52 protein-coding genes and 1 pseudogene (2 of these 53 only partly in view) are annotated in these 56,688 nt (G+C 70.8%); 19 read left to right on the forward strand and 34 right to left on the reverse strand.

Annotated elements, in window-relative coordinates; translation table 11 throughout:
- Positions 1–101, reverse strand: partial view of an ABC transporter permease gene (locus ACFY2Q_RS19340; protein ID WP_387131916.1) — the 5' end (the start) only. Its footprint begins 889 nt before the window's first position; only the first 101 of its 990 coding nucleotides appear in the window; the start codon lies at positions 99–101; its stop codon lies beyond the left edge, outside the window.
- 10 nt (positions 102–111) lie between these two features.
- Positions 112–2,511 (reverse strand): beta-glucosidase, encoded by a 2,400-nt coding sequence (locus ACFY2Q_RS19345; RefSeq protein WP_387131919.1) that lies wholly within the window; start codon positions 2,509–2,511, stop codon positions 112–114.
- Positions 2,512–2,822: 311 nt separating this feature from the next.
- Between ACFY2Q_RS19345 and ACFY2Q_RS19350 the strand changes: the two genes are divergently transcribed.
- The 3 genes from ACFY2Q_RS19350 (at position 2,823) to ACFY2Q_RS19360 (ending at position 6,304) form a co-directional block, all read left to right on the forward strand.
- Positions 2,823–3,857: a LacI family DNA-binding transcriptional regulator gene (locus tag ACFY2Q_RS19350; protein ID WP_387131921.1), complete on the forward strand. Its 1,035-nt coding sequence runs from the start codon at positions 2,823–2,825 to the stop codon at positions 3,855–3,857.
- A gap of 20 nt (positions 3,858–3,877) precedes the next feature.
- Entirely contained in the window at positions 3,878–4,870 is a 993-nt protein-coding gene (locus tag ACFY2Q_RS19355) for an acetylxylan esterase (protein ID WP_387131923.1), read from the forward strand.
- 237 nt (positions 4,871–5,107) lie between these two features.
- The gene (locus ACFY2Q_RS19360) at positions 5,108–6,304 is read left to right on the forward strand and encodes a cellulose binding domain-containing protein (protein WP_387131925.1); all 1,197 of its coding nucleotides are present in this window, start codon (positions 5,108–5,110) and stop codon (positions 6,302–6,304) included.
- 79 nt (positions 6,305–6,383) lie between these two features.
- Here the strand turns inward: ACFY2Q_RS19360 and ACFY2Q_RS19365 are convergent, their stop codons facing one another.
- Entirely contained in the window at positions 6,384–7,340 is a 957-nt protein-coding gene (locus tag ACFY2Q_RS19365) for a nucleoside hydrolase (protein WP_387131928.1), read from the reverse strand.
- A gap of 139 nt (positions 7,341–7,479) precedes the next feature.
- Here ACFY2Q_RS19365 and ACFY2Q_RS19370 point away from each other — a divergent pair, with 139 nt between their 5' ends.
- Together ACFY2Q_RS19370 and ACFY2Q_RS19375 are read left to right on the forward strand one after the other, a co-directional pair.
- Positions 7,480–8,127, forward strand: coding sequence for a nucleotidyltransferase domain-containing protein (locus tag ACFY2Q_RS19370; RefSeq protein ID WP_387131931.1), 648 nt, complete (start codon positions 7,480–7,482; stop codon positions 8,125–8,127).
- A complete protein-coding gene (locus tag ACFY2Q_RS19375; RefSeq protein ID WP_387132091.1) occupies positions 8,040–8,270 on the forward strand; it encodes an aminoglycoside adenylyltransferase domain-containing protein in 231 nt (76 codons plus the stop codon). The genes ACFY2Q_RS19370 and ACFY2Q_RS19375 overlap by 88 nt, the downstream gene beginning before the upstream one ends.
- Positions 8,271–8,297: 27 nt before the next feature.
- On the opposite strand, the gene ACFY2Q_RS19380 is transcribed toward ACFY2Q_RS19375, so the two are convergent.
- The 8 genes from ACFY2Q_RS19380 to ACFY2Q_RS19415 form a co-directional block, all read right to left on the reverse strand.
- Positions 8,298–9,413, reverse strand: coding sequence for a MerR family DNA-binding transcriptional regulator (locus ACFY2Q_RS19380; RefSeq protein WP_387131933.1), 1,116 nt, complete (start codon positions 9,411–9,413; stop codon positions 8,298–8,300).
- Between the two features lie 64 nt (positions 9,414–9,477).
- Entirely contained in the window at positions 9,478–9,840 is a 363-nt protein-coding gene (locus ACFY2Q_RS19385) for a DNA polymerase ligase N-terminal domain-containing protein (RefSeq protein WP_387131935.1), read from the reverse strand.
- A gap of 60 nt (positions 9,841–9,900) precedes the next feature.
- The gene (locus ACFY2Q_RS19390) at positions 9,901–10,344 is read right to left on the reverse strand and encodes an OsmC family protein (protein WP_387131938.1); all 444 of its coding nucleotides are present in this window, start codon (positions 10,342–10,344) and stop codon (positions 9,901–9,903) included.
- A gap of 82 nt (positions 10,345–10,426) precedes the next feature.
- Positions 10,427–10,723 carry a DUF6582 domain-containing protein gene (locus ACFY2Q_RS19395; RefSeq protein WP_387131941.1) on the reverse strand — a complete coding sequence of 99 codons (297 nt, stop codon included), beginning with the start codon at positions 10,721–10,723 and terminating at the stop codon, positions 10,427–10,429.
- A gap of 140 nt (positions 10,724–10,863) precedes the next feature.
- On the reverse strand, positions 10,864–11,592 hold the full coding sequence (locus tag ACFY2Q_RS19400) for a VOC family protein (RefSeq protein WP_387131943.1): 729 nt from the start codon (positions 11,590–11,592) through the stop codon (positions 10,864–10,866).
- A 27-nt stretch (positions 11,593–11,619) separates the two neighbouring features.
- Positions 11,620–12,042, reverse strand: a complete 423-nt coding sequence (locus ACFY2Q_RS19405; protein ID WP_387131945.1) for an NUDIX domain-containing protein — start codon at positions 12,040–12,042, stop codon at positions 11,620–11,622.
- 207 nt (positions 12,043–12,249) lie between these two features.
- Positions 12,250–12,882 (reverse strand): hypothetical protein, encoded by a 633-nt coding sequence (locus ACFY2Q_RS19410; protein WP_387131947.1) that lies wholly within the window; start codon positions 12,880–12,882, stop codon positions 12,250–12,252.
- Between the two features lie 148 nt (positions 12,883–13,030).
- Complete coding sequence (locus ACFY2Q_RS19415) at positions 13,031–13,600, reverse strand: NADAR family protein (RefSeq protein ID WP_387132094.1); 570 nt, start codon at positions 13,598–13,600, stop codon at positions 13,031–13,033.
- A gap of 484 nt (positions 13,601–14,084) precedes the next feature.
- Between ACFY2Q_RS19415 and pyrE the strand changes: the two genes are divergently transcribed.
- The 5 genes from pyrE (at position 14,085) to ACFY2Q_RS19440 (ending at position 18,076) form a co-directional block, all read left to right on the forward strand.
- Positions 14,085–14,609 carry an orotate phosphoribosyltransferase gene (gene pyrE, locus ACFY2Q_RS19420; RefSeq protein ID WP_387131949.1) on the forward strand — a complete coding sequence of 175 codons (525 nt, stop codon included), beginning with the start codon at positions 14,085–14,087 and terminating at the stop codon, positions 14,607–14,609.
- A 32-nt stretch (positions 14,610–14,641) separates the two neighbouring features.
- Positions 14,642–15,361 (forward strand): orotidine-5'-phosphate decarboxylase, encoded by a 720-nt coding sequence (gene pyrF / locus ACFY2Q_RS19425; RefSeq protein WP_387131951.1) that lies wholly within the window; start codon positions 14,642–14,644, stop codon positions 15,359–15,361.
- An 81-nt stretch (positions 15,362–15,442) separates the two neighbouring features.
- Positions 15,443–16,081, forward strand: a complete 639-nt coding sequence (locus tag ACFY2Q_RS19430) for a class I SAM-dependent DNA methyltransferase (protein WP_387131954.1) — start codon at positions 15,443–15,445, stop codon at positions 16,079–16,081.
- Between the two features lie 420 nt (positions 16,082–16,501).
- Positions 16,502–16,939: a pantetheine-phosphate adenylyltransferase gene (gene coaD / locus ACFY2Q_RS19435; protein WP_387131956.1), complete on the forward strand. Its 438-nt coding sequence runs from the start codon at positions 16,502–16,504 to the stop codon at positions 16,937–16,939.
- Between the two features lie 213 nt (positions 16,940–17,152).
- The gene (locus tag ACFY2Q_RS19440; protein WP_387131959.1) at positions 17,153–18,076 is read left to right on the forward strand and encodes an AEC family transporter; all 924 of its coding nucleotides are present in this window, start codon (positions 17,153–17,155) and stop codon (positions 18,074–18,076) included.
- Between the two features lie 46 nt (positions 18,077–18,122).
- Here ACFY2Q_RS19440 and ACFY2Q_RS19445 read toward each other — a convergent pair whose 3' ends face one another.
- Positions 18,123–18,761, reverse strand: a complete 639-nt coding sequence (locus ACFY2Q_RS19445) for a TetR/AcrR family transcriptional regulator (RefSeq protein WP_387131961.1) — start codon at positions 18,759–18,761, stop codon at positions 18,123–18,125.
- 125 nt (positions 18,762–18,886) lie between these two features.
- On the opposite strand from ACFY2Q_RS19445, the gene ACFY2Q_RS19450 reads away from it, so the two are divergent.
- Both ACFY2Q_RS19450 and ACFY2Q_RS19455 read left to right on the forward strand, forming a co-directional pair.
- Positions 18,887–19,666, forward strand: coding sequence for an SDR family NAD(P)-dependent oxidoreductase (locus tag ACFY2Q_RS19450; protein ID WP_387131963.1), 780 nt, complete (start codon positions 18,887–18,889; stop codon positions 19,664–19,666).
- Complete coding sequence (locus ACFY2Q_RS19455) at positions 19,663–20,124, forward strand: nitroreductase/quinone reductase family protein (RefSeq protein ID WP_387131965.1); 462 nt, start codon at positions 19,663–19,665, stop codon at positions 20,122–20,124. Before ACFY2Q_RS19450 ends, ACFY2Q_RS19455 begins: the two co-directional genes overlap by 4 nt.
- 378 nt (positions 20,125–20,502) lie before the next feature.
- Here the strand turns inward: ACFY2Q_RS19455 and ACFY2Q_RS19460 are convergent, their stop codons facing one another.
- The 4 genes from ACFY2Q_RS19460 to ACFY2Q_RS19475 form a co-directional block, all read right to left on the reverse strand.
- Positions 20,503–22,713, reverse strand: a complete 2,211-nt coding sequence (locus tag ACFY2Q_RS19460; protein ID WP_387131968.1) for a glycoside hydrolase family 3 N-terminal domain-containing protein — start codon at positions 22,711–22,713, stop codon at positions 20,503–20,505.
- Positions 22,714–22,865: 152 nt separating this feature from the next.
- Complete coding sequence (locus tag ACFY2Q_RS19465) at positions 22,866–23,732, reverse strand: carbohydrate ABC transporter permease (RefSeq protein WP_387131971.1); 867 nt, start codon at positions 23,730–23,732, stop codon at positions 22,866–22,868.
- Positions 23,729–24,658 (reverse strand): carbohydrate ABC transporter permease, encoded by a 930-nt coding sequence (locus ACFY2Q_RS19470; RefSeq protein WP_387131974.1) that lies wholly within the window; start codon positions 24,656–24,658, stop codon positions 23,729–23,731. Before ACFY2Q_RS19470 ends, ACFY2Q_RS19465 begins: the two co-directional genes overlap by 4 nt.
- Before the next feature lie 65 nt (positions 24,659–24,723).
- On the reverse strand, positions 24,724–25,908 hold the full coding sequence (locus ACFY2Q_RS19475; protein WP_387131976.1) for an extracellular solute-binding protein: 1,185 nt from the start codon (positions 25,906–25,908) through the stop codon (positions 24,724–24,726).
- Positions 25,909–26,195: 287 nt separating this feature from the next.
- On the opposite strand from ACFY2Q_RS19475, the gene ACFY2Q_RS19480 reads away from it, so the two are divergent.
- Positions 26,196–27,176: a LacI family DNA-binding transcriptional regulator gene (locus ACFY2Q_RS19480; protein WP_209274173.1), complete on the forward strand. Its 981-nt coding sequence runs from the start codon at positions 26,196–26,198 to the stop codon at positions 27,174–27,176.
- Between the two features lie 22 nt (positions 27,177–27,198).
- Here ACFY2Q_RS19480 and ACFY2Q_RS19485 read toward each other — a convergent pair whose 3' ends face one another.
- From ACFY2Q_RS19485 to ACFY2Q_RS19535, 11 genes are all read right to left on the reverse strand, one after another.
- Complete coding sequence (locus tag ACFY2Q_RS19485; RefSeq protein WP_387131978.1) at positions 27,199–27,663, reverse strand: MaoC family dehydratase; 465 nt, start codon at positions 27,661–27,663, stop codon at positions 27,199–27,201.
- A 16-nt stretch (positions 27,664–27,679) separates the two neighbouring features.
- The gene (locus tag ACFY2Q_RS19490; protein ID WP_387131981.1) at positions 27,680–28,828 is read right to left on the reverse strand and encodes an acyl-CoA dehydrogenase family protein; all 1,149 of its coding nucleotides are present in this window, start codon (positions 28,826–28,828) and stop codon (positions 27,680–27,682) included.
- A gap of 53 nt (positions 28,829–28,881) precedes the next feature.
- Complete coding sequence (locus tag ACFY2Q_RS19495) at positions 28,882–31,665, reverse strand: AAA family ATPase (protein ID WP_387131984.1); 2,784 nt, start codon at positions 31,663–31,665, stop codon at positions 28,882–28,884.
- Positions 31,666–31,716: 51 nt separating this feature from the next.
- Positions 31,717–32,328 (reverse strand): TetR/AcrR family transcriptional regulator, encoded by a 612-nt coding sequence (locus ACFY2Q_RS19500; RefSeq protein ID WP_387131986.1) that lies wholly within the window; start codon positions 32,326–32,328, stop codon positions 31,717–31,719.
- 94 nt (positions 32,329–32,422) lie between these two features.
- Positions 32,423–33,166, reverse strand: a complete 744-nt coding sequence (locus tag ACFY2Q_RS19505; RefSeq protein ID WP_387131988.1) for an SDR family oxidoreductase — start codon at positions 33,164–33,166, stop codon at positions 32,423–32,425.
- A 179-nt stretch (positions 33,167–33,345) separates the two neighbouring features.
- On the reverse strand, positions 33,346–34,632 hold the full coding sequence (locus ACFY2Q_RS19510; protein WP_387131991.1) for an ABC transporter substrate-binding protein: 1,287 nt from the start codon (positions 34,630–34,632) through the stop codon (positions 33,346–33,348).
- A gap of 84 nt (positions 34,633–34,716) precedes the next feature.
- Entirely contained in the window at positions 34,717–35,829 is a 1,113-nt protein-coding gene (locus ACFY2Q_RS19515; protein ID WP_387131993.1) for a branched-chain amino acid ABC transporter permease, read from the reverse strand.
- Positions 35,826–36,704 carry a branched-chain amino acid ABC transporter permease gene (locus ACFY2Q_RS19520; RefSeq protein WP_387131995.1) on the reverse strand — a complete coding sequence of 293 codons (879 nt, stop codon included), beginning with the start codon at positions 36,702–36,704 and terminating at the stop codon, positions 35,826–35,828. The genes ACFY2Q_RS19515 and ACFY2Q_RS19520 overlap by 4 nt, the downstream gene beginning before the upstream one ends.
- Before the next feature lie 29 nt (positions 36,705–36,733).
- On the reverse strand, positions 36,734–37,456 hold the full coding sequence (locus tag ACFY2Q_RS19525) for an ABC transporter ATP-binding protein (protein ID WP_387131998.1): 723 nt from the start codon (positions 37,454–37,456) through the stop codon (positions 36,734–36,736).
- Entirely contained in the window at positions 37,453–38,253 is an 801-nt protein-coding gene (locus ACFY2Q_RS19530) for an ABC transporter ATP-binding protein (RefSeq protein WP_387132001.1), read from the reverse strand. Before ACFY2Q_RS19530 ends, ACFY2Q_RS19525 begins: the two co-directional genes overlap by 4 nt.
- Positions 38,254–38,409: 156 nt before the next feature.
- On the reverse strand, positions 38,410–39,309 hold the full coding sequence (locus ACFY2Q_RS19535) for an alpha/beta hydrolase family protein (protein ID WP_387132004.1): 900 nt from the start codon (positions 39,307–39,309) through the stop codon (positions 38,410–38,412).
- A gap of 177 nt (positions 39,310–39,486) precedes the next feature.
- Here ACFY2Q_RS19535 and ACFY2Q_RS19540 point away from each other — a divergent pair, with 177 nt between their 5' ends.
- Entirely contained in the window at positions 39,487–41,748 is a 2,262-nt protein-coding gene (locus tag ACFY2Q_RS19540; protein ID WP_387132007.1) for a catalase, read from the forward strand.
- 57 nt (positions 41,749–41,805) lie between these two features.
- Here ACFY2Q_RS19540 and ACFY2Q_RS19545 read toward each other — a convergent pair whose 3' ends face one another.
- On the reverse strand, positions 41,806–42,681 hold the full coding sequence (locus ACFY2Q_RS19545) for an LLM class F420-dependent oxidoreductase (RefSeq protein WP_387132010.1): 876 nt from the start codon (positions 42,679–42,681) through the stop codon (positions 41,806–41,808).
- Positions 42,682–42,829: 148 nt separating this feature from the next.
- Between ACFY2Q_RS19545 and ACFY2Q_RS19550 the strand changes: the two genes are divergently transcribed.
- The 3 genes and pseudogenes from ACFY2Q_RS19550 (at position 42,830) to ACFY2Q_RS19560 (ending at position 46,290) form a co-directional block, all read left to right on the forward strand.
- The gene (locus ACFY2Q_RS19550; RefSeq protein WP_387132013.1) at positions 42,830–44,104 is read left to right on the forward strand and encodes an acyltransferase family protein; all 1,275 of its coding nucleotides are present in this window, start codon (positions 42,830–42,832) and stop codon (positions 44,102–44,104) included.
- On the forward strand, positions 44,101–45,282 hold the full coding sequence (gene alr / locus ACFY2Q_RS19555; RefSeq protein ID WP_387132015.1) for an alanine racemase: 1,182 nt from the start codon (positions 44,101–44,103) through the stop codon (positions 45,280–45,282). The genes ACFY2Q_RS19550 and alr overlap by 4 nt, the downstream gene beginning before the upstream one ends.
- Positions 45,279–46,290: pseudogene (locus ACFY2Q_RS19560) on the forward strand (D-alanine--D-alanine ligase family protein). Before alr ends, ACFY2Q_RS19560 begins: the two are co-directional and overlap by 4 nt.
- A gap of 39 nt (positions 46,291–46,329) precedes the next feature.
- On the opposite strand, the gene ACFY2Q_RS19565 reads toward ACFY2Q_RS19560, so the two are convergent.
- Genes ACFY2Q_RS19565 through ACFY2Q_RS19580 form a run of 4 tightly spaced genes read right to left on the reverse strand, consistent with a single transcriptional unit; the run spans position 46,330 to position 50,061 of the window.
- Entirely contained in the window at positions 46,330–46,830 is a 501-nt protein-coding gene (locus ACFY2Q_RS19565; protein ID WP_387132017.1) for a hypothetical protein, read from the reverse strand.
- The gene (locus tag ACFY2Q_RS19570; RefSeq protein WP_387132020.1) at positions 46,827–48,293 is read right to left on the reverse strand and encodes an ATP-binding protein; all 1,467 of its coding nucleotides are present in this window, start codon (positions 48,291–48,293) and stop codon (positions 46,827–46,829) included. Before ACFY2Q_RS19570 ends, ACFY2Q_RS19565 begins: the two co-directional genes overlap by 4 nt.
- Complete coding sequence (locus tag ACFY2Q_RS19575) at positions 48,290–48,979, reverse strand: response regulator (RefSeq protein WP_387132022.1); 690 nt, start codon at positions 48,977–48,979, stop codon at positions 48,290–48,292. Before ACFY2Q_RS19575 ends, ACFY2Q_RS19570 begins: the two co-directional genes overlap by 4 nt.
- A 32-nt stretch (positions 48,980–49,011) precedes the next feature.
- On the reverse strand, positions 49,012–50,061 hold the full coding sequence (locus ACFY2Q_RS19580; RefSeq protein WP_387132025.1) for a phosphatase PAP2 family protein: 1,050 nt from the start codon (positions 50,059–50,061) through the stop codon (positions 49,012–49,014).
- 301 nt (positions 50,062–50,362) lie between these two features.
- Between ACFY2Q_RS19580 and ACFY2Q_RS19585 the strand changes: the two genes are divergently transcribed.
- Positions 50,363–50,917 (forward strand): winged helix-turn-helix domain-containing protein, encoded by a 555-nt coding sequence (locus ACFY2Q_RS19585; RefSeq protein ID WP_387132028.1) that lies wholly within the window; start codon positions 50,363–50,365, stop codon positions 50,915–50,917.
- Between the two features lie 166 nt (positions 50,918–51,083).
- On the opposite strand, the gene ACFY2Q_RS19590 is transcribed toward ACFY2Q_RS19585, so the two are convergent.
- Entirely contained in the window at positions 51,084–55,454 is a 4,371-nt protein-coding gene (locus tag ACFY2Q_RS19590) for a S8 family serine peptidase (protein WP_387132030.1), read from the reverse strand.
- A 328-nt stretch (positions 55,455–55,782) separates the two neighbouring features.
- On the opposite strand from ACFY2Q_RS19590, the gene ACFY2Q_RS19595 reads away from it, so the two are divergent.
- Positions 55,783–56,334 carry a winged helix-turn-helix domain-containing protein gene (locus tag ACFY2Q_RS19595; protein WP_387132032.1) on the forward strand — a complete coding sequence of 184 codons (552 nt, stop codon included), beginning with the start codon at positions 55,783–55,785 and terminating at the stop codon, positions 56,332–56,334.
- Positions 56,335–56,423: 89 nt separating this feature from the next.
- On the opposite strand, the gene ACFY2Q_RS19600 is transcribed toward ACFY2Q_RS19595, so the two are convergent.
- A protein-coding gene (locus ACFY2Q_RS19600) for a diiron oxygenase (protein ID WP_387132034.1) crosses the window boundary here: on the reverse strand, positions 56,424–56,688 show its 3' end. It continues 626 nt past the right edge of the window; the window shows 265 of its 891 coding nt (coding positions 627–891); its start codon lies beyond the right edge, outside the window — the gene reads right to left on this strand; its stop codon occupies positions 56,424–56,426.

The following is a 56,688-nucleotide window of genomic DNA, read 5'->3' on the forward strand; positions in this document are numbered from 1 at the left end:
CGCCAGGTCCGACGGTGTCGCCGCGCGCGCGGGGTGGGTGCGACAGCCGCCGCCGGAGCGGGGGGCGGTGCCGGCGGCGGCCGCAGCGTCTCGGATGTCATGAGCGGCCTCCTATGCGGAGTGCGGGACGGCCAGGAGGTGCTCGATCCGCGCCGACGTGAGCAGTTCCCGGTCGTGGCCCACCTGGCGTTCGGCGCCTGTCAGCCGTAACGAGAGCGCGGCCACCGTGTCGCCGCTCGACCGGCCGAACCGCAGCTCGACCCCACCGGGCTCGACGATGCGCCGGCCGGCCCGCCCCGTGAACGACGCGACATCAGCCGGTACGCCGAACGTCACGTGGGCCACCGCGCCGACCTCCAACGGCACCCGCGCGTAACCGACGAGCCGTGACACCGGCCTCGTGGTCTGCGCGACCGGGTCGTGCAGGTAGAGCTGCACCACCTCGGTGCCGGGCCGGGAGCCGGAGTTGCGGACGGTGACGCGTACCCGCGCCTCGCCGTCGACAGGCCAGGTGACCGGCTCGGCCGCGTCGTCGTACACCTCGTCGTCAGGCCCGACGACGACGGCGTCGGTCCAGTCGAAGGTCGTGTAGCTCAGCCCGTGGCCGAACGGGTACGCGGCCGTCGGGTCGATCGAGGAGACCTGGTTGCGGTGCCCGAGCGGCGGCGCCAGGTACGTGCCCGGCAGGCCGCCCGCGTGACGGGGCACGCTTACCGGCAGCCGCCCGGACGGGTTCGCCGCTCCGGTGAGTACCTCGGCGAGCGCCTGCCCGCCCCGTTGTCCGAGGAAGAACGCCTGCACCACTGCCGCCGCCGCGTCGAACTCCGAGCCCAGCGCGTACGGCCTGCCGGTCATGAGCACCAGCACCACAGGTGTGCCGGTGGCCAGCACGGCGCGGACCAGGTCGGCCTGCACACCGGGCAGCGTCAGGTCGGCGGCGTCGCAGCCCTCACCGGAGGTGCCCCGGCCGAACATGCCCGCCCGGTCGCCGACGGCGAGCACGCACACGTCGGCGGCCGCTGCGGCGGCGACCGCTGCGGCAATGCCCGAGGTGTCCTCGCCGGTGATGGCGCAGCCGGGCTCGTAGCTGAGCTGCGGGACGTGCCGGGTCAACTCGTCGCGGAGCGAGGGGATGTCCACGCCGAGCGCGACCCCCGCGTGGTTGACGCCGACATGGTTCGGGAAGGTGTAGCAGCCGAGCATCGCCATCGGGTCGTCGGCGACCGGGCCCACGAGCGCGACACGGCGACCGGCCGGCAGCGGCAGCACGCCCGTGTTGCGCAGCAGCACGACGGACCCCCGGGCCAGGCGTACGGCGACGTCCTGGCTGGCCTCGTCGTCGAGGCGCAGGCTCGCCACGTCGTCGGGCAGCTCCTGCCAGCCATCGTCGAGCAGGCCGATCTCGATCTTCTGGATGAGCACCCGCCGCACCGCCCTGTCGACAAGCGCCTCGTCGACCTCACCGGCGCGCACCGCCGCCAGCAGCGAATCGCCGTAGGCGTCCACTGTGGGCAGCTCGACGTCGATCCCGGCGTGCAGCGCGAGGCCCGCGGCGTCGGCGGAGCGCTCGGCCACCCCGTGCAGGGTCTGGAGAAACCGGATGGCGAAGTAGTCGGCGACCACGACGCCTGTGAAGCCCCACTCGTCGCGCAGGAGCCCGGTCAGCAACTCCTCGTCGGCCGCGGCGGGCACACCGTCGATCTCGGCATAGGAGTTCATCACCGAGCGGGCCCCGCCGTGCCGCAGGGCCATCTCGAACGGTGGCAGGATCACGTCGGCCAGCTCCCGGCGGCCCATCGACACCGGAGCGAGGTTGCGCCCGCCCCGGGAGGCGGAGTATCCGGCGAAGTGCTTCAGGGTGGCCACGATGCCGGCGCCCTCCAGGCCCCGCACGTACGCCGCTCCGGTCGTCCCCACCAGGTACGGGTCCTCGCCGATCGTCTCCTCGGTGCGTCCCCAGCGGTAGTCGCGGGTGACGTCCAGGACCGGGGCGAGCCCCTGGTGTACGCCTGCGGCGCGCATCGACTGGCCGATCCGCGTGGCCATCTGCTCGACCAGCTCCGGGTCGAACGAGGCGCCCCAGCTCAGCGGAGTCGGGTAGACGGTGGCCCGCCAGGCCGCGAAGCCGGTGAGGCACTCCTCGTGCACCTGCGCCGGGATGCCGAACCGGCTGGCGGCCACGATCTGCGCCTGGGACGCGGCCAGCGACCGGGCGCCGAGCACCGGGTCGACGGGCGCGGTGCCGAACGGCCGGGTGAGCTGGCCCAACCCGTGCTGGATGACTGTGCTCCACGGCGGCAACTCGTCGAGCATGTCGGCCTGGTGCGGGGCGACGCCCTCACCGGATGCCTCGGCACCCACCCAGACCCCGACGAGTTGGGCGAGCTTCTCCTCAAGCGACATCAGCGGCAACAGCGCCTCGGCCCGTTCGACCGGCGACAGCCGCGCGTCACGCCACGGTGCGGCCTCGTGGGACGCCGGTGCGCCGTCGACGGGCACGTTACTTCTCATTGCCGAGACCCCTTAGCTCCGGCCACATCCCGCACCCTCGTGGGATCGGTTCGTGACGGGTGACCGCGATCCGAAACTTTCCGAAACCCCGCGTAACCTTTTCGGCAACCTAAGTGCACCGCATGGGCGTGTCAAGAGCTTCGATGTGACGACGGACGCCCCGCTATCCGGCCGGTTGAACCGACCTGCACGATCCGTGGGCCGAGAGGCACGCCAGCGCAAGGGATCGAGCAACCCGAATCTCGTGGGTCCGCCCGCTGAACCGATCGTGTTATGGTCTTCCGAAATTTTCGGATGCTGTAGAGGCTGCGATGACAGAGCACCGCCCGCTCGGCCCACAGGCCTCCACCATCGCGACGATCGCCAACGACGTGGGCGTGTCGGTCGCGACGGTGTCCAAGGTCCTCAACGGGCGCGAGGACGTCGCCCCCGCCACCAGGGCCCGGGTCGAGGCGAGTCTCGACCGCCACCAGTACCAGCGCCGCAACCGTCGGCCGTCGACCGGCCAGCGCCGGATCGACCTGGTGTTCCACGAGTTCGACACCGGCTGGGCGCTGGAGATCCTGCGCGGGGCCGAGGCGGTGACGGCCGCCGCCGGGATCGGCCTCGCCGTGTCCCAACTCGGCGGTGCGCACCGACCGCCGTCGCGGTGGCTGGAGACGCTGCTCACCGATCGTCCACTTGGCGTGCTGCTCGTGCTCTGCCACCTGACCGACAGCCAGCAGCAGCAGTTGCGGCGGCAGGGCATCCCGTTCGTCGTCGTCGACACCGACAGCGCGACCTCCGCCTCGGTGCCCACCGTCGGCTCCAACAACTTCAACGGCGGCCTGCTGGCCGCCCGACACCTGCTGGAGCTGGGCCATCGGCGGATCGCCGTCATCTCCGGGCCACCTGACATGCTGTGCAGCCGGGCCCGTGCCGCCGGTTTCCACTCCGCCCACGAGGAGGCCGGGGTCGCCGTCGACCGCGAGTTGGTCTCCTACGGCAGCTTCTCCGCGCACGCCGGGCACGCCCACGGCCTGCGGCTGCTGAGCCGGCCGGACCGACCCACGGCGATCTTCGCCGGCTCGGACATCCAGGCCATGGGGGTGCTCCGGGCCGCCCGCAAGTGCGGCCTGCGAGTCCCCGAGGACCTCTCCGTCATCGGGTACGACAACCTGCCGGTCTCGGCCTGGACCGACCCCGCGCTGACCACGATCAACCAGCCGTTGGGCGACATGGCCGGCATCGCCACGCACATGCTGCTCGACATGGCCCACGGCAACGAGCCGGCGACCAGCCGGATCGACCTGGTGACCGAGTTGGTCGTGCGGGAGAGCACCGCACCGCCGGCCCACCCGCGCTGACCCCGGACCCGCGAGGAGCCATGCCCGACACCGCCCCCGCCCTCGACGAGCTGCGGCGCTACGCGCCCACCGTCGTCGAACCCGACGACTTCGACAGGTTCTGGCGCGACACCCTCGCCGGGGCCGCCGCCCGCCCGGTGCTCGTGGACGTCCGCCCTGAGCCCACCGACCTGCGCCTGCTCGACTCGTGGGACGTCACGTTCGCCGGCTTCGGAGGCGACCTGGTGCGCGCCTGGTACACGCGTCCGGCGGGCGTCGCGGACCCGCTGCCCACGGTCGTCGAGTACGCCGGCTACGGGCGTGGCCGGGGTCTGCCGCACGAGCGGCTGACCTGGCCGGTCGCCGGGTACGCCCACCTGCTCATGGACAACCGTGGGCAGGCAGGGCAGTACGGCGCGGGCGACACCACCGACCCGCACGGCGCACCCGGTGGCCCCTGGCCGGCCACCTGGGGAATCCTCGACCCGCACGACTACCACTACCGTCGCCTGATCACCGACGCGGTCCGGGCCGTCGACGCGGTTCGTGCCCTGCCCGGCGTCGACGGCGGCCGGATCGCAGTGGTCGGCAACAGTCAGGGCGGCGGCCTGGCCCTGGCGGTGGCCGGTCTCGTCGGCGACCTCGCGGCGGTGCTGACCACCGCCCCGTTCCTCTGCGACGTCCAGCGGGCCGTCGCGCTCAGCGACGCCTCGCCGTACGGGGAGATCGCCCGCTACCTGTCGGTGCATCGGGAGGCCGAGGAGGCCGTGCGACACACACTGTCCTACGTAGACGGCGTGAGCTTTGCCCGCAGGGCCACGGCTCCGGCGCACTTCGGCGTCGGCCTGCGCGACACCGTCTGCCCGCCGAGCACCGGCTTCGCCGCCTACAACCAGTACGGCGCCGCCACCGGTCGGCCCGTACCACCGGAGCGGGAGATGCACGTCTACCCGTTTAACGGTCACGAGGGCGGGGAGTCCGTCCACGTCCGGCGGCAGCTGCGCTGGCTGGCATCGACGGTCGGATCGAACTGACATCTGGGCACGCAGTCATAGCGAGCTGTCGATTGATTGCCCCTGTTAGCGATAACACGCTATCGTGCGACCGACGGGGTGCAGGGCACACTCCCGTCGCGGTCCATCGGGCAGCCGGCCCGTCGATGACCAGCGCTGACGTCCGGGTTCCTGGCCGTCCCGCCAGCTGATCCACGCGTACCGCGTAAAGGTTGCGCCCTGCTGGCGCACGCTCCCCCACCACCGGAGGAAGCCCTCATGAGCAGTCCGTACCTCGACCATCCTGTTCCCCCAGCACCCGCGACCACCGCCACGACGCCGAAGCCCCGACGGGCCCGTCTGTGGTGGGCGGCCCTGGCCGCCGTCGCGGCCGTGGCCGCCGCCGTCCCGGTGGCGACAATGCCCGCAAGCGCCGAGTCCAACGGCGGGGTACGCGTGATGCCGCTCGGCGACTCGATCACCGACGGCTTCAACGTCGCCGGCGGATACCGCATCGAGCTCTGGCAGCGGTTCACCAGCGGCGGATACCGGGTCGACTTCGTCGGCTCCCAGTTCAACGGCCCGGCCAGCCTCGGCGACCACGACCACGAGGGGCACTCCGGCTGGACCATCGCCCAGATCGACGCCAACGTGGTCAACTGGCTGCGGGCGACGACCCCCCGCACGGTGCTGCTGCACATCGGCACCAACGACATGTACGGCGACACGTCAGGTGCTCCGGGCCGGCTTGCCGCACTCGTCGACAAGATCACCAACACCGCACCGAACGCGGACGTGTTCGTCGCGACGATCGTGCCGAAAGCCGGTGCGGACAACCAGGTTCGCGGCTACAACGCGGCGATCCCCGGGATCGTCCAGACCAGGGCCGCCGCCGGCAAGCGCGTCCACCTTGTCGACATGTACCGCGCGCTGACGCTTAGCGACCTCGCCGACGGCGTACACCCCAACGCCACCGGCTACCGCAAGATGGCCGTCGCCTGGTACGACGCGCTTCGTTCGGTGCCCGGCAGCATCGGCGGCGACACGCCGACGACTCCCCCGCCCACGACTGCCCCGCCCACGACTGCCCCGCCGACGACCGCGCCGCCGACGACCGCGCCGCCCACGACTCCCCCGCCGAGCACGCCGCCGCCGGCCGGTGGGTGCCGCGTCGCGTACACGGTCAACGCCTGGAACAACGGCCTCACCGCGTCGATCTCGGTGACCAACACGGGCAGCGCCCCGGTCAACGGGTGGGCGCTGGCGTTCACGCTGCCGAACGGGCAGGCCATCACCGGCGGCTGGAACGCCACCTACTCACCGACCAGCGGGGCGATCACCGCCCGCAACGTGTCCTACAACGGCACGATCGCCCCGAACACCGCCGTCGACATCGGCTTCCAGGCCACCCACACCGGCAACTCCGGGCGGCCGTCCGCGTTCACCCTCAACGGCGCCGCCTGCGCGGTCGCCTGACAGTCCCGTCGTGGTGCCGGGCGGCTCAGGGTCGCCCGGCACTCGCGCCGGTCAGCACACATGCCGGGCTGCGCCGCCGTCAAGGTCGCGGATGCGCCAGTGACTCCAGCCGACTCGTGATGAACTCCAACGCGGACGGCACGTCGACGTCCACACCCACCTCGACGGTCGGCTGACCCAGCAGCCCGCGCAGGTGCACGAGCGTGTTGCCGCGGCTCGGCCCGGTCGTGGTGTCCACCTCGACGTACGCCGGTTCGGCGGTGACCAGCCCGGGCCGGATCGCCTCCGCCATCGCCAGCGGGTCGTGCAGCGGCACCACGTCCATCCCGTGGTCCCGCCGGTACGCGGCGAGGTAGGTGTCGAGCGCGTCCGCGCAGAGAGCGGCGACGGCGCCGGCCGACCGGAGCCGGTGCATGTCGTCCGGCCCGTAGGCGGTGCGGTACGTGACATCCAACCCGACAAGCGTGGTCGGCACCGGCCGGGGCAGCCCCGGCTCGGTGAGCACGCGGTAGGCGGCCTCCGGGTCGGCCCAGATGTTGAACTCGGCGGCCGGTGTGCGATTGCCAGCGCCGATCGAGCCGCCCATGACCACCAATCGGGCCAACCGCGACGCCACCTCGGGGTACACCGCGAACAGGTGCGCCACGTTTGTCAGAGGCCCGGTCGCCACAAGCGTCACCGGCTCGGCGGCCGCCCGTACCGTCTCGACCATCAGCTCCAGCGCGGTGGCCTCCACCGGGCCGACGCCGGAGGTCGGCAGCGTGATGCCCCCCAGCCCACTGTCTCCGTGCACCGACGCGGCCCGGTTGGTCAGTGAGCGCAGATACGGCCGGTCCGCGCCGCGGGCCACCGGGATGTCGGCCCGGCCGGCCAGCGCGAGCACATCCAGCGCGTTGCGGGTGGTGGTGTCGATTCCGACGTTGCCGCCGACGGTGGTGACCGCGACCAGGTCCACCTCCGGGCTGGCCACCGCCGTGAGGATGGCCACCATGTCGTCGATGCCAGGGTCGCAGTCGAGCAGCAGCGGGCGCGTCACCCGCAGGACCCTATCGCTTGCGACGTCGACCACGAGCCGCACCTTCTGATGGTCCATAGGCCCCTGGCCGCGGCGCTCCGGTCTTTCCGATCGTGATTACTCGATGGTGGGCGGACGGTCCGCGGCGGAGGATGACCTGATGGCATCGCCCGAGATCGTTCTCGCCGATCTTCGTGACGCGTGGAGTGCCGCGCTGTCCAGCACGCTTCTGGGCCTGTACCTGCACGGCTCCCTGGTCGCCGGCGACTTCGCCCCGGATCGCAGCGACCTTGATCTACTCGCGGTACTCGACAGCGATCCGGACGAGGCGCTACTCGCCGTGCTCGCCGGTCTGCACGCGAACCTTGACCGATGGCACCCGCAGTGGGCCGGCAGGATCGAGGTGGAGTACGTGTCCCTCGGCGCCACGCGCGACGCCGCGCACGGCCGTGCCGGCCAGCCCCACGCCATCGCCCGGATCAGCCCCGGCGAATCGTTGCACCTGTTACCCGCCACCATCCATCGCGTCGTGACCTGGTCGACCGTCCGCGATCACGACCGCGTGCTTGTGGGGCCTTCAGCCGCCGCGCTGCTACCCGCCGTCGCCCCCAACCTCGTCCGATCGGCTCTGCTGGAGCACGTTCGCGACTGGCCGACCTGGATGACCCAGATGACCACACCCGGAGCCAGTCCTACACGGTACTTACCCTCTGCCGAGCCCTGCACCGTCTTCAGAACGGCCGGCAGCTGTCCAAGCGGCAGGCCGCCGACCGGACCACCGCCGCACTTCCACAGTGGGACGGCCTGATCACCTGGGCACGCGATTGGTGGTACGACGGCGGCGAGGACACCGACCCCGGCAGGGCAGACGGCGTCCACACGTTCGTGCACGAGATCAGCTCCACCATCCTGGCCTCGGAGGCAGCGGCCAACGCCGGCCTTTCCCGGTGACGGCCGGTCGGACTCGCGCACGGTGGCTCAGGCCACGAGCAAACGGAGGCCGAGCTCTGCGGTGTCGAGGGCGACGAGATCGCGGTTGCGCTCGGCCCACCGGCCCGAGGAGAGATCCTCGCGGAGCGCGCTTACCGCCCGTCGCTCAGCCTGCGGCCCCACTCTGGTCCACACCGAAACCGCCCGGCGTACGTGTTCGTCCAGGTACGCCTCGGGCCGACGCCAGTACGCCTCGAAGAAGCCGTCAGCGCAGTCCCACGGGACGAGCAGCGGCTCCGCACGCCCTCCGATCGCATGGGTCAGGTCGGCCAGGGACGGCCAGCCGACGAGGAGGTCGGCGAACTCGGGTAGATAGTCGCGGGTGAGCCAGAACCGCTGACGCCAGCCGGTGTCGTCGGCGTCGTACGTGAACACCACCACGCGGCGGGCCACCCGCCGCATCTCCCGCAGCCCGGCGACCGGGTCCCGCCAGTGGTGGACGGTGCTGACCGCCATGGCGGCGTCGAAGGACTTGTCGTCGAACGGCAGACTCTCCGCGGCGGCGGCCACGCACGGTGCCGCACCCACGGGACGCTGCGCCCGCATGACCGCAGACGGTTCCACCGCCGTGACGACGCGGTCGGGTGGCTCGTAGGAGCCCGTGCCGGCACCGACGTTCAGCACCGTGCGCGCGTCCCCCAGCGCCTCCCACATGCGGGCGGCGATCCGTGGCTCGGTACGCCGCGTGGCCGGGTAGGCAGAGCCGATAGCGTCGTACAGATGCGCGCCGAACGCCTTCAGTTGCTCCTCGGGCGTCGTCCTGATGCCCCTTGCTCGTGCCTCTAGCTCCCTGTCGATGGCCGTCACCATCGCGGCAGCGCGGTCGCGCTGGTCCACCAGCAGGCCGCGCAGCCGGCGCAGGTGCGCGACGGCGTCGGTGGCCGGGTCGTCGACCAGAGCGGCGATCTCGCGCAGCCCGAAGCCGAGCCGCCGGTAGGCGAGCACCTCCCGAAGTCGCTGCACATCGCCCGCCGAATAGGCCCGGTGCCCAGCCAAGGTCCGCGTCGACGGCTCCAGAAGACCGATCTCGTCATAGTGATGCAGTGTGCGGACGCTGACGCCGGCCAGCTCCGCCACGCGCCCCACGGTCAGGTGCTCCTCCATGCCATCGACTATGCGACCTGACGCCGCGTGAGGAGCAAGCGCTTCGTTGCCCTCGCGTACGTCGTCAGCCTTGTCCAGACGGCTGCTCCTTGGTCAGGTGGAGCAGCCACCCCTCAGCCGTGCGGATGAGCGCGTACCGCCGACGCCCGGTGCGACCGTTCAGCGTGAACAGCATCCGGCGGTCGGTGCGGTCGTGCTCCTCCCAGGTGCCGATGTCGGCGATCGACTTGTCGGCATCCTCGTAGGTGAGGTGATCGAGGTCGTGGTCGGGTACGGCGATGGCCAACCGGTTGTCGCTGGGGCTGTCCGGCAGACCGCGAGGCACTGCCCAGGAGCGAAGCACGCCGCCCTCCTCGAGCCGCAGGTCGAAGTGCGGCCGTGGTTTGCGGTGGTCGTGCAGGACGAAGGCAGGTGCCACGTCATCCATTGTCGGCACCCGCTGACCGGATGGACACGTCGACCGAATCGCCTGACGACACCGGGAACATCAGTCCGCGGTGGGTCCGGCAGGGTCGACGATCGTGACGGGAGTGCCCAGCTCGACGGTACGGGAGACGGTGCACAGTCGATCGTGCGACTGCCGCAGCGACCGGGGCAGCGCCTCGCGCGCCCGGTCACCGTCCGCGCCCGCCGGGAACGTCACGGTGAACTCGACGGTGAGATTCTGCATGCGGTTACCTCCGACCTCGTCCCGGATCTTGTCGCCGGTAATCTCCACGGAGAACTGGGTCGGCTCGGCACGACGGCTGGTGATGTGGTCCACGTCGACCGCGGTGCAGCCGCCGATGGCAGCCAGAAGCAGTTCCACAGGCGTGAAGCTGTCGTCCTCGCCCGTCCCCATCGACATCGATCCGCCACGGACGTTGCGCGCGACGTACCGCCCCACGCTTGTGCGCTCGATCTTCACCGAGCGGAAGCTGTCATCACTCATGGCAGGAAACTACCCTGCGCCGAGCCACCGCCCCGGTCGGTCGAGCGGTGGCTCCTGGTGATCTCCACCATCGGTGGGCCGGTCAGTGGGCGGGATTCGGCGTGTGGGGCAGCTTGCCCAGCTGATGCCAGTCGGTCTCCGCGACCTCGACGCCGTAGTGTGCGGCCGCGGCGAGGATGTTCTGGAACGCCTGGTCACGGTCGGCGTCGTCCACGCCCTGCACTTGGTCGAAGCGGGCGATGGCGTTGCGGACATGCGCCGCGTCGGTCATCGGTTCCTTGCGCTCGCGGGGAAACGCGAAAACTGTCGCCGGCAACTCGCGCTTGTCCTTCTCGGAGAGGCTGCCGTGCTGCTCGTGGGGCTTCCAGGTGGACTTCATCGCCCTCCTTTACCCACTCACCAACAGACGGCACCCCCACAACGGATATTTTCGACGCGGCCCGCGGCCCGCGGCCACACCACACGCCACGTTCGTCCCGTTTGATGGATTCGTCCGCACCCCACCCCGCTGTCGCACGGTCAGCTTGGGGCCAGGAGGCAGAACTCGTTTCCTTCCGGGTCGGCAAGGACCATCCACGGGACGTCCAGGTCGATTGCGGTGGCGCCGAGCGCCCGCAGCCTGGCTGCCTCGGCCGCCAGGTTGTCACCTGGGTAGGGACGAACATCGAGGTGTACGCGGTTCCACACGGTCTTCACCCCGGGCGTACGGACGAACCGAAGGTATGGGCCGACGCCCTTGGCGGAGCGCAGAACCGCCTCCTGGTCGGTCACCTCGTGCAGCATCCAGTCCGTGGCGTCACCCCAGAAGCGGGCCATGGCTCGCGGATCCACGCAGTCGACCACCACCGCGGCGATCGGTCCGGTGTCTCGGTAGCCCGGTCGGGCGTCCAGCACGCAGAACTCGTTGCCCTCTGGGTCTGCCATCACCGTCCACGGCACGTCGCCCTGACCGATGTCGGCGAGTGTCGCGCCGAGATCCTTCAGGCGCGCGACCATCTCCGCCTGTTGGGCCGCCGAGGTGCTGGCGAGGTCGACGTGGACGCGGTTCTTCACCGTCTTGGGCTCCGAGGAGACGATGAGGTCGACGCAGACAGCGACCGGGTCGGGGTAGTCGAAGCCCTCGGGTTCGAGGTTGGTCACGCCGGGCCCCTCGCTGGAAACCTCCCAGCCGAGCGCCTGCGCCCAGAAGCCGCCCAACATAGCGTCGTCCCGAGCCTTCATGTTGATCTGAACGAGCCGCGTTGCCATGCCGAGGATGCTAACGGCAGTCGGGCATCATCGCGTCTCGCCGACGCCGGAGAAGTAAAGCGGCAGGACTGCGGCAGTAGTCACGGCTAGGTCACGGTCGAAGACCTCGTGCCGAGGGACGAACACCATAGCCTGCCCCTCGCCGACTACCACATCCTGTTGCTGAGCATCGGTCCGACCGCAGAAGACGTGAACGGTCACCGCGTGCGGGAAACCTGCCTCATACGGGCGTGGTCCGCTCCACAATGCATGCAACTCACCTGCCCTCAGTCCCGTCTCCTCCAGCAGTTCCCGACGGGCCGCCTGTTCAGGCGTCTCGCCCGGCTCGACACGGCCGCCCGGCAAGCTCCACTGGTAGGGAGAAGTCGAGGTTTGCCCATCGCGATGCTGCATGAGTACCGCCTCCGAGGAATCCACGAGGAGTACCAACGCAACTTCATAGGTCGCCATGGCGAGATCGTGCCAGGTCCGCCGCCAGTCAACGCCATGCGCCACCCCTCCTAGGGCGCGTCCTGTCGATCTTGGAGTGGTCGATCGTGACGATGTGCCGGTGGTACGTCGTGGTGCCAGCCGGGCGCTGCGGCGGCGAGGAATCCGGCATGTCATTTCGGAACGCCCGGACCAGGTCACCCGTCGGGCCGCCAAGGGCAGCGCGGCCTAGTTGCCGAACCGCTCGGTGAAGTTGTGGATGAATGTTTCGGTGGTGCCTCCCGCGAACACCGGGCGAACCGCACCGAACTTCGCCAGCATGGCGCGAGCCCCGGGCAGGTCCCCCGACACCGCGAGGCAAACGGCCAGAGTTCCGTACTCGATCTGCGATTTCGGCCGTCCGACAAGCGTTTCGATCACCTTCGGCAACGTCTGGTTGCCGACCAAGAACGGCTCACCATAGGTCATCAAGTCGGCGATGACCTGAGCAACAGCTTCGTCCACCTGTTCCAGCGACGCGACCCACCAGCGTAACGGCGTGACCTTGGACGGCTCCGCTTCGTACACCAGGTCGGTCATGCTTGCACCCACCTGGCACACGGTGCCCGTGTTACCGAAGAGTTGCCTCTGCAACTCGGCGGCGTCGGCATGTTCCACGCCCACGCTGGAACTGAGCGAGATACCGTCACCGCCAGCGAGGTTGACGCCGAAGCGGAAGACGACCCCGTGGACGGGCTCGCGCACGAAGGCAACCTCATCGTCGGGCACGAAACGATGCGGCAGCCATCCACTGGCCGCCAACTGCTCGGTCAATCGACCGGCCACCCGGATTGGGATCTGGGCGACAAGCTCCGCTGTCATCGAGGAATCGTCACATGCGAGGCCTTGACCCTTGCAGCGGCACAGGCGACCCCTCCGTGCCGTGACGGCGCGCACCACTCTCGACACGAAAGGAGCGGTCCTGAACGTCCCGTCGGCAGCAATCCATGACCTCGGCGTCCAGCGACGACTACCGCTCCGGCTCGTCGCGGAGAGCGTCACGAACGTGCATGAGCGCGAACCCGAGCAGGTTGAGGCCCTGCCAGCGAGCCGGATCGGAGGCGACGGGATCCTCACGAGCTAGCCCTATACCCCAGACCTGGTCCAGCGGGCTGGCCTCGACGAGAACCCGTCGTCCGGTACCAACGAGGAACTCGCGCAGCTCAGCGTGCTGTCCGAACTTAGCCAGGTTGCCGGCCACCACGATGTCGAAGCGGTGTTGGTCCCAGATCCGTTGATCGAAGCCGACGACCCGGCCACCGAGAGCCTTGGCCGCGTGTGGGTGCGGCGCGGCGAGAACCCGCTCGGCCGTCGCGTCGTCACCGAACAGGGTGGCCTTGCGCCACATCATGTAGTGCTCCGCGGTCGCGAAGAGCAGCCCATCGATCATGAATGACACTGTCCACCACTGACTCAAGCAGCCGGCGCCGACCCGGCCGTCGCGCTCCGGCTGGTGTCCCCAGAAGAACAGAAACTTGATCCGTTCCCCGCGCGCCTGCGCGGCGACCAGTTCCGTGACGCTACGACATGAAGCCAGCATGATCGCGAGTGTCCTCGACCCAGACCCAACGCGCCACGGTATTAGCCGAGACGGCGCTTGCCCGGTAAGCGCCTCACGGACACCGCGCTCTGCCGGCGGCAGATACATGCGCCGGTGTGATCCGTTGCGCCGGTGCTGCGGCGACATTGAATAATCCGCGGATGGACTGTCGCCAGCCCTCTGGCGTGACCTGCGGCCGGGCATGACCATCACCATGCACGAGGGCAGGCCCGCGGTAGGATCGGCCACCATCATCGAGGCGTCGAATGCACGCTAGCCTCGGGGGGATCGTTAGCCAGCAGCTACGTGACGGTCGTGTCGGCTGCCCGGAAGCCTGAATCGATCGCGGCGTCGGCCGTGGTGAGTGTCCGAGCTACGGCAAAGGTTCGGCGACGTGTGAGTACGTGTACGTGCCGATGGCTTCCGTCGACCTGGCCCTGGGCGGGGTGGTTTGCTCGACCAGGCGGAATGCGAGGCTGAATGCATGACTTCCCCGCTCGCTCGTCGCGTCTACGACGCCTGCCATCTGACCGGCCGGTTCCGCCTCCGATCCGGGCAGGTGAGCGACGAGTACTTCGACAAGTACCTGTTCGAGGCGCAGCCCGTCCTATTACGCGAGGTGGCTGAGGCGATGGTCGCTCTGCTGCCGGAATGCGACGTGCTGGCGGGGATGGAGATGGGCGGCATACCGATCGCCACCGTGATGTCGCAGCTGACCGGGCTGCCGACCGTCTTCGTCCGTAAACAGGCCAAGGAGTACGGCACCGGCAAGGCGGCCGAGGGCGGTCCCCTGGACGGCCAGCGCGTCGTGGTGATCGAGGACGTGGTGACCACCGGAGGGGCGTTGCTGGCATCGTGCCGGCAACTGCGGGCCAGTGGCGCCAGGATTGACTGGGTGGTCTGCGCCATCGATCGCGAGCAGGGTGGACGCGAGAATCTGGCAGCCGAGGCGCTGCATTTGCGCGCTGCCCTCACCCGTCGCGACCTGGAAGCCTCCCTGCCGGCGTGACAGCTGCGCCGCGGAACCCGCAGGATCAGCGCGTGGACACCCGTCGCATCATCGTCGCGCTCGACTTCGACACCGTTGACGACGCCGAGGCGATAGTCGACCGCCTGGGTGAGGCCGGCCAGTCGTACAAGGTGGGCCTGGAGTTGCTGACCATCGCCGGCCCGACGCTGGCAACCAGGCTGGCCGGCGAAGGCAAGGATGTCTTCCTGGATCTCAAGCTGTTCGAGATCCCGACATCTGTCGCGGGTGCGGTCCGCGCCGCCGGCCGGCTCGGGGCGACAATGGTGACAGTGCATGCCATGGGAGGCTCCACAATCATGGAGGCCGCCGTACGCGCGGCCGCCGACTTCCCGCACCTGCGCGTCATCGCGCTGACCGTCGTCACCAGCCTCACCGACACCGACCTTGTCGCCATCGGGCTGAGCACCACGATCGAGGAGCAGGTCATCCGTCTGGCCCGGCTGGCCCAGCGCGCCGGCTGTCACGGAGTGGTGGCCTCGCCGCAGGGCGCGACGTTGCTGCGCGCGGAACTCGGTCCGGACATGCTGATCATCACTCCGGGTGTGATGCTGCGGGCCGAGTTGGCCGCCGGGACCACAACCGAGCACGCTCGGCCGGCGCATCCGACGGCCGCGATCCGCGCGGGCGCGACCCACATCGTCGTCGGCCGCTCGCTGACCCGCGCACCAGACCCGGCAGCCGTCCTCGCCCACCTCGCAGGCGAGTTGGCTGAGCTCCGTACACACAACTGACAGCCGCGACAGGCGACGCATCGCAGCACGTCAACACGCGACGGCGCGCTCGGCCAGGTCGCTGTCGCTATCCTGCAGCGCATGGCCGTACCCGGTTGGCTCGACGACACCCGGACCTCCTACGACACCGTGGCGGTCAGCTACGCCGACCTGCTGCGCAACGCTCTCGCCGAGGAGCCGTTCCAGCGGGGCATCCTTGCGCTCTTCGCCGAACTGGTGCGCGCCCAAGGCAACGGGACGGTCGCCGACGTGGGCTGCGGCCCGGGCCGGATAACCGCGTACCTGCACGGCCTCGGCCTGGACGCATTCGGTGTCGACCTGTCGCCCGCGATGATCGGGATCGCCCGGCGGGACCACCCCGGTCTCTGTTTCGAGGTGGGGTCCATGACTCACCTCGATCTGGTCGACGGCGGTCTGACCGGCATCCTCGCCTGGTTCTCCCTGATCCACGTCCCCGACGACGAGGTGCCCGCAGTGCTCGCCGAGTTCCACCGAGTGCTGCGACCCGGCGGCGTCGTGCTGCTCGGGTTCCACGCCGGCGACGGCAGTCGACTGAAGACGGAGGGCTACGGCGGTCACCCGATGCACGTCCACGTGCACCGCCGTCCGCCGGACCGGGTCGCGGCCTGGCTGGACGCCGCCGGCTTCACCGTCGAGGCCGAGATGACGCACCGGCCAGCCCCGAATGTCGAGGGCGGCTTCGTCTTCGCCCACCGCTGATCATCGCCACGGCGGACCGCTGTGACCGGCTGGGACCCGAGGCTCCCCGCCGGGGCCGCGCCGGGGGCGGGCTCCTTCTACCGTGAGGACATGGGATGGTATCTCCTGCTAGCTGGCATCGCGCTCGCAACGGGCCTCACAGTCCTGATCCGCAGGCGCCGAAGCCGTCGCCCACAGAGCGTCCAGGAGAAGGCGGCGGCCGCGCGGTCCGCCATGCGTGCCATACGCCGTAGATCGCCGCGCCCTGGTCGCGACATCTTCGAGCGGGGCCGAGGCGTCCCCGACCGACATTCCGCCGCCATCGCAGAGAACGCTGCCTATGGTGACGCTGCAAACTTCGATTCAGGCGGTGGCGGAGGAGGAGCAGACTGACGAGCGACGTGCGGGCAGATGAGGACGGCGGCGGTGGCACACGGTTCGTTGGCGGTCTATCCCGGTACGTTCGATCCGTTCACCCCGGGGCACCGCGACATCGTGGCCCGGGCCCGGGTGATGTTCGACCAGCTCATCGTGTTGCTGGCGGTGAACGCTGACAAGCAACCAACCGACGAGGCCACGGCGAGGGCCGTACGCGTGCGTGCTGCCCTGCCGGCAGCCTGGGGCAATGTCGAGGTGGACACCTGGACCGGCCTGACCACTGCCTACTGCCTGCGCCGCTCTGCCACGGTCATCGTCCGCGGCGTGCGCACGGCCGCGGACCTTCGCTACGAATACCAGCTCGCCGCGATGAACGAGCAACTCGGCATTCAGACGGTCTGGATGCCAGCCCGTCCGCAGCTGGCCGCCACGTCGTCAACCGTCGCACGCGCATACCGCTCGGCGCAGTCCGCCCGCCCGTCACATGACGCAGAGGAGTGACGCCCGGTCGGCGGCAGATCCGTGCGCCCGGCCTTGACGACGGTCCGTTGGCCCGTCGCCGAGCCGATGTTGCGGATGAGTGGGATGTTTGCGCGGTCCGGACGGGATGCGAGGCTGAACGCGTGGCTTCCCGATCGACGTACGTGTGGACGGTCCCCGGCTGTCCGGCGGTCTGGTAGGCACCGTGGACGTCCGCCCGCCGGTGACGCTCGTATGAGCTTGGTGTCGGCGTTCGTACCGATCTGGATCCTTACCGCAGTCGGCTACTCGGCCTCTCGGTGGGGCCTGCTGGGCGAGGCGGCGGCGTCAGTGCTCGGCCGGTTCGTGTTCCACCTTGCGATGCCGGCCGCCCTGTTCCTGGCCCTGTCCCGAATGCCGCTTTCCGGGTTTGCCGGCCGCTCGCTGCTCGCCTTCGGGGTGAGCACCGCCGCGGTCGTCGGGTTCGGGTGGGTCGGCGCGAGCTGGCTGTTCGGCCGCGAGCCCGGCGAGCGGCCGATCTGGGGCATGGCCGCCGGGTACGTCAACTCGGCGAACGTCGGCATCCCGATCGCAACACAGATTCTCGGCAACGTGTCGTTCCTGGCGGAGGTGGTGCTGCTACAGGTGCTGGTGGTGACGCCCGTGATCCTGGTCGCCCTGGACCGACACAGCGACCCGACCGGGCGGGTACGGGTCCGCCGTATCGCCTCCCTGCCCGTACGCAACCCGGTGATCCTGGCGTCGATGCTCGGTGTCGCGTGCTCGGCTGCCGGTGTGCATCTGCCGTCGGCGGCCGACGCGTCGCTCACCCTGCTGTCGGGCGCCGCGGTCCCGGCCGCCCTTGTCGCGCTCGGCGCGTCGCTGCACCCCGCGACCCCATCGCGGGCAGAGCCGGCCCAGCCGGCCGAACTGGCCGTGATCACCGCGCTGAAGCTCGTCGCACAGCCGGTCATCGCGTACGTCGCCGGGCTGGCCTTGCACCTGTCCGCGCCGCAGTTGCTCGCCGTGGTGGTGTGCGCGGGCCTGCCGACAGCGCAGAACACGTTCATCTACAGCCAGGAGTACGGCGTCGGCGAGGCAGTGGCCAGCCGGGCGGTGGTGGTGACCACGACGCTGTCCATGGCCACCCTGGCTGCGGCGGCGGCGCTACTCGGATAGGCCCGTCGGCGGCCTGCGCGTTCCCGCAACAGACGCGGTGACGACCTTACGGGTTCCGGTGGTGAACATCGGTGCCATACCGCGCAACCATGGTTCGGACGGCTTCTTCCACGACCGCTGTCGTGCGGGCAGGGGTCACCGTCCAGTCCGGGACCAAAAGACTCGGCCAGAACAGGTAGTTCGAGATCATCCCGAGGAACTGCGTAGCGGCCATCTCCGGGTCAGCGATGTCTGCGGCTCCTGCGTCGCGCTCGGCCAGGAGGTAGACCCGGACGGACTCGAAGTACGGCAGTTTGCCCTGCGAGAAATGCGCCTTGGCCAGTTCGGGAAAGCGTGGCAGCTCGGCGATGACGATGCGAAACAGGTCGGTCATCCCCGGCTGGCTCAACAGCGTCGCGTAGCGCCGTCCCAGAACCGTCAGGCCGGCCGTGAGATCACCGGCGGGCGGCACGTCGGCGACGTCTTTCTCGGCCCACGAGTCGATGACTATGGCATCGAACAACGCTGCCTTTGTCGGAAACTGCTTGAACAGCGTCGCCTTCGACACGCCAGCACTCTCGGCAACACGCGCCAGTGATGCCCGGTCGTAGCCCAACTCGAGGAACAGCTCAGTAGCGGCCCGCACGATGAGCGCGCGCTTCTCCTCCGCCACGCGCTGGTGATAGGCCGACGGCGCTGGGGTCATGCGCCCATCATAGCGAGGTGAGTGGGTTGACTCACCAACCGCCGGGGCGTAACTTCGGGTGGTGAGTCGATCGACTCACCACCCGGTCTCGGGTTGTCATCCCTCGTACGTACTCGGAGGATCTGATGTCCCGCTTTGCCGATCAGACCGTTCTCGTGACCGGCGGCACCGGTGGGCAGGGGGCCAGCCACGTTCGCGCCCTGCATGCCGAAGGCGCCAACGTCGTCATCGGTGACATCAATGCCGAGCGTGGTGCTGGCCTCGCCGCGGAGTTGGGAGAGCGGACGCGTTTCGTCTGCCTCGACGTGTCGCAGGAGGAGTCGTGGGCCGCCGCCGTCAGCGAGACCGAGAAGGCCTTCGGTGCGCTCACGATCCTGGTCAACAACGCCGGGGTGCAGAACCCGCCGGCCCTCATCGAGGCCACCCATTTGGCCACCTGGGCTCGCATCCTCGACATCAATCTCACCGGCACCTTCCTCGGCATTAAGGCAGCCGCCCCGGCGCTGCGGCGCGCGGGAGGAGGATCGATCGTCAACGTCGGCTCCACCATGGGCATTGGCGGTACCGCCTTCTACGCGCCCTATGTCGCCAGCAAGTGGGCGGTTCGAGGGCTCACTCAGACCGCTGCGCTTGAGTTGGGCCGCGACAACATCCGCGTCAACGCGATCCACCCCGGCGTTGTCGCCACTCCGTTCATCACCGAACCGGCGGCCGGCAGCGACGCTCCGATCGCCGACTTCTACTCACCCGAGCCGTTCGCCGTCCCCCGACTCGGGCAGCCGGCCGACATCACCGCGCTGCTGCTGTTCCTCACATCGCCGCACGCGGCCTTCATCACCGGCGCCGAATATGTCATCGACGGAGGACTGCTCCTCGGCCCCGCACTGCAGAGAGAGGCCGCATGAACACCGCAGACCCGGATGGTGAGCACAGCGAGCTTGACCCGCTTGCGCACCTGCCGCACGAGATCAGGCGTGCCATCAGGATCACGCCCGCGGCCGGAACCCGCGATCGAATCGTGGACATCACCACCACTGGCCGGCGCACCGGACGACCCCGCCGCATTGAGATCTTCTTCTATCGCGCCCACGGCGCAACCTATCTGTGCAGCGGAGCGGGCGGAGGCGCGACCGGCTGGTACGCGAACCTACGAGCGAACCCCGCTTTCACCTTCCACCTCAAGAACGGCATCAGAGCGGACCTGCCCGCGCGGGCGACCACCGTCACCGATTCCACGGAACGAGCCGCGGTGATCGCGGCCATCGTCGATGACCTCAACCAGCCTCACGACCCTGGCACCATCAGGCCGACCCATCCAGACGACTGGGCCGCCAGCAGGCTGATGCGAATCGACTTCGACTGAGCCGCCTCGTGGGAGCACGCACCCCAGGCACAACGAGGCCATCGGCTCGAACCGGGGCGCCGATCGGTGAAAGCGATGGGGCGGCGACGGAGCGGGCGGTCAGCGGTCGCGTGGCTCTTTCGGGAACATGCCGAGCGGCACCGTGCCGGCGATGCGGCAGCTCCTTCAGGACATCTCCGCGCTCGCAAGTGAGTACAACCCCATCGTCGGCGGCGACCAGCGATGAACAGGTTTCGTCCACGAACGCGGAAGAGGTACGGAGCCAGAATCCGATCGGCCCAACGCGACTGGACAACCTGGTTTCACGTCGGTCTGGGTCAGCGACGCCGGACGTCCGTAGCGGTCCGCCGACGTCCCTCAGACGACGGCGGACCGGCCTCAGCGGACGTCGGCGGTGCTCCAGCGTGGGGAAGCGTTGGTGACCGCGACGGTGTCACCGACAAACGTGGTCACCGCCTCGGTGGCACGCTGCGCGCTGGTACCGACCCAGACCTCGACGTCGCCGGGCTCCACGACGCGGGTGAAACTGCGATCGGAGAACGCCAGGCGGGTGGTGGGGACCGTCAGCTCGACCGTGACGGACTGGCCCGGTGCGAGGTGGACCCGCCGGTAGCCGAGCAGCTGCGCCACCGGCCGGGTCACCGAGGCCACCAGGTCGCGACCGTAGAGCTGGACCACGTCGTCGCCGGCGACCGTGCCGGTGTTCGTCACCCGCACCGTAACGGCCACCGCCCCGTCGGTGGGCACCGTGGCGGGCACCGTGAGATCGGTGTACGCGAAGGTCGTGTACGACAGGCCGTGGCCGAACGGCGCCACGGGCGTCGCCGGCAGGTTCGTCACCTCGTTGCCCGCACCGAGGGTGGGATGCAGGTAGGAGTACGGCTGCGCGCCGGCCGACCCGGGCAGGGTGACCGGCAGCCGGCCCGACGGGTTGACCCGCCCGGAGAGCACCCCCGCGATAGCGCCGGCGCCCTCCTCACCCGGGAAGAACGCCTGCACCACCGCCGCACAGCCCTCGAGCGCCCAGCCGAGGGCGTACGGCCGACCGGTGAGCAGCACGAGGACAACCGGCGTGCCGGTCGCCCGCACCGCCTCGACCAGGTCGCGCTGGACGCCGGGCAGCTCCAGGTCGTCCCTGTCGCAGCCCTCCCCGACCGTGCCGCGCCCGAAGAGGCCGGCGTGGTCGCCGACGACCAGGACCGCGACATCGGCGGCGGCGGCCGTGGCGACAGCCTCGTCGAAGCCGGACCTGTCGTCGGTGTCCACGTCACAGCCGCGTGCCCAGGTGACGAGATCGTCGCCGAACTCGGCCCGTACGGCGTCGAGCACGGTGGGCACCTCGATGCCGGTCTCCACGCCGGGGTGCTGGACGAGGACGTGGTTGAGGAAGGAGTAGCACCCGAAGAGCGCGCCCTGCCGGTAGGCGTTGGGGCCGATGACTGCCAGCCGCCGCCCCGCCGGCAGCGGCAGCGCGTCCCGGTTGGTGACCAACACGATCGACTCCTCGGCGAGCCGGCGGGCGATCGCCCGGTGCTCGGGCGAGTCGAGGTCGATCGCCGAGGGCGGCTCGTCGTCGAACGTCGCGTCGAGCAGACCCAGGTCCTGCTTCTGGCGCAGCACCCGCAGCACCGCGCGGTCGAGGAGCGCCTCGTCGAGCGTGCCCGCCCGCACCGATTCCCGCAGGGTCAGATAGGCGTCGCCGGTCGGCAGTTCGACGTCGACACCTGCCGTCAGCGCCTGGCCGGCTGCCTCGGCGTGGTCGCCCGCAACGTGGTGCAGCAGGTTCAGGAACGCGACCCCGTAGTAGTCGGCCACCACCGTGCCGTCGAAGCCCCACGTGTCGCGCAGGATCCCGGTCAGCATCGTCGGATCGGCGGCGACGGGCACGCCGTCGATCTCGGCGTACGAGTGCATGACACTGCGGGCGTCACCGTCGAGGATCGCCATCTCGAACGGGACGAGCAGCACGTCGGCCAACTCCCGGCGGCCCATGTGCACCGGGCCGAAGTTGCGCCCCGACTGCGAGGCGGAGTAGCCGGCGAAGTGCTTGAGGGTGGCGTGCACCCCCTGCGACTGCAGCCCGCGCACGTACGACGTGCCGATGGTGCCGACCAGGTACGGGTCTTCGGCTATGCACTCGTCCACCCGACCCCAGCGGGGGTCACGGATGACGTCGAGCACCGGAGAGAGCCCCTGGTGGATACCCAGGGCCCGCATCGAGGTGCCGATCGCCGCGGCCATCTCGGCGACCAGGTCGGGGTCGAACGCGGCGCCCCAGGCCAGCGGCGTGGGGAAGGTTGCCGCCTTCCACGCCGACAGCCCGGTGAGGCACTCCTCGTGGACGATCGCCGGGATGCCGAGCCGGGTGCCCGTGACAAGCTCCCGCTGGAACTTCCACAGCCAGGACGCGCGTGCCGCCGCGTCCACCGGGCGGGTGCCGTAGGCGCGGGTGAGGTGACCGAGCCCGTGCCGGGAGAAGTCCCCGAGCTTCACGTCCTCGCCGAACTCCCCCTGCAACGGCGCGACGGCCTCGCCGTCCTCCTTCTCCCAGAAGCCGACGATCTGAGCGATCTTCTCCTCGATCGTCATCCGGCCGAGGAGATCGCGTACGCGTGCCCCGCCGTCGTGCCCATTCGGTCGACCGTGGTCCGGACCTGTTTGAGCCGGTGCCGGCCCGTCCACCAGTGCGTGGACCTCAGTCATGCTGTGCCTTCCTCTGGTTGTGCTCGTACCGCTGCCGCTCAGCCCTTGACCGCACCCTGAAGGCCACCGACGATCTGCTTCTCCGCGAGCGTAAAGAAGAGCAGCGCCGGAAGCATCGCCAGCGAGGTGAAGGCGAGGACGCCTGCCGTGTCGGTGGTGTACTGGCTGGAGAAGTTCTGCACCCCCAGCGGCAGGGTGTGCAGGCTGACGTCGCTGAGGACGAGCAACGGCAGCAGGAACGCGTTCCAACTCGCCACGAACGCCAGGACGCCGACGGTGACGAGCGCGGGCCGCGACAGCGGCATCACGATGCGCCAGAGGAACCCGAGCCGGCTCGCACCGTCGATGGCGGCGGCGTCCTCCAACTCCTTCGGGATCGCCGCCAGGAAGGGCCGCAGGATGACGATCGTCAGGGGCAGGGAGAAGGCCACCTGCGGGAGGATGACCGCGTAGTAGGAGTTGGTCAGGTTCAGGTCCCGCAGCATGAGGTAGAGCGGCAGGATCGCCGCGCCGGCCGGAAACAGCAGGCCGAGTGTGAAGAAGGTGTAGAGCCCCTCGCGCCCACGGAAGCTGTAGCGGGCGAGCACGAACGCGGCGGCCAACCCGAGCACGACGACGGCGAGTGTGGTGCCGAGGGCGATGACCGCGCTGTTGAACGCCTGCTGCCAGAAGTTGCTCTGGGTCAGCACCCTGGCGTAGTTGTCCCAGACGAACGGGTCGGGCAGGCCGGCCGGGTTCGCGACGATCTGCGGGGTGGTGCGGAAGCCGCCGATGACCACGTAGACGACCGGGGCGATCGACACGGCCGCGATCGCGAGCGCGATCGCGTAGGTGAGCGGCGCGCCCCAGGACACCTGACGGCGCCCGGCGGACGGGGAGGGAACGGAGTTCACAGCCATCGTCACTTCACCTTTCCGGTGATGGCGCCCTCGATGTCGCGGCGGAGCAGGAACCGCTGGAACAGCAGTGCCGCCACGAAGGAGATGGCGAACAGGGTGACAGCCACAGCGTTGCCGTAGCCCCACAAGCGGGCGAAGAACCCGTTGTCCACCATGTAGGTCGCCATGGTGGCCGACGCGCCGAGCGACCGCACTGCGGGCACCGAGGTCACCCAGATCATGTCGAAGATCTGCAGTGAGCCGATCATGGACAGGAACATCCAGATCCGGATCGTCGGGCCGAGCAGCGGAATCGTGACGTGCCGTTGAATCTGCCACCAGCTCGCGCCGTCGATGGCCGCCGCCTCGGTCAGCTCGTCGGGCACGTTGGACAGCCCGGCGAGTAGCAGGATGATGGCGAAGCCGACGTACTTCCAGGTGAGGATGGCCAGCAGCGTCCAGATGACCAGGTCCAGGTCCGCGAGCCAGGGCTGCACCAGACTGCCCAGTCCCAGTGACTCCAGCATCGCGTCGACCGTGCCGCCGCCGGTCAGGAGCAGCTTCCACATGATGCCGACGGTGACCTCGGCGAGCACGTACGGCACGAACACCAGCAGGCGGAACACGGAGCGCCCACGGAATCGGCGGTTGAGCAGCAGGGCGATGGCCAGGGCGATCGGGCCCTGGATCAGCAGCGACCCGAACACGATGATGGCGTTGTTGCGCAACGCGTCCAGGAAGATCGGGTCCTGGAAGGCGAGGGTGTAGTTCCGCAGGCCGACGAACTCGGTGGGGGGCCCGACGCCACGCCACCGGTAGAGGCTGTAGTAGACCGCGAAGCCCATCGGCACCAGCACGAACATCACGTAGACGGCGATGGCCGGCGCGGTGAGCCCGATGATCTCGTACCACTTGCGGCGTGTGTCGGCTCGGCGGGCGGATGGACGCCCCACGCGGTGGGGGCCCGCCGGCGACGCGGAAGCGTCGCCGGCGGACGTACGGATCTGGTTGGCGGAGGTCACTTGCTTGCGGCCGCCTTCATCGCCGAGACGACCTTCTCAGGAGTCCCGTTACCCGCGAAGATGGCGACGACCGCGTCGTTCATCGCGGTGCCGACAGTGCTGCCGTAGGCCGTGTCCAGCCAGAGCTGGACGTAGCTCGCGTTGGCCGTGGCCTCCAGGATGGACTTAAGCGCGGGGTCCGTCACACCGTCGGCCGCGCCCTTGACCACAGGCAGGCCGGTGCCGGTCTCGGCGTAGCCCTTCTGCACCTCGGGGCTCACGATGTACTTGAGGAACTCGACGCACTCGGCGGGGGCGTTCTTGGCGCAGGAGAAGCCGTCGCCACCACCGAGGGCCGCCTTCGGGTCACCCGGGGAACCTTCGATCGCCGGCACCGGGAACCAGCCGAGGAACGAGGCGAGCTTCGCCTTGTCCGTGGCGACGGTGTCCAGCGTGCCGCGGTTCCAGTCACCCATGAGCTCCATCGCGGCCTTGCCGTTGGCGAGCATGCCGTTGGCGCTGGTCGGGTCGTTCTGGCCCGGCGTGGCGATGAAGTTGGGCTGGAACGGCTTGGTGTCGATGAACGCCTTCAGGTCCTGGCCGGCCTTGACGAAGCACGGGTCGTCGAAGACCTTGTCGGTGGACGCCTTCTTGAGCGTGTCGACCGAGCAGGCACGCAGCGCCATGTTGTACCACCAGTGCGCGGCCGGCCACTTGTCACCGGCGCCCACCGCGATCGGGACGACGTTGATCGCCTTGAGCTTGGTGACCGCGTCGTTGAGCTCTGCGAAGGTGGTCGGCGGCGCCGCGATGCCCGCCTGAGCGAACATGTCCTTGTTGTACCAGACGCCTTCGATGCCCATCCGGAACGGCAGGCCGTACTGCTTGCCCTTGACCTGCCAGATCTCGGCGGCGCTACCGATGTTGCCCACCTCGGTCTTGACCTGGTCGGTGATGTCCTTGAGGTAGTCGGCCTCCACCTGCTCGACCATCTCGCCGCCACCCCAGGCCTGGAAGATGTCCGGCGGGTCGCTGCTCAGCAGCGCGGCGGGGAGCCGGGTGCGCTGGAGTTGGTTCGTCTCGATCGCCTCGATCTCGATCTTGACGGTCGGGTGGAGCGCGGAGAAGTCCTTGGCGACCTTCTCCCAGTAGGTCTTGCCGGGCCCGTCCTGTGAGGCGTTGTGCCACCAGGTCAGGGTCACCGGGTCCTTGTACAGCTCGCTCTGAGGGGCTGCCTCTTCGCCGCCGCCGCTGCACCCGGCGACTACGAGAACACTTGTCATTAGTACTGCCAGAACGGCACCTGCGCGGCGCTTCGTTGCCATCGATGTCTCCTCGACTAGTCAGTCGCGGTACTCGGCCTGCGGCGAAGTTTTACAGTCACGTAACTTGATGTCAATCGGTATCGATAACGTTTTCGATTCACTCGCGACGGGTCGCCGCCGACGGCCCTATCATCATCGGCGTGGTGTTTCAGCAGCGCGTCAAGATGTCAGATGTCGCACGCACTGCCGGCGTCTCGGTTGCCACCGTATCGAAGGTTGTCAATGGACGATACGGCGTGGCCCAGGCAACCGTGGAGCGCGTCCAGCAGGTCATCCACGAGCTCGGCTACGAGGCGAGCCTGGGGGCGCAGAGCCTGCGCAGCCACCGCACCAACGTGCTCGGCATCCTGGTCGCCGAGTTCGAGCCGTTCTCGACCGAGCTGCTCAAGGGGGCGTCCCAGGAGGTCGCGGGCAGCGGATACCAGCTGTTGGCCTACTCCAGCGGCGACGGCGAGGGCGCCGCTGTGGGGTGGGAGCGGCGCTCGCTCGCCCGCCTCTCGGGCACTCTCATCGACGGGGCCGTGATCGTCACGCCGACCGTTGTCGAGACCAAACACAGCTTCCACGTCGTAGCCGTCGACCCGCACACCGGGCCTTCCGACCTGCCCACCGTCGATTCGGACAACTTCGCCGGCGCGGTGCTGGCCACCAACTACCTGCTGTCCCTCGGCCACCGGCGGATCGGGCACATCAGTGGACGGGCCGACCTGAAGTCGGCGCAGCTGCGCGAGGCCGGCTTCCGCAGTGCGATGGCCGACGCCGGCGTTCCGGTGGACGAGCGGCTCGTCCGCGTCGGCGGGTTCCGGATCGAGAGCGCCGCCGGCACGGCCGCGGAGCTTCTCGCCCTCACCGACCGGCCGAGCGCAATCTTCGCGGGTAACGACCTCTCCGCGATATCCACGATGGACGTAGCCCGCGACATGGGCCTCTCGGTGCCCGACGACCTGTCGGTGATCGGCTTCGACAACGTACCGGAGTCGGCGCTGGTCAACCCGCCGCTGACGACCATCATGCAACCGCTGCAGCGGATGGGCGCCGAGGCGTTGCGCCTACTCATCGACCTGATCGCCGGCGTCGAACGTGACACCCACATCCGGCTCCCCACCGAGCTGGTCATCCGCTCCTCCTGCCGCCCGCGCCACTGACACCCGCACGGCGGCACGAGGGTCAGCGATCCGTGCGGGGGTAGAGGCGGCTGATCGTTTCGGCGACGCAGACCGGCTTGCCGCCCCCGTCGGTCTCGACGGCGACCGTCACGACCAGTTGCACACCGCCGCTCACCGGGGACACGTCGGCGATGGTGGCGGTGGCCCGTACGGCAGTGCCGACCCGCAGCGGCGCGGGGAAGCGCACCCGGTTCAGCCCGTAGTTGACCCCCATCGCGATCCCCTCGACCCGGTAGAGCTGCCCGGCCAGCGCGGGCAGCAACGACAGGGTCAGGTAGCCGTGCGCGATCGTGCCACCGAACGGCCCTGACGCCGCCCGCGCGGGGTCGACGTGGATCCACTGGTGGTCGTCGGTGGCGTCGGCGAAGAGATCCACCCGGCTCTGTTCGATCCGCTGCCAGGGGCCGGGGCCGATGGTCTCGCCGACCGCGGCGGCCAACTCGTCGAGGGAGGTGAAGACTCGCATCGGGTGTCCTTTGGGGTCAGAAGGCGTTGACGCCGGTGAGCGCGCGTCCGATCAGGAGCTGCTGGATCTGGCTGGTGCCCTCGTAGAGGGTGGCGACCCGGGCGTCACGCAAATACTTGCCGACCGGGTACTCGTCGATGTAGCCGTACCCACCGAAGACCTGGACCGCGTTGTTGGCGGCGCGGACGGCGGCCTCGCTGGCGAAGAGCTTGGCCATCGACGCCTCGGTGGCGAACGGCTGGCCGCGGTCGATCAGGTCGGCCACCTGCCAGACCAGCAGACGGGCGGCGGCCGTGTCGACGGCGATGGCGGCGAGCAACTGCTGCACGAGTTGGTGGCCGGCGATCGGCTTGCCGAACTGGGTGCGCTGCCCGGCGTAGCGGACGGCCGCGTCGAGGCAGCCCTGGGCGATGCCGACGCAGCCGGCGGCCACCGACATGCGGCCCTTGGCGAGGGTGGCCAGGGCCAGCCGGAAGCCGCCGCCCTCGTCGCCGAGGCGGGCCGCGTCGGGCACCCGTACGTCGTCGAGGCGCAGCTCACCGGTGGCCTGCCCGCGCAGGCCGAGCTTGCCGTGGATCTCCCGGCGGGTCAGGCCGGAACTGTCGGTGGGCACCAGGAACGCGGTGATGCCTCGGTGCCCGGGACCGCCGGTGCGCGCGAAGACAAGGGCGACGTCGGCGGTGGTGCCGTTGGTGATGAACATCTTCGTGCCGGTGAGCAGCCAGTCGTCGCCGTCGCGGACGGCGCGGGTGCGCAGCGCGGCGGCGTCCGACCCGCTGTCGGGCTCGGTGAGCGCGAAGCAGCCGAGCGCGGCGCCGGAGCAGAGCCGGGGCAGCCACTCGGCCCGCTGCGCCGCCGAACCGTGGGCGGCGATCGACTTGGCGACCAGCCCGAGCGAGACCGAGACGATGCCGCGCACCGCCGAGTCGCCACGGCCGAGCTCTTCCAGGACCAGGCAGTATGCGAGGTGGTCGCCGCCGGAGCCGCCGTCGGCCTCGGCGATGGTCAGCCCCAGGAAGCCCAGCTCGCCGAGCACGCCGACGATGGCCGGGTCGACCGACTCGTGCCGGTCCCACTCGGCGGCGTGTGGCAGCAGCTCCCGGTCGGCGAACTCGGCGGCGAGCTGGCGGACGGCAGCCTGCTCGGCGGTGAGGGTCAGCTCCATGGCGAATAAACTAGCGGTGATAGTTTACGTCGTCCAGAGCGGACGACGAGCGGTCACCTGTCGGAGGCCAACCCGGCGTGCCGCTCGGTGGCGAACGCGCGGGCCAGCTCGGTGCGCGATCGGATGCCCAGCCGGTGGAACACGTTGCGCAGGTGGTGGTCGACAGTGCGGGTGGAGAGGAACATCCGGGCCGCGATCTCCCGGTTGGTGGCCCCCTCCGCGACCAGTTGGGCAATCCGCAGTTGCTGCCCGGTCAGCAGCCGGGCGGCCGGCAGATCCGGCGGGCCGACCGACTCTCCGGCGGCCCGCAGTTCCGCCGTGGCCTGCTCGGCCCAGCGACTCGCCCCGAGCAGCGTGAACGTCTCGCGGGCCTGGTGCAGGTGCCCCCGGGCGTCGCGTGGGCGACGGCTGCGCCGCAACTCCTGACCGAAGAGCAGCTCGGTGCGGGCACGTTCGAACGCGCCGGCCTCCGTCGGGTGCAGTCGTAGCGCGGTGCGGAACTCGCGCTCCGCCTCGGCGCCGCCGCGAGGTGCGAGCAGCGCGTGACACCGGGCCGACAGGGCCTTTCGCAACGGGCTCGCGGTGCTGCTGGCCCACCTGTCGAAGACGGCGAGCGCGGCCGTCGCCGCCGGTCGGTGCGCCAGGTGGGCGGCGGCCTCCACCAGGTACGGGGTCGCCATCACCTGGACGAGCACCTGACCTCGCCCGGTGCCGAGTCGGGCCAGCGACGCCAGCCGGGTTGCCGCCTCGGCATGCCGACTGTCGGCCAGGTCGAGGACGGCAAGCGCCCACGCCGCAAGCGCGTGCGGCCGGCTGCCCGGTGTCGGGGCTTCGCCGATCTCCCGGATCCGCCGCAGGCTGGCCTCCCGATCGGCCCGGACGGCGGCGAGCACGGCGAGCATGCCCAGGTGGACGTTGGCGCAGTTGACCTGACCGGCGGCACGGGCGACCCGCAGCCCGTCCCGGGACGTCTCCGCCGCCGCCTCGTGCCGGCCCAACCAGTACTCGGCGACCGCCCGCAGCTCCAACGCCCGGGACAGCATGGACAGCTCGCCCCGCTCCCGGGCCAAACCGGCGGCGCGCTCGGCGAGCCGGTGCGCCGCGCCGTCCACTGCCACCACCAGACCGGCCGCCGCCGCGCAGGTGAGCGCGGTAGGGGTCAGCTCCGGCCCGGTCAACCGCCCACCCAGGACGACCGCCCGACGCAGCGCCGGACCGGCCCGCTCATGGTCGCCCCGCAGTGTGGCCGCCACCCCGGCGACAAGCGAACTCGCCAGCTCGACCGCAGGCCGATCGTGCGGGCGACGCAGCGCCGCCGCCTGGCGGCCAACCTCCGCGTACCGGTACTGGTCGCCCGCGAAGCACACCGCCTCGCCGGCCCGCGCCAGCGCCTGCACGGCCAGGGCCCGGTCGGTGGCCGCCACCGTCGCAGCGGCGGCCAGCAGCGTGGACGCCGCGCCCGAGGCGGCGTCGCAGCGCAACTCCAGCTCACCGCGCAACAGGTAGGCGTGCCCGGTGACGGCGGGGTCCGTGCAGGTCGCGTGAAGTCGGTCGAGCAGCAACCGGGTCCGACCGGGCAGACCGGCGGTCCAGGCGTACCGGGCGGCGGCCAGGAGGCGGCTGGCGGTGTCGCGCGGGCTGTCGCTGAGTTCGGCGGCTCGACACAGCGCGGCGGACGCCAGGGCCCAGTCGTTCGGACCACCGGCCGCCGCCGCCTGCTCCAACTCGGTGGCGAGGGCCGCGTCGGTGCCCGTCGTCGCGGCGGCGAGGTGCATCGCCCGGCGCAGCCGCTGCCCGTCGAGGACACCGGCGAGCAGCCGGTGCGCCGCTCGCCGCTGCGCGAGCGGCGCGCTGGCGGCGACCATCGCCCGGGCCAGTGGCTGCGGAAACGTGACGCCGCCGGGCTCGATGCGGACCAGCCCGGCTTCCTCCGCCGGGGCGAGTGCCTCGACGGCCACGCCGGCGGCGTCGGCCACGCGGGCGAGGGTCGTCGGCTCACTCGAATCGTCGAGCGCGGCGAGCAGCAGCATCTGGCCGGTGTCCGGTGGCAACCTGTCGAGGCGTGCCCGGTAGGCGCGGCCGAGCGCGCCGTCGGCCGGTGGCGCGGCGGGTAGCGGCTCCTCCCCCCGCCACTGCCCCGGGCTCAACACCTCGGCGAGATCCACAAGGGCCTGCGGGTTGCCGCCGCCGACTCCTGCGAGAGTGACCGCCACCGGCGCGGCGGGTCGCTCCGGCAGCCGGTCGGCCAGGACGGCGATGCTGTCCCGCTCGCTCAGCGGCCCGAGCCGGCACGTCGCGACCCCGTCCACAGTGGCAGTGACGTCGGCAGTGAGCAGGACGGCGACCGGCAGGTGCCGCAACCGGCGGGCCACGAACGCCAGCACCTGCGCGGTCTGCGGGTCGCCCCGGTCGACGTCGTCCATGGTGGCCAGCAGCGGACGCTCTCGGGCGGCGGCGGCGAGCAGCCCGAGCACGGCCACCGAGAGGGCAAGCCGCCGGTCGGGCGGGCACGTCTCCCCGTCCAGCGCCCGACGCAGCAGGTGCCGCTGCGGCTCCGGCAGGTCGGCGGTCCGGTCCCGCACCGGGTCGAGCAGGCGTTGCAGGCCGGCGTACGGCAGCGTTGCCTCCTCGGGCAGCCCGGCACCGGCCAGCACGACACAGCTCTCGGCGTACCGGTGGGCGTAGGACAGCAGCGCCGTCCGGCCCGACCCCGGCTCTCCGTGCAGCAGCAGGGCTCCGCCGCCGGCGGTCACGCCGTCGAGCAGGCTCCGGACGTCCCGGCACTGGTCATCCCGGCCGCGCAGCACAGTTATTTGCACTCGTGATGCAGTAACCATGCGTCACAGTGTCACTCATCGATAAGCGGATGGAAAGAGGACAGGGCGGGATCAGTCGACCGCCACCTCGGCGAGCAGGGCGCCGACCGTCCGGGCCATCACCGCCCGCGCCTGATCCACGCCCAGCCCGAGGCCATAGCGCAGCATCGACCAGGCCGGCCACATGCTCGCCGCGACAAGCGCGTTGAGCAGTTGCTCGCGCCCCGACCCAGCCTGCGCCAACTCGGCGGCGAAGAGCTGCTCGACCTCGTCGCGTACCCGGTCGATGTGCTTGAGGCGGTTGAGGTGCAGCTGGTCCGAGACCGGCTCGCGCATCTGCGCGGCCCGTGCCGACGGCGCGATGAGCTGGAGCAGCCGGGCCCGCTGCCGGCAGTACGCGTCGACCCGCTTGGCCAGCGGCAACGCCGGAGAGATCGGCCGGTAGGCGGCATCCTGCTGACGCAGCACCTCCACGCCGCTGGCCTCGAAGAGGGTCTCCATGTCCTTGAAGTTGGTCCAGAGCGTCCGCAGCGAGATGCCGGCCCGTTCGGCGATGCGCTCGCCGGTCGGCCGCAGGTCACCCTCGGCGATCAGCGCCAGGTGCGCCTCGACGATGGCCGCCCGGGTGCGCTCGGCTCGGGCCGTACGCCCGTCGACCCGTCCCGGGGCCTCGACCTTGTTCATCCGCCCCCGCCCCCTCACCGCCACGGCGTCCCCCGACGCATGGCCGAGTTTAGACCGGCGATGATCAGGCAGTTCCGGGCGGCCACGGGCCGGATCACCCGGACCGGCCGGACAGCGTGACGCCGCCGTCGCAGACGATCGTCTGCCCGGTGATCCAGGCGGCGTCGGCGGAGGCCAGGAAGGCGACAGCACCCGCCACGTCGTCGGCGACGCCGAGCCGACCGAGTGGGTACCGCGCGGCGACCTCCTCCTCCCGGCCCTCGTAGAGCGCGGCGGCGAAGCGGGTCTTGACCACGCCAGGGGCGACGCCGTTGACCCGGATCGCCGGCCCCAGCTCCACGGCGAGGCTGGCGGTGAGGTGGTTGAGCGCGGCCTTGCTCACCCCGTAGAGGGCGATGCCGGGTGACGGCGCGAGCCCCGCGATCGAAGAAACGTTCACCACGCAGCCGCCCCGGTCGGCCATGCCGGCGGCGCACACCTCCTGCACCCAGCCCAGCGCGGCGATCAGGTTGACGTCGAGGATCTTGCGCGCCGCCGCGAGGTCCAGCTCGACAAGCGGGCCGTGCACGGGGTTGATGCCTGTGTTGTTGACCAGGAGGTCCACCGGCCCGAACGCCGCGCTTACCTGCCGCACCGCCTCGGCCCGGTGTGCGGGGTCGTCGGCCCGGCCGGGGACGGCGACCGCGTACGCGGGACCACCGAGGGCGGCGACCGCCTCGGCCAACGCCTCCGGGCGGCGGGCGGTGATGCCCACCCGCGCGCCCTCGGCCACCAGCCGCCGCGCGATGGCCAGCCCGATCCCCCGGCTGGCGCCGGTGACGATGGCGACGCGATCCACGAGCCTACCTGATTCTGCATCCACAGTGCAGATAGTAGGAGTGGTGATCGGTGTCGGTCAACGCCTTCCCGGCGGCACCGCCGACAGCCTGGAGGCACCCCGGACGGCCTGGACGCAGCCGTACGACCGGACGCGGTCCACAGTGACCACGCCCGGTCGACGGCCGGGTGTGCGAGTCGTCAGGAGACGGTCGGCACCCCATTGGCGGGCGGCGCGACAGGCGGGGCCGAATACTCGGCGACCGGCCCGTCCGCCTCATCGGTTTCGTACGTCGGCCCGAAGTAGCTCTGCACTCCCCCGCTCACCCGGGTCAGCCGCTGCCCGCCGTAGCCCGAGTGGTCGTCGGCCGAGAAGCGCAGCGGCGCGATGCCCGGCCCCTGGAAGCCGCCCTTCTGCACGGCGTCGAGCACCTTCTCCCGGGTCACGTCCTTGCCCGCGGCGAGCAGCACCTGCACGAACAGGTAGCCGACCGACATGCCGTAGACGGCGTTGCCGTCGAACGGCGCGTCACCGTTGTGCTCCTTGTTGATCTTCGTGAAGAGCTGGATCCACGGGTTCGCGGTGTCGTTCTGCATCGGCAGGTAGTTGGCGCCGACCATGCCCTCCAGCAGCGGGGCCGCCTCGCCGAGCTGCTTGGCAAGGGTCGGGTGGTCGCCGCCGACGTTGGAGACCAGCCACTGCGGCTTGAAGCCCAGCCGCGCCGCCGTGCCGATGGAGAGGGCGGTGAAGCCCGGCACCGTGGCGAGCACGACGACCTGGCAGCCGGCCGCCTTGAACGCGCCGATCTGCGGCGCGACGTTCGTGTTGCTCGTGACGTAGGTCTGCTTGACCGCCACGGCGTTGGCCCCGAGCACCTTCTCCACGCCCACCAGGCTGTCGCGGCCGAAGTCGTCGTCCTGGCCCAGGAAGCAGACCTTCTGGCCGGCGTGGTTCGCCTTCACGTAGTTCGCGAGGATCTTGCCTTCCATTGTGTAGTCCGGGTTGAACCCGAACGTGCCCGGATACTTGTCGGGTTGGTCCCAGCTTCGACTGCCGGAGGCCACGAAGAGGTCGGGCACCCGGTTGCTCTTGAGGAAGTCGAGAACGCCCGTGTGCGTCGGGGTGCCGAGGCCGTTGAGGACGGCGAAGACCTTGTCCTGAAGGACGAGCTGGCGGACGACCTGCTGGGTGTTCGCCGGGTTGTAGCCGTCGTCCATGATCTTGTAGGTGATCTTCCGGCCGTGCACGCCACCGTTGGCGTTGACGTAGTCGAAGTACGCCTTCGTCGCCGGCGCGATCTTGGAGTAGCCGGCGGCGGCCGGGCCGGTGAGCGGCATGTGCGTACCGACGACGATCTCGGTGTCGGTGACACCCGGCACCGACGCCCCGCCGGAGGAGGGGCCGTCGTCGCTGCTACAGCCGGCGGCGGCGATGAGCAGGGCTATTGTGCTGGCGATCGCGAGACCACGTTGTGCCGTACGGTGCATGGGAAACACCGACCTTTCTCGGTCCGATTCTCGGGGGAACGGTGTGGTGGTGGAGCGCCCGGCCGAGGCCGGGCCGAGGACAGCTCAGGAACGCCGCGCCGGCCGCCGGGCCAGCAGGGCCCGGCCGAGGCGGGACAGCAGGCCCTGCACGCCGCCCGGCGCGACGATCATCACGACGATCAGCGTCGCGCCGAAGATCGCCAGCGGGAGGTTGCCCTCCAGCCGCTGCGCCACCGCGGGCGAGAGGGTGAACAGCTCGGTCACGGAATGGGTGAGGTCGGGCAGGGCGACCAGCAGGACGGCCCCCCACAGCGCTCCGGCGAGGCGACCGAGGCCCCCGATCACCACTGCCATCAGCAGGAACAGCGACAGGGTCAACGAGAACGCGCCGGGCGAGACGCTCTGCGCGAGCACCGCGAGCAGCGCGCCACCGAGACCGGCGGTGGCGGCGCTGACCACGAACGCGAGGACCTGGGTACGCGCCACGTGGATGCCGGCGAGGCGGGCCGCCACCTCGTCGTCGCGAACCGCCCGGAACGTCCGCCCATAGCGGCTGCGGATCAGGTTGGCCAGCAGCAACAGCGCGAGCAGGGTGGCCGCACCCGAGATCCAGAGCTGCCACCGCTCGTAGGGGAAGTACGCGCCCAGCGCCATCGGCGGGGGCTCCACAGGCACCGACAACCCCTGCTCGCCGTTGAAGATCCCGTCGAAGGTGACGGCCAGCGCCGGCACGACGACGGCCACGGCGAGGGTCACCCCGGCCAGGTAGGGCCCGCGCAGCCGGGCGGCGGCCACGCCGACCACCGCGCCGACCGCGACAGTGCTGAGCACCGCCGCGCCAAGCGAGAGCGGCAGCAGCCAGCCACCGGTCATCCCCCGGTCGAGGAACGCGGTCTGACACAACGCCACTGTGTACGCGCCGACGGCCATCAACGCGCCGTGCCCCAGCGAGAGCTGACCGTTGAGCCCGGTGAGGACGGTCAGGCCGGCGGTGGCGCAGAGATACGCCGCCACAGTGGCGAGCTGGAAGTTGCGGAACGGCTCGATGGCGTAGCTGACCGCCACCAGCGCCAGCCCCACGGCGAGCGCCACCGCGAGATGCCGCAGCAGTGTCGAGCCGCGCCGACCGTCGACCGGGCGGTCACCGACCCCCGCGGATCGCTGCTTCGGCGGCACTGCCGCCCGGGTGGCGCTCACACCCGCCTCGCAGCGACCGGGGCGAACAGCCCACCGGGCCGGACCAGCAGCACCGCCAGCAGCAGGACCAGCACCGCCAGGGGGGTGACGTCACTGCCGACGTAGCCGCTCACATAGGACAGCAGCAGACCCACCACCAATCCTCCGACAACCGCACCCGGTGGGCTGTCCAACCCACCGACCACCGCCGCCGTGAACGCCGAGACGAACACCAGGTCCATGGCGTGCGGATGCAGACCCAGCTCGGTGGGGAGGACAAGCATCGCGGCCAGCGCGCCCACGCCGGAGGCGAGCGCCCAGCCGAGCGTCAACATCCCGCCCACGTTGACACCGAGCAGGCGGGACACCTCCGGCGCGAAGGCCGCCGCCCGCATCCGCAACCCCACGGGTGTACGCGCGAACATCCACGCCAACGCGCTGACCACCACACCGATCGTGGCGAAGACGAACAGGTCGTACGGCGACAGCACGGCGAACCCGCCCACGGTGAGGGCGGACCTGCTGAACGGCGCCTCGGCGGGGCGGAACTCGTTGCCGTACACCATGCCCAGCACGGCCTGGATCAACAGCACAAGCCCGAGCGCGACGATCACCGGGTTGAGCGGTGACGCGTGGTCGACGTGCCGCATCACGACCCGGTCCACAAGGGCGCCGAGCAGCAGCCCGGCGACGATGGCGACCACGAAGCCCAACCAGTAGGAGCCGGTCGCGGCGGACACTGTGTACGCGACGTACGCGGCGGCGACGGCCATCGCTCCCTGGGCGAAGTTGACGACCCGCGCCGCCCGCCAGATGAGCACGAGGGCCAGCGCGAACGCGGCGTACACCGCGCCCCGGGACAGGCCGTCGACGGTGAGGAAGACGAAGCGGTCCAACAGTCCTCCCTTCGGAAACGAGGTGGTGGTCAGAAGCCGAGGTACGCGTGGCGCAGGTCGTCGTCGTCGCGCAGCGTGGCCGCCGGGGCGGCGATCACCACCCGGCCCAGCGACATCACCACGCCCTGGTCGGCGACGGCGAGCGCGCTGCGCACGTTCTGCTCGACAAGCAGCACGGTCAGGCCGCTCGCGTCACGCAACTGACGCAGCAGCGCCATGGTGCGGGCGACCACCCGAGGGGCCAGGCCGAGCGAGGGCTCGTCGAGCAGCAGCAGACGCGGCCGGCCGACGAGCGCCCGACCGAGTGCGAGCATCTGTCGCTCGCCTCCGGACAGTTGGTGGCCGAGGTGCCGGCGACGTCGGGCAAGCGGCTCGAAGAGCTGGTAGACCTCGTCGAGCGCGCGGCCGGCGTCCGCCCGGTCGCGCCGCCACAGCCCGCCGAGCCGCAGGTTCTCGTCGACGGTGAGTTCGCTGATCACGCCCCGCCCCTCCGGCACGTGCGCCATGCCGCGTCGGACGAGCTGCTCCACAGGCGTACCCCGCAGGTCTTCTCCGGCGAGGACGACCTGGCCGGCGGTCGGACGGATCATGCCGGAGAGGGCGCGCAGCAGTGTGGTCTTGCCGGCGCCGTTGGCGCCCACGACCGCCGCGATGGTGCCGGTCGGCACGGTGAGGTCGATGGCCTGCAACACAGGCGCGGCGCCGTAACCGGCCACCAGCCCTCGCACCACGAGCAGGTCCGGCGCGCTCACGGGATGGCACCGTCGACGGCGGCGTCCTCGACCGCGGCGCCGAGGTAGGCGTCGGTGACCGCCGGGTCGTCGCGGATCTCGTCAGGCGTCCCGGCGGCGATGACCCGGCCGAAGTCGAGCACCACGATCTCGTCGCAGACGGCCATCACCAGGTCCATGTGGTGCTCGACGAGCAGCACCGCGCACGGGTCGGCGTCGCGGCGGGGCAGTTGCCGGATCAGCTCCGCCAGCTCGGCGATGTCGTCGGCGCCGAGGCCACCGGCGGGCTCGTCGAGCAGCAGCAACCGGGGCCGCGCGGCCAGCGCGCGGGCCAGGGCGACCCGCTGGCGTACGGCGAAGGGCAGCGTGGTCGGCGCGGCGTCGGCGTGCCTGGCGATGCCCAGCTCGTCAAGGATGTCCAGGGCCTGCTGGCGCAGCCGCCGTTCGTCGCGGTCGCTGCGCGGCAGGCCGAACAGTGCGGCCGCGAAGCCCGCACGGGCGGTGTGCGAAGCGCCTGTCATGACGTTCTCCGCGACGGTGAGCCCGGCGAAGAGCCCGGTCCCCTGCAGGGTCCGGGCGATGCCGAGCCGGGTCAGGCCGTGCGGCCGTGGTCGCAGCGGCCGACCGTCCAGTGTGAGCGAACCCGTCTCCGGCGTCACGAAACCGCAGATCACGTTGAACAGCGTGGTCTTGCCGGCGCCGTTGGGCCCGATCACGCCCACCACCCGGTTGGGTGGCACCCGCAGCGAGACGTCGTCGAGGGCGGTGAGGCCGCCGAAACGGACGCCGATGTGGTGCAGTTCGAGCCCGCGTTCCATCACCCATCCCTCGCGTCGTGGCGGGGTGTTATTTACACTCGCAGTGTACGTTTCTCGGGTACGGCGTCAATACCTTCGATGCCCCCGACCAGCACGCCGTCGGGCCGGCACGCGACCGGGGCGGCCACCAGCGGTGGCCGCCCCGGTTTGACGCGCTCAGTAGCTGGGGCAGGTGTTGCGGTACTCCTGGATCTGCGAGCCGCTCGGGCCCGGGCAGAGGAACTGCTCGTAGCGGGTGTCGTCGTCGACGAACCGCTTCAGCCAGGCCACCATCTGCCGCGCGGTAGGCGTGTTCGTCGTCTGCGGGAAGAAGTGGCTCGCCCCGTTCAACTCCAGGTACGCCTTCTCGGCGGAGGCCGGGATGCTGTTGTAGAACGGCACCGAGTGCGACGAGACCGGCGCGACCGAGTCGCTCTCGCCACCGATGATCAGCGTCGGCACCCGCAGCTCGGACCAGCTCTTGTCCAGGTTCCACGGTGCCAGCGGCACGGCGGCCTGCAACGACGGCCGCGACGAGGCCGCCTCCAGGCTGCCCCCGCCACCCATCGAGTGACCGGCCACCGCCAGTCGGCTGCTGTCGATCCGACTCCGCACCGAGCTGCGCTCGGTGAGGTAGTCGAGGGCGGCGAGCAACTGCCGGCCCCGGCTGGCCGGCTGGTCGAGCCGGGTGTTGGTCTCGATGCCGATCACCACGAAGCCGTGCGAGGCGATCCGCGGGCCGAGCCAGCTGATGCTGGACCAGGAGGCCGTGTAGCCGGGCGAGATGGCGATGGCGCCGAAGGTGCCCTCGCTGGTGCTTGTCGGGTAGTAGATGACGCCGCCGCCGAAGCCGGTGACGCTCAGCGAGGAGACGCTCTGCGAGGCGGTGGTGAAGGGGCCGCGGCTGGCCTCCAGGATCGCGGTGGTCGGGGCGGGGCCCCGCTCGTACGGGCTCGCCGCCTGGGCGGCACCGGAGGGTCCGGCCAGGACGCCGCCGGCGACGAGGGTGGCGGCCAGCGCGAACCGGACGGCTCGGGCTGCCACGGAACGGGGACGGGTGGTGGTTGGTGACGACACGTCGGGCACTCCCTAGAGTCGAGCGATATCGACGTCCGTCAGTGTTGGCCCCTACCCGCACCCCCGGCATCGGCGAAATCACCAGTCCCGCCCACCGCTGTTGTGTTTTGACCCCCTGACCTGGGGTAGCAGGGCAGACGCCCGCTCGTAAGCGCTCAGTGGAGGGGTTCCGTTCCTGTGGATGCCAGTAAGCCCGCCGAGGCGGTCAAGAACGCCGTGAAGACCGCCTCAGACAAGATCGCCGATGCCCTGACGCCGGAGGTGCCCGGCGCGCCCGGCAGCGCGACGCCGACCGTCGGCGAGCCGACGACGCCCCGCGACCCGCTCCCACCCAAACCGGAACAGGGTGCGCCACAGACCCGTACGCCCACGGGCGCGCAGACCGGCGTGCCGAAGACCGCGAAGGGTCAGCAGGGCGCGTACCTCACCACGGCCAACGGGGCACGGCTGCGCGACACCGACCACTCGCTCAAGGCCGGGCCGCGAGGGCCGATCCTGCTCCAGGACCACCACTTCCGCGAGAAGATCACGCACTTCGATCACGAACGGATCCCGGAGCGTGTGGTGCACGCCCGGGGCGCAGGTGCGCACGGCCTGTTCACCGCGTACGGCACCGCCGAGGCCCTCACCCGGGCCGGCTTCCTCAAGAAGGGCCGGGAGACCGAGGTCTTCGTCCGGTTCTCCACAGTCCTCGGCTCGCGCGGTTCGGCCGACACGGTCCGCGACACCCGTGGCTTCGCGACGAAGTTCTATACCGACGAGGGCACCTTCGACCTGGTCGGCAACAACATCCCGGTGTTCTTCATCCAGGACGCCATCAAGTTCCCCGACATCATCCACGCCGGCAAGCCACACCCGGACCGGGAGATCCCGCAGGCGCAGAGCGCCCACGACACCTTCTGGGACTTCGTCTCACTGCACACCGAGGCACAGCACCACGCCCTGTGGAACATGTCCGACCGGGGCATCCCGCGCTCGTACCGGACCATGGAGGGGTTCGGTGTGCACACCTTCCGCCTCGTCAACGAGGCCGGGGAGACGGCGCTTGCCAAGTTCCACTGGAAGCCGAAGCTCGGCGTGCACTCCCTGGACTGGGAGGAGGCGCAGATGCTCAGCGGCATGGACCCGGACTTCCACCGCCGCGACCTCTACGACGCCATCGAGGCCGGCGCGTTCCCCGAGTGGGAGCTGGGCATCCAGGTCTTCCCCGACACCCCCGAGGAGACCTTCGCCGGGATCGACCTGCTGGACCCGACGAAGATCGTGCCGGAGGAACTCGCGCCGGTGCAGCCCGTCGGTCGGCTCGTCCTCAACCGGACGCCTACCAACTTCTTCGCCGAGACCGAGCAGGTCGCCTTCCACCTCGGCCACCTGCCGCCGGGCATCGACGTCACGAACGACCCGCTGTTGCAGGGCCGGCTCTTCTCGTACGTCGACACGCAGCTCACCCGGCTGGGCGGGCCGAACTTCACGCAGATCCCGATCAACCGGCCGCACGCCGCCGTCAACGACATGCTGCGCGACGGCTTCCACCAGCACGCCATTCACGCCGGGGTCGCGCCGTACCGGCCGAACTCCCTCGACGGCGGCAACCCGTTCCCGGCCGGCGACGCCGAGCACGCGTTCCTGGACGTGCCGGTGACTGTGGCGCAGGCACCCAAGGTGCGGGCGAACCCGGTCTCCTTCGACGACCACTACAGCCAGGCACGCCTGTTCTGGCTGAGCATGTCGCCCGTCGAGAAGGAACACATCATCCGGGCGTACACCTTCGAGCTGGGCAAGTGCTACCACCAGGCGATCAAGGAGCGTCAGCTCCAGTGCCTGGCCAACATCGACCCGGTGCTGTGCGAGCAGGTCGCCACAGGCCTCGGCCTGCCCGCGCCGCAGCCGACGGTGCCGCTTGCCGACGTCACGCCGAGCCCCGCGTTGTCGCAGGTCGGCCAGGAGTGGCCGGCCGACGGGCGGATGGTCGGCATCGTCGTCGACCCGGCCGGTGACCTCGACGGCGTCGACGACGTCCGGCGGGCCGTGTTCGCGGCCGGCATGGTGCCGCTGCTCATCGCCCCGCACGGCGGCCTGGTTGGCGACCTGCCCGTACAGCGGACCTTCGCCACCGGCCGGTCGGTCGAGCTGGACGCGCTCCTGCTCGCCGGTGCACCGGCTCCCGCACCGGACGCGCTGCCCGCCCGCGACGCCAAGGCCGGCAAGCCGGGCCCGGCGGCCGTCGACCCGCGCGTGCTGCTGCTGGTCGAGGAGTGCTGGCGGCACGCCAAGGCCATCGGCGCCTGGGGTGCCGGCGTCACCGTCCTGGAGCAGGCCGGGGTGGCCGGCACCGCTGGCATCGTGTCGGCGGGCTCCGGCCCCGAGGCGCTGACGGCAGTGCAGCGGCTGGTGGCCGCACACCGGGTGTGGGAGAGGTTCCCCGCCTCGGTCGCCTGACCCGACCCACCAGGGGCTGCCCTCCGCATTGCGCGGAGGGCAGCCCTCGTTTCCGGATCAGCCGAGGTCGGCCAGCCGGGGCACCACCTCGTCGCCGAGGCGCTTGGCGAACTCCACCGGGTGCCGGTCCGGCGTGACCTGCACCTCGGTGACGCCGAGCGCTGCATAGTCGGCGACCTCGGCGAGGAACGCGTCGACATCGTCCAACGGTGACCGGTTGGCGACCACCGTCTTGGCGATGCTGTCGTAGTCGCGACCCTCGGCGGCGCAGTGCTCACGCAGCACGTCCAGCTTGCGCGCCACCTCGCCGCTGCCTTCGGCCGTGCCGAACAGGTTGCAGGCGTCGGCGTACCGGGCCACCAGGAGCAGGGTCTTCTTCTCGCCGCCACCGCCGATCATGATGGGCGGGCGGGGACGGCTCAACGGCTGCGGCGAGTTGATCGTCTCGGCGAGCCGGTAGTGCCGCCCCTCGAACGGCCCGTTGTCGTCGCTCCACATCTGCAGGCAGATACGCAGTGTCTCCTCCAGCCGCTCGAACCGCTCCGCGACCGGCACCACCGGCACGCCGAGGCCGCGCTGCTCCCGCTCGTACCAGGACGCCCCGATGCCGAGGCGGGCGCGACCGCCGGACAGCACGTCGAGGGTCGTCACGGTCTTGGCGAGCAGACCCGGATACCGGTACATCACGCCTGTGACAAGCACGCCCAGCGTCATCCGCTGGGTCTTCGCCGCGACGTAACCAAGCGTCGTGTACGCCTCCAGCATCGGCTCCTCAGCCGGGGCCATCGCGTCCATCTGGAAGAAATGGTCCATCACGGTGAACGACGCGACGCCTGCCTGTTCGGCGGTGGTGGCCGCCTGCGCCAGCGTCGGCGCGATCGTGGCCGGGTCGGCCGGGGTCGAGAAACTCCAGTAGTGCAGACCAAGCTTCATCTCGGCACCTCCGGAGCGAGCCTAGTGGCCCGCCGCGTCGCCGGCACGGCTGTCGACGGTGCCCGCGAGCCGGGTCCGGCGACGTCCATTACCGGTTCATGACATTTCGTGGATCACGCGCGGATATCGCGCTGGCAGCTTCTGGTCTGTGACACCACCGACCGTCTCCCGGCCCGCCGAGCACCGGCCCGACGCGCCGCGTGCCCGATTCCGCCACCGCAGGCCCGGAGCGCTGGCCGCGTCCGCCCCGGCGGCGTCGGGTCGCGCGCAGTGGGCCGACGCGGCGAAGGGCGTCTGCATCATCCTCGTCGTCCTGTGGCACGTCGTCGTCAAGGACTACCTGCAGATCGACTGGCGGCTCGGCGTACCCGTGCCGGGCCTGTGGGGTGCGCTCGGCGAGCAGTTCCTGCCGCTGCGGATGCCCCTGTTCTTCACCATCTCCGGGCTCTTCGCGGCGAACGCCGTCGCACGGCCCTGGCGGAGTGTCGCCCGCAGCCGCGTCGCCGGGTTCCTCTACCTGTACGCCCTGTGGCTGCTGATCCACACAGTGGTCCTCGCAGTGGCGCCGGGCTTCCCCACCGACCGTGCCACCTCCGCCCTCGGGCTGCTGGAACAGCTCACGATCACCCCGTCCAACCTGTGGTACCTGTACGCCCTGGCGCTCTACTTCACCCTCGCCAAGGTGCTCCGGCGGGCGCCCCGGACGCTGGTGCTCGTACCCGCGGCGCTGTTGTCGGCGGTCACCGCGGCAGGCCTGCTCGACACCCCCGGCAACCGCGCCGGCCTCTACCAGAACCTGATCTTCTTCCTCGCCGGCCTGCACCTGCGCCCGCAGATCGAACGGTGGGCCGCGACCGCCACCCGACGCCGCCTCGCGCTGACCTCGGGGGCGTACGCCGTCGCGCTCGCCGCGATGGCGGCGGCCGGCGCGCAGCGGTGGTTCGGCGTGTGGCCGGCCGTCTCCGTCGTGGCGGTGGCCTTCGGCATCACCGCCGCCGCCCGGTTGTGCAGGTGGCGTGCCCTGAGCGACCGGCTGGCCGTCCTCGGACGCATCACCCTGCCCGTCTACGTCATCCACATGCCGGTCCTGGCGCTGCTGCACCGGCTGCTGCACGGGCCGATCTCCGGGCTCGACGAGGCCCACCAGGCCTCGGTGGTGCTCGGCTATCCGATCCTGCTGACCGGGCTCGTCATCGGCCTCAGCCTGGCCCTCCACCGCGCGCTGCTGGCGATGCGCGCCCGCTGGCTGTTCGCCCTCCCCGGCCCCCGCCACGCGACGGCCCCGCGCGAAGCACGCACGGACGCCGCCCCGCGCGAAGCACGCACGGATGCCGCCCCGCACCGGGCATGCACCGAGACCGCCTCGCGCGGCGCACGCGCCGAGGCCGTCCCGCAGGGCGTCCGCGCGGAGGTCGCCGGATGAGCGCGTTGGCCGAGGCGGTGGTCGACCTCGGGGCGATCGCCGACAACGTGCGCACCGTCGCGGCGGTCACCGACACCGCCCTGATGGCCGTGGTGAAGGCGGACGGGTTCGGCCACGGCGCGGTGCCCGTCGCGCGGGCCGCGCTGGACGCCGGCGCCCGGTGGCTGGGCGTGACCTCGGCGGCCGAGGCGCTGGCCCTGCGCGGCGCGGGCATCACCGCGCCGACGCTGAGCTGGCTGCACCGCCCGGACGACGACTTCGCCGCGTTGATCAGCGCGGGTGTCGACGTCGGCGTGTCGACGACCACCCACCTGCACGCGATAGTCGACGCGGCCCACCAGGTCGGCGTGCCGGCGACGGTACAGCTCAAGGTCGACACCGGGTTGTCCCGCAACGGAGCAAGCGGCGACGACTGGCCCGACCTGGTGGCGTGGGCCCGCAAGTACGAGGTCGAGGGCGGGGTCCAGGTTCGCGGCGTGTGGTCGCACCTGGCCGACGCGGACACCCCTGGCAGTCCCGGCCTGCCCCACCAGGTGGCGACGTTCGAGGAGGCACTGCGGGTCGCACGGCACGCCGGCCTCTCCCCCGACCTCGTGCACCTGGCCAACTCGGCGGCGGCACTGTCGGCACCCCGGACCCGCTTCGACCTCTGCCGGATCGGGCTCGCCCTCTACGGCGTGGACCCGTTCGGCGCGGACGGGCCAGGCGAGTTCGGGCTGCGGCCCGCCATGACCCTGCGGACCACCGTGATCAACGTGAAACGGGTGCCCGCCGGCACCGGCGTGTCCTACGGCCCGGAGTACGTGACCGCGCGGCCGACGACGTTGGCGCTGCTGCCGCTCGGTTACGCCGATGGCCTTCCCCGGGCCACCGAGGGGCGCGCCGAGGTGTGGCTCGGCGGTCGACGCCTGCCGATCGTCGGCCGCGTCGCCATGGACCAGTGCGTGGTCGACGCCGGCGCGGCACCCGTGGCGATCGGAGACCCGGTAGTGGTGTTCGGCCCCTCGACCGGGGACGGCAGGGCCGGCCGGCACGGCATCGCCACCACTGGCGACCCGGCCGCGCCGACCGTCACCGAGTGGGCGCGGTGGGCCGGCACCAACCCGCACGAGATCTTGACCGGCGTCGGGGCCCGGGTGGGCCGCGACCACCTCCACGAAAGGGCAGGCAACTCATGACCACACGACTGGCAGTGCTGTACGGCGGGCGCAGCGGCGAACACGCGGTGTCACGCCGGTCGGGCGAGAGCATCCTGGCCGGGCTGGACCGCGAGCGTTACCAGGTGACCGAGGTGCTCATCGGCGCCGACGGTGAGTGGCACGTCGACGGCCATCCGACGCCGCTGCCCCAGGCCCTGCGAGTGGTACGCGCCCAGGACGTGGTGTTCCCGGCTCTGCACGGCCCGTACGGCGAGGACGGCACTGTCGCGTCGCTGCTGGAGTGGCTCGGCGTGCCGTACGTGGGCAACGGTGTGTTCGCCAGCGCGGCGGGCATGGACAAGGGCGTCACCAAGCGGCTCCTCGCCGCGGAGGGTCTGCGGGTCAGCCCCGGGGTGACCCTGCGGCCAGGGGAGGACCTGTCGCCGGCCGACCGACGACGACTGGGTCTGCCGGTCTTCGTCAAGCCGGCACGGGCCGGATCCAGCCTCGGCGTCGTCAAGGTGACGGACTGGGCGAGCCTGCCGGCCGCGCTGGAGCGGGCCCGCGCACACGACCCGAAGGTGCTCGTCGAGCAGGGCGCGAATGGGTCGGGAGATCGACGTGGCCGTGCTGCAACACCCCGACGGTCGGGTGCAGGCCGGGCCGCCCCTGGAGATCCGAGTGGCCGGCGCCGGCTTCTTCGACTACGACGCGAAGTACGACGGAGGGGCGGTCTTCGAGATCCCCGCTCCGCTCGACGCCGCCACCACCGACGTGCTTCAGGACCGCGCGATCCGCGCCTTCGACGCCCTCGACTGTCGAGGGCTGCTGCGGGTCGACTTCTTCCTTGCCGGCGAGGGCGCGGAGCCGATCGTGAACGAGGTCAACACCTTCCCCGGTTTCACTGTCGCGTCGCAGTTCCCGCAGATCTGGCAGCGGGCCGGCATCGGCTTCCCCGCTCTGCTCGACATCCTGATCGACAGCGCGCTCGCCGGTGCGGGCCAGCGCTCGATCGGCGGGCTGCCCCGGGCGGTAAGCGTGGCGTGAGCGGCCATCGCCCCCGTCACGCCAGCGCCATCGCCCCCGTCACGCCAGCGGGCAGGCCTGGGCCGGGCGGGTGCCGTCCGGCCCGACCAGTGTGACAGGGACGAAGAACTGCCCCTGGCCAGCGGCTGTCGCGGCATCGACAGCGGTGCACACGATCTGGTCGACGGCGAGAGGCGACAGCGACCGCACGGCACCCGTCAACCTCACGGTGAGGCCGTCGGTCGTCGGTCCCACAGTGGCCGGCGTGACACCTGCCGGCACCTCGCTGGTGAGCCCCACACGCCGCTCGGCATCGCTGGGGCCCTGCGCGAGCATGGCGAGCACCTCGGCCGGCGGGGGCGACGACGGCGACGGCGTCTTCGTCGGTCTGATCGCCAACGCGACCTGCCCGTCCGCGATCAGGTAGACCCCGACGCTGCCGGACTGGCCGGTCACCGCGGGGCGGCCGTTGATGACGTCGGTGGGCAGGACCCCGCAGCCCGTGGCGAGCAGTGCGAGCAGGAGCCCGACCGCGAGCAGCTGGGCTCGACGGCCGCTCACCGTACGCCTCCGTCGTCTGTCGTGTCCGACGCCAGGCGGGGCAGGCGGAGCGTGAACACCGCGCCGCCGTTCGGGCCGTTGCCGGCAACGAGGCTTCCCGGCTGGCCGTCGTGGCGATGCAGACGCGCGTTCTCCCAGGCGATGGCGAGGCCGAGGCCACTGCCCTCGGATCGGGTCCGCGCGGTGTCGGCCTTGTAGAGGCGGTCGAAGACGTGCGGCAGCACCTGTGCGTCCAATCCCGGGCCCTGGTCGCTGACCTCGATCGTGATCCAGTCCTGGTCGGCGCTCAGGCGTACGGACACCGGCTCGGCGCCGTGGCGGAAGGCGTTTCCGACCAGGTTGGCGACGATGACGTCGAGCCGACGCGGGTCGACACGCGCGACCACGCCCGGCGGCAGCTCCGCCCGCACCCGCTCGGACCAGCCCCGCACCCGCAGGGTCGCGGTGACCGCCGCGGCCACATCGACGTCGTCGAGGGCGAGCCGCGCCGTGCCCGAGTCGAACCTGCTGACCTCGATGAGGTCGTTTACCAGTTGGGTGAGGCTCTGCGTCTCCTGACTGACCAGCCGGGCGGCCCGGCCGGCGTCCCCCGGCAGCCGGTCCGCCTCCTCGTCGAGCACGTCGGTGACCGCCGTCATCGCGGCCAGCGGCGTGCGGAGTTCGTGCGACACGTCGGCGACGAAGCGCCGGGCGTCGGCCTCCATCCGCCGCAGCTCACCGACCTGCCGCTCCAGTCTCCCGGCGGTGTCGTTGAAGGTCCGCGCCACGTCGGCCATCTCGTCCACGCCCCGGACGGTCAGCCGGGTGGACAGGTCGCCCTCGCCGAGCCGCCGGGCCGCCCGACCCAACTCGCGTACGGGCCGCAGCACGCCCCGCGAGGCCAGCAGGGCCAGTAGGACCGCGAGGATCAGGGAGAGCCCGCCGGTCCACCACGCGCGGGTGGCGAGCTGGTCGATGCTCTGCTGCTCGGAGACGAGGCTGCGCACCGAGTAGACCTCCAGCCCGGACGGCACGGAGGTGCCCTCGGAGCGCTCGATCCGCAGCTGGGTGCCGATGAGCAGCACGGGCACCCCGCCGCGGATGGCGCGTTGCCAGGCGATTCGCCCGTTTCCGACCGCCTCCCGCAGCTCCGGGGTGAGCAGGTCGGTCACCTCGTGGCCCGACGACCACAGGTCCCGGTAGCGGACCAGCACGGCCTCGTCGCGGTCGGCGAGGCTCTGGGCCAGTACGTCGAGATCCTGCTGGTTGGACGGCGGGTTGAGGATCGGGTAGGCCTTCGCGATCTGGTCGGTCAACGACGCCACCGCCGCGTCCTGCGCCTGCTGGAGGATCACGGTACGGGCCTGGACGTAGCTACCGCTCGCCACCACCGCCGTGGTGGTGACGCCCAGCAGGGCGAACGCCAGAATCAGTCTGATCCGCAGGCCCGAAGCCCTGGTGCCGAGCCGGCGCCACGGTGTCACAGCGGCCCGAATCGGTAGCCGAATCCGCGGACCGTCTGGATGAAGACAGGCGCCGACGGCTCGTCCTCGATCTTCGCGCGCAGCCGCTGCACGCAGGCGTCCACCAGGCGCGAGTCGCCGAGGTAGCCGTGCTCCCACACGGCCTCCAGCAGCTGCTGACGGCTGAGCACCTGCCCCGGCGTGTGGGACAGTTCGAGCAGCAACCGCAGTTCGGTCGGGGCGAGGCTGACGGGCGTCCCGTCCTTGCTGACCACAAGTGCAGCTCGGTCGATGGTCAGGGCGCCGTGCTGATGCAGGCCGGGCCATTCGCCGTCGGCGCGCCTCGGCTCGACAGCCGTCCGGCGCAGCACCGCACGGATGCGGGCCTCCAGCACCCGGGGCTGCACCGGCTTGACCACGTAGTCGTCGGCGCCGGCCTCCAGGCCCGCCACCACGTCCATGTCGTCATTGCGGGCGGTGAGCATGATGATCGGCAGATCGCCGAGTTGCCGGATCCGGCGACAGACCTCGAACCCGTCCATGCCGGGCAGCATGAGGTCGAGAACCACGACATCTGCCCCGCGCAGCCGTTGCAGCCCCTGCTCGCCTGTCGCCACGGCGTCCACCGTGTGGCCCTGTCGCGTCAGCGCCAGTTGCAACCCGTCGCGGACCGTCTGGTGATCTTCGATCAGCAGGACCTGGGACATGCCACCAAGTATCCCATCACGGAAATACCTCGCTAATCACCGATGTCGGTATGCGTCATGTCAGGAGGTGCGGACGCGAGCGTCCCGGTTGTCCGCCGCGCGCTCCGCGCGCCCGGCGGATGTGTCGGCGGGCGCGCGGCTGCCGCGAAATCCGCCGACCGCACCAGGAACACCGCAGCGCCCACCACCAGCATCGTCAGCCCGAGCGCCGCCACGATTGCCAGCAACGGACCCCGCCGCACCGACGCGGCCAGATCGGGCGCCACCGCCATCGACGCCCAGACCAGGACGACAAGCCCCACCGCGCCCTCGGCCAATCGGCCCGCGACACCGCCGCCGTCCAGCCGGTCGGGCGACCGGAGCGCGGTGCCGCCGGGCCGGGCCGCCAGGGCGGCGGCGGCCAGGCAGAACAGCGTCGCGCTCAGCAGGACGCCGCCGAGCACGTCGCTGAAACGGTGCCAGCCCGCGATCATGGTGGCCGCGCCGATCACCGACACGCCCGCCGTGCCCGGCAGCGCCAGCCACCGTCGGGCCCATCCGGGCAGGACCAGCATGTACGCCAGCAGCAGGGCCGCCGCGACCGCGACATGACCGCTGGGGAAGCTGTTGTGGGTGGTCGAGCTCTGGATCGCCAGATCCGGGCGAGGCAGCGCCGACTTCGCCGCGCCGGACACCAGGACCGCGCCGACGACCAGGGCGGCACCCACGACGCCGGCCAGCAGCCGCCGGCCGAGCAGACCCACCAGCAGCAGTCCGCCGAGCAGCGCCGCCAGCAGGAACGGGTCGCCGAAGGTCGCCAACACTGCCTTTGCCGGCTCCACCAGGTCGGTCTGCTGCTCGTAACCCCCACCCCGCTCGGCGCGCGGCAGGAGCAGTCCGTCCACCCACTGACCGGGGTACGTCCACACGAACAGCACGCCGGTCAGCCCCAGCGCGAGCAGGAAGCACACGGCCGCGCCGAGCAGCCGAAGGCCGAGGGGCGCGGCCACGCGGCCGGGCGGCATCGGTCGCACGGCAGTCGGCGTCGGCAGCGTGGAGACGACCGACGACCGGCCGACGGGGTACGACGATCGAAGCGACATGCCAGTCATCGTCTGTCCGCCAGGTCCGGAATCCGTCCGTGCTGTGTCCTGGTTCTGTCACAACCGCAGGCGACTTTGCGGGAAGAATCGGGCGATCCCGCCGGAAGGACAGCACGCGCAGAGGCCGGTGCCGCCCAACCGACCGTGGCGGTACGGCCTGAAAGCCATTCACATGCTTACATGCAACTATGTTTTACCCAGCCGAGACGCGCCGCCACTAGGGTCGAGACGTCGATCAATGTTTCGGTCGGCGGCACGAAACCATCCGGAGTGAGTGTGGGCAACCGGAAGGGGTGGGGGCATGCAGGGGGTTCCGGTCGCATCGCTGGTCATCGGCATCGCGTCGTCGCCGGCCGAACGCCGGCAGTTGGCTCGGCTGCTCGGCGGGAGCGACGCGTTCCTGATCGTCTCGAACGTCGACCAGGCGCGCGAGTTTCTCGGGGTGGTCGAGATGCCACCGGTCGCCGCGCTGCCGGCACAAACGGTACGCGCCGACGTGGTGCCGACCGTTCGCGCCGACGTGGTGCCGAGCGCGCGCGCCGACGTGGTGCCGGCAGCGCAGCCGCCTCCACCCGACCTGGCCGTCGACTCCGACCGTCGCGTCCTGCGCTGGCGCGACCAGGAGATCGACCTGACCCGGCTGGAGCACGACGTCCTGCTCTGCCTGGTCGACGCACCCGGGCAGGTCTGGACCTACGAGCGGCTGCACCTTGAGGTGTGGGGCAACAGGCACCTCGGGCGGGGGTCCGACATGCACTCGGTCGTGCGGCGGGTCCGCCGCAAGCTCGCCCGACTCGACGCCGCGGCCACGATCGACGCGGTCCGCGGGGTCGGCTTCCGGCTCGCCACCGTCTGAGGCGCCGCACCCAGCAGACCGGCCCGGCAGCACCGCCGCGCGGCGGTGCTGCCGTGGTGCCGTGCTGCGGCGCTGAGCTGATCGATCCGGAGCACCGCCGCCGAGACGATCCGGCCCGCCTGGTCGGTGACCAGGCGGGCCGGATTTGTGCACTACCGCTCAGGCGTCAGCACCGGATCGGAGACAACCCGAAGTTCTCCACAGTGGGAGTGGTGGTGTCGATCTTCGCCTTGCGGGTCTGGGGCTTCCAGCCGTCCTTGGCGACGATCATCGTGAGCGGGTTGTTGCGACGGTCCATCCAGTAGGCGTACTTGCCTGCCGCGTCGGTCGCGAACGTGAACGACATCGCCCACGAGTCGACCTGGACCACCGCGCCGGAGATCGGCGAGGTCGCACCCTGGCAGCTGGTGCCGGTCACCGTACCCATCAGCTTGCCCCAGGTCTTCGGGGGCGTCGCCGTCATGGTCACCTCGACAGGTGCCACCGAGTACGGCGTGTTCTCCTTGATCGCTACCGCACCGGAGTAGGTGCCCGGCTGGTCCACGTTCGCCGTCATCCCGACGGTGACCGTGACCTTCGCACCCGGTGCGAGGGTGACCGACGACTTGTCGATCGTCATCCAGCTGACGTCGGCCGCCGCCTCGGCGCAGCCCTCGAAGCCCGGCAGTACCTCACTGTCGGCAGCGGCGCTGAAGCTGCCCGACGAGCCGCCGATCTTGTAGAAGCCACACGCCGCGCCGCCCCGGTATCGGGCGGTGTTGGCGTTCGGCAGGTTGGACCACGAGCTGGTGGCCGGGTCGAAGGCGAAGCCGGCGTTGCTGATGGCCCCACCCTGCGAACCGCCCACCACGAGGAGCTTGCCGCTTGCCACGGCGTACGAGCTGGCCCAGTTGTCGACCGGCGCGTCCGCGATGGCGGTCCAGGTGTTGGCACCTGGGTCGAAGGCGTAGCTGGCCTTCTGCGCGACGGACCCGTCGTTACCGCCGGTGCAGTAGACGACCCCGTCGATCCCGCCGCAGGAGGCGAACGCCACCGACTTCGGGTAGTTGGCGAGCGTCTCCCAGGCGTTGCTGGCCGGGTCGTACCGGACGACCGAGTTCGACATCGGCAGGCAGCCGGCGGTGGTGCAGCCACCGATGGCGTACAGCTTGCCGTCGACGACCGCCTGCCCGGCCGCAGCCCGCGGCGCCGGGTTGGCGGCCCGTTCGGTCCAGGTGTTCGCCGCCGGGTCGTAGGACCAGGTGGTGCTGGCCGGGCCGTCCGCGCCCCAGCCGCCCGATGCGATGATCTTCCCGTCCACGACGCCCACCGTCAGGGCGTTGCGCGCGGCGGGAAGGTCGGCGACCGCCGTCCAGGTCTGCGCGGTCGGGTCGTAGGCGTAGTTCTTCGTGGTGGAGGCGCTGCCGTCGCCACCGCCGATCGAGTACACCTTGCCGTCCAGGGTCACCACCCGGTTGTCCATGATGTTGGCCGGGTAGTCGGCGATGTCCGTCCACGGCGCGGCCTGCGGGCCGACCGCGGGGGCGGTCACCGTCGGTGCCATGCCGGACGCCTTCGCGGCGAACGACGTCGGGACGTTGAGCCGTTGCGCCGGCGCACCGGCGGCACCGAGCACCTGCTGCCGGGTCACCCGGGATCCGTCCGCCCGCAGCAACTCGAAGCCGTTGTCACGCTCACTGAAGCCGACCTCGACGGGCGCGCCGCCGGTGTTGGTCACGGTGAACTTCTTGTTGGTCTTGCCACCGGGCATCTGGAGCGTCGCGTCCAACTCGGTGGGTGTCACCGACAGTTGGCCCGCCGCGAGGGCGAAGTTCGTGGCGGTCGCCCAGTCGGGCTCGACGTCGACCTGCTTGCTCTGGCTGGTGTAGTTGCCGGCCGAGGCGGTGAACTTGTGCGTGCCGGTGAGCGTCGAGTAGATCCAGTAGAAGCCGTCGGCCAGCCCCGGGTCGTCCGGGGTCGCCACGGTGACGGCCTTCTCGCTGGGCCGGTCGTTGCTGGTGACGGTCGCGCCGTTGATGTAGCTGTCGTCGTTCTTGTCGCGGACGTTGCCGACGACCAGACCGCCGTCGACAGGCACACAGGTGACCTGGCTGCCGATCAGGACGTTGTCGACCTCCCACCACCACTCGTACGAGGCCTCGTAGTAGCGGAAGCGCACCTGGACCTGCGCCTTGTCGGCGGCCTGCGGGATGGGGATCTCGGTGACCCTCGGCCCGCGGACGTCGGTCCGCTGACGGAGCACGTTCGCCCAGGTGGTGCCACCGTCGATGCTGAGGTCGACGTCGGCGGTGTCCAGGTCCAACTGGTTGAAGTCCTGGTTGAACCGGATGACCGGGGCGGTGACGCCGGTCAGGTTGACCACCGGGCTGACAAGCGAGGTGTCCTGGCGGTTGCCCGCACCGTACGCGTCACTGTCGATCATCGCGAAGTTGCCGGAACCGCCGGTCAGGTTGCCCCGCCTGCCGTCGTCGGTGAACTTCCAGACCTGGCCGCTGCCCGCGTTGTCCACGACGGTCCAGCCGGCCGGCGTGGTCGTGCCGTCGAACGTCTCGTACTCGCCGTCGGCGCCGAACTCGTAGCCGGGCGCCGTCGTGCACCTTGTGGTGTCCACCGGCACCGCGACGTTAGTGGTCACGTTCCGCGTGCCGACCACTACCGTCTTGGTGACGGTCTGGTAGCCCGGGTACTGCGGCTCGTACTTCAGGGTGTAGGTCTGCCCGGCGGGCAACGAGATGGTGTAGCGACCGTTGGACGGCGTGGTGTAGTCGTAGACGCCCGACACGCCGGTCACGGTCACCTTGGCGTACAACGGCCAGCCGTGCCCGGAGCCATCGGTGACGGCACCTGTGATGTTGACGCTCGCCACCGCCGTCAGTGCGACGTCGAGCGTCGTGGTGACCCGGTTGGTGATCGTCGCCGACTTCGTGGTGGAGCCGTATCCGAACGCGGAGACGGCGACCTGGTAGGTGCCGGTCGGGAGCTGCGTCGAGTACGTCCCGTCGGCCCCGGTGGTCACCTCCCGCGCGGTCGGGCCGGTGAGGGTCAGGGTCGCGCCGGCGATCGGGGAGCCGGTGGCCGCGTCGGTGACCGTGCCGGCGAGGGTGCCGACGTCACCTGTCGGTGCGGCGTCGAGCAGCGCGAGGGCGTCCAGCCGGCCCTCGCCGTAGACGTTGTTGTCCGCCTCGGTGCCACCGCACTGGCTGTCGGCCTTGTCGATGGCGGCGCCGTTGAGCAGAGCGCGGGTCGCGTCGACGTCACCGACGAGCGACGGTGCGGCCGAGTACAGCAGCGCGATCGCGCCCGCGAGGTGCGGTGCGGCCATCGAGGTGCCGCTGATGCTCGCGTAGGAGCTGCCCGGGATGCTCGACCGGACGTTCACGCCCGGCGCGGAGATGTTCGGCTTGATCTCGCCGTTCTGCCCGGCGCCCCGGGAGGAGAAGCCCGCGATGTTGTTGTTGACGTCGTACGCGCCGGTGGAGTAGTTGCTGACGAGGCTGCCCGGCGACCCGCTGGTCTGGCAGGCGGACCCGCTGTTGCCGTTGGACCAGACACCGAAGATGCCCGACGCGGTCCAGGCCAGCGTCACGTCCTCCATGAAGGGCTCGTTCGACGGCAGCCGGGTGCCCCAGGAGTTGTTGATGATGTTCGGCCGCTTGCTGGCGTCCGGGTTCTGGCCGCCGAGGTCAGTCGGTTCGAGCATCCACTGACCGGATTCGATCAGGGCGGCATCGCTGGGGCAGCAGCCGTTCGCGGCGATCCACTTGACCCCGGGCGCGACACCGATCTGGTTCGCGCCGGCGGAGCCCGCCATGGTGCCCATGGTGTGCGTGCCGTGGCCATCGTTGTCACAGGGCGCGGCCGCGCAGGTGCCGGCGGCGTCGAACCAGTTGTAGTTGTGGTCGAACGTCCCGTCGCCGTTGTTGCCGCGGTAGGAGTTGACAAGCGCGGGGTGGTCGAACTGCACGCCGGTGTCGATGTTGGCGATGGTGATGCCCTCGCCGGTGACGCCGTACTGGGACCAGACGTCGTCGGCGTTGATGTTGGCGATGCCCCACTCGAGGGCGTTCACGGTCTTCTCGTCGGCGCCCTTGACGGTCTCGGGCACCTTGTACTCGACCGGGGCGTAGAGACCCTCGACCTCGCTGTAGGTGGCGAACTTCTGCACCATCGCCAGCGAGCCGCTGTTCACCTTTATGGCGTTCGTGGCCCAGAAGGTCTGGTATTTAGCACCTGAGCTGTCGAGGTCGGCCCGGATCTTGCCCTGGCTCGCGTCGGCGGTCTTTCGCAGCGCCTCGGCGACCGCCGCGCCGCGCTTCGTCCAGTCCTTGATGCTGCTGGCCTTGCTGAGGTCCGCCCGGTCCTTGAACCGGATCCAGAAGTCCCCTGCGCTCTTGGCCTGGAGCTGCTTGGCGAGGTCTGGTCTGATCTTGTCGCCCGCGGCGATGCCCGACCCCATCTGGCCGGGCGCTGCCTGGGCGCTCGAGCCGATGGCGGCCAGGCCTGTGGCGGCGAGGATAACCGCCGCGCTGGCGCTCACCAGTGATCTAGCTGTGCGTCTCCGTTGTGGACGTCTGAACATCGGTGCTGCCTCCCTCAGAACGACCCAGGGGTGTTGTGGGCCATGGTGAGGGTGCGGTTGGTTCGCCGCCGTGCCGAGCTGACGAACCCCTTCATGCCCCTCCATGCACCGCGCGGGTCACGCCGGTTGCCCGAGTGGACACTATGATCGAGAGGAACAGACGATCAAGAACTTGCCGTGAGCAACTTGTCGCTAACGGTTGCCCTGCTGGCGGTGCGCTTGCCAATCACTGTCAGGATCATGACGAGAGCTGGGCAGAAATGCCCATCTATCCCGGGCGGGTGTGGTGGCCGAGGACGATGAAGCTGCGGTGGGCGGGGCGGCTGCGAGCGACGAGCCGTTCCCACTCCTGATCGCGGTGACCCCGTCGGCGACCGAGCGGATCCGGCTCGCGGAACGTCTCGAGGGCATCGCGCCACTGCTGCTGGTGGCCGACCTCGACGAGCTGCGCCGGCTGATCGGGTCGCCGCAGCCGGCCGGGCCGCCCGACGAGTCACCGGCCGGGCCGACGCCCACCGTGGTGGCCGACCTCACCCTGGTCATCGACTCGGCCCGGTCCACCGCACGGTACGGGGCCCGCGAGGTCGACCTCACCCGGTTGGAACGCGCCCTGCTCACCTGCCTGACCACCGAGCCGGTCCGGGTGTGGAGCTACGCCGAGCTGCACCGGTCGGTCTGGCACGACGAGGGGCGCGAGCGTAAGGCCGACGTGCAGTCCCTTGTGAAGCGCCTGCGGCGCAAACTGCTCGACCTCGGCACCGCCACGACGATCGAGGCGGTGCGCGGCGTCGGCCTGCTGCTCACCGACCGGCAGGAGCCTCGGATCGGGCGCGCCTGACGCCTGCCTGATGTGGGCAGCCTCGCAGCGGCCCCGGGGACAACCGTGCTGCCGAACTGGTGCTCGGCTCGAACGCCCCGGTGCCGCCGTCAGATCAGCCCGGCGCGTTCCCACAGCAGCCGACCCGGCCCGGCCACCAGACCGGCGTCGGCGAGGTGGCCGTGCACCCGGGCCGCCGACCAGCGCAGGGTGGCCCGCCAGTGCGGGTTGGCGCGGGCCGCTGCCCGGCCCACCTGCGGCGGGATGCCCACTGCCGCGTAGGCGCTCGGGTGGACGAGGCGGTTGGCGATCGTATAGGCGGCGCGACCGATCAGCAGTCGGGCGTACGCCATCCCGACCGGGCCGGCGGCGGCG

The organism is Micromonospora sp. NPDC000316 (genome assembly GCF_042898885.1).
Lineage (GTDB): Bacteria > Actinomycetota > Actinomycetes > Mycobacteriales > Micromonosporaceae > Micromonospora.

Coding starts and splice junctions, on each gene's coding strand:
- ACFY2Q_RS19345 (WP_387131919.1), bottom strand. CDS start 2,511: ATGAGAAGTAACGTGCCCGTCGACGGCGCACCGGCGTCCCACGAGGCC.
- ACFY2Q_RS19350 (WP_387131921.1), top strand. CDS start 2,823: ATGACAGAGCACCGCCCGCTCGGCCCACAGGCCTCCACCATCGCGACG.
- ACFY2Q_RS19355 (WP_387131923.1), top strand. CDS start 3,878: ATGCCCGACACCGCCCCCGCCCTCGACGAGCTGCGGCGCTACGCGCCC.
- ACFY2Q_RS19360 (WP_387131925.1), top strand. CDS start 5,108: ATGAGCAGTCCGTACCTCGACCATCCTGTTCCCCCAGCACCCGCGACC.
- ACFY2Q_RS19370 (WP_387131931.1), top strand. CDS start 7,480: ATGGCATCGCCCGAGATCGTTCTCGCCGATCTTCGTGACGCGTGGAGT.
- ACFY2Q_RS19380 (WP_387131933.1), bottom strand. CDS start 9,413: ATGGAGGAGCACCTGACCGTGGGGCGCGTGGCGGAGCTGGCCGGCGTC.
- ACFY2Q_RS19385 (WP_387131935.1), bottom strand. CDS start 9,840: ATGGATGACGTGGCACCTGCCTTCGTCCTGCACGACCACCGCAAACCA.
- ACFY2Q_RS19390 (WP_387131938.1), bottom strand. CDS start 10,344: ATGAGTGATGACAGCTTCCGCTCGGTGAAGATCGAGCGCACAAGCGTG.
- ACFY2Q_RS19395 (WP_387131941.1), bottom strand. CDS start 10,723: ATGAAGTCCACCTGGAAGCCCCACGAGCAGCACGGCAGCCTCTCCGAG.
- ACFY2Q_RS19400 (WP_387131943.1), bottom strand. CDS start 11,592: ATGGCAACGCGGCTCGTTCAGATCAACATGAAGGCTCGGGACGACGCT.
- ACFY2Q_RS19405 (WP_387131945.1), bottom strand. CDS start 12,042: ATGGCGACCTATGAAGTTGCGTTGGTACTCCTCGTGGATTCCTCGGAG.
- ACFY2Q_RS19410 (WP_387131947.1), bottom strand. CDS start 12,882: ATGACAGCGGAGCTTGTCGCCCAGATCCCAATCCGGGTGGCCGGTCGA.
- ACFY2Q_RS19415 (WP_387132094.1), bottom strand. CDS start 13,600: ATGCTGGCTTCATGTCGTAGCGTCACGGAACTGGTCGCCGCGCAGGCG.
- pyrE (WP_387131949.1), top strand. CDS start 14,085: ATGACTTCCCCGCTCGCTCGTCGCGTCTACGACGCCTGCCATCTGACC.
- ACFY2Q_RS19430 (WP_387131954.1), top strand. CDS start 15,443: ATGGCCGTACCCGGTTGGCTCGACGACACCCGGACCTCCTACGACACC.
- ACFY2Q_RS19440 (WP_387131959.1), top strand. CDS start 17,153: ATGAGCTTGGTGTCGGCGTTCGTACCGATCTGGATCCTTACCGCAGTC.
- ACFY2Q_RS19445 (WP_387131961.1), bottom strand. CDS start 18,761: ATGACCCCAGCGCCGTCGGCCTATCACCAGCGCGTGGCGGAGGAGAAG.
- ACFY2Q_RS19450 (WP_387131963.1), top strand. CDS start 18,887: ATGTCCCGCTTTGCCGATCAGACCGTTCTCGTGACCGGCGGCACCGGT.
- ACFY2Q_RS19455 (WP_387131965.1), top strand. CDS start 19,663: ATGAACACCGCAGACCCGGATGGTGAGCACAGCGAGCTTGACCCGCTT.
- ACFY2Q_RS19460 (WP_387131968.1), bottom strand. CDS start 22,713: ATGACGATCGAGGAGAAGATCGCTCAGATCGTCGGCTTCTGGGAGAAG.
- ACFY2Q_RS19480 (WP_209274173.1), top strand. CDS start 26,196: ATGTCAGATGTCGCACGCACTGCCGGCGTCTCGGTTGCCACCGTATCG.
- ACFY2Q_RS19485 (WP_387131978.1), bottom strand. CDS start 27,663: ATGCGAGTCTTCACCTCCCTCGACGAGTTGGCCGCCGCGGTCGGCGAG.
- ACFY2Q_RS19490 (WP_387131981.1), bottom strand. CDS start 28,828: ATGGAGCTGACCCTCACCGCCGAGCAGGCTGCCGTCCGCCAGCTCGCC.
- ACFY2Q_RS19495 (WP_387131984.1), bottom strand. CDS start 31,665: ATGGTTACTGCATCACGAGTGCAAATAACTGTGCTGCGCGGCCGGGAT.
- ACFY2Q_RS19500 (WP_387131986.1), bottom strand. CDS start 32,328: ATGAACAAGGTCGAGGCCCCGGGACGGGTCGACGGGCGTACGGCCCGA.
- ACFY2Q_RS19510 (WP_387131991.1), bottom strand. CDS start 34,632: ATGCACCGTACGGCACAACGTGGTCTCGCGATCGCCAGCACAATAGCC.
- ACFY2Q_RS19530 (WP_387132001.1), bottom strand. CDS start 38,253: ATGGAACGCGGGCTCGAACTGCACCACATCGGCGTCCGTTTCGGCGGC.
- ACFY2Q_RS19545 (WP_387132010.1), bottom strand. CDS start 42,681: ATGAAGCTTGGTCTGCACTACTGGAGTTTCTCGACCCCGGCCGACCCG.
- alr (WP_387132015.1), top strand. CDS start 44,101: ATGAGCGCGTTGGCCGAGGCGGTGGTCGACCTCGGGGCGATCGCCGAC.
- ACFY2Q_RS19575 (WP_387132022.1), bottom strand. CDS start 48,979: ATGTCCCAGGTCCTGCTGATCGAAGATCACCAGACGGTCCGCGACGGG.
- ACFY2Q_RS19580 (WP_387132025.1), bottom strand. CDS start 50,061: ATGTCGCTTCGATCGTCGTACCCCGTCGGCCGGTCGTCGGTCGTCTCC.
- ACFY2Q_RS19585 (WP_387132028.1), top strand. CDS start 50,363: ATGCAGGGGGTTCCGGTCGCATCGCTGGTCATCGGCATCGCGTCGTCG.